The organism is Hymenobacter sp. H14-R3 (genome assembly GCF_030063445.1).
In the GTDB taxonomy this organism is placed as follows: domain Bacteria; phylum Bacteroidota; class Bacteroidia; order Cytophagales; family Hymenobacteraceae; genus Hymenobacter.
The window spans coordinates 1-57671 of record NZ_JASITD010000009.1 but is presented as its reverse complement, the minus strand read 5'-3'; the positions used below and the strand labels follow the sequence as shown (position 1 = coordinate 57671).

Below are 57671 nucleotides of genomic sequence, written 5' to 3'. Positions count from 1 at the left end.
CAGCACCCAGCCTATCAGGAGTAAGGGACTCAGCAGGCCAGCCACCTGAAACAGCGTGAGGGCCACCAGCCACAGATTGGCGGCCAGCCGGGTCCAGGAAAAATCGTGGTGCTGCTCATCGTGCCGGATTATCGCCCGGCCGCCGGCCACGGCCCGCCGCCAGATAAGGACATGCGCCACGCAAAAGCCAACGGGCATCAGGAAAGCCAAAAGGCCACCGGCTACCTGGCGCAACATGTTGTCAATCAGCAGGTAGCCTAGCCACCAGGCTCCCAGGCTGGCCCCCGTCCAGCAGAGGCTGCTGCGCAGCCACTCGCGGGTGGTACCGGGGCGGGCGAAAGGATTATTCATGGCCATTACCTAGCTCATCGAAGGCCAGGGTAGCCGCGCCTGTGCGGCTCTGCCAGTTGCGCCGCGCGTACTCGGCTCGAAACCCGCTCAGGCGCTCGCGCAGCTTGGCATGAGCCGCTTCGGGGGTAATGGCGTGGAAATAGCCATCCGGCCCTTCTTCCACCAGTTCCTTGGCGCGGTCGAGGAGGGCCTCCCGCGCGGCTACCACCGGCAGCACGCGGGGCGGCATGGTGAGCAAAAAGCCGATATCGAGGCGCGGAAAGCGCGCTTGCAGGTTGTACTCGGCAATCCAGATTTCCCAGTTGCCGGCCGCCAGTAGCAGCAGCACCGCGTAGGCCGCCCACGAGTTGAGCCGCACCAGGCTGAAAGCCGAGCGCTGCTGCCAGATTTTGAGCAGCACCGTGCCCAGCCCAAACAGCGTCAGAAATAGGAAGCCGTAGACGCCGATGCGCTTGTAAGCCAGGCCAGTGTATGCAATGTAGTAGTAGTTGCGCAGCCCCACCGACACGGCCAGCACCACGTTTTGCACCACCCACAGCGTGGCGCCCCAGCGCAGCGCCGGCAGCCCGCGCTGGTAAAAATTGAGGTTGCGCCGAAAAAACCACAGCATAATACCGACCGCCAGCAAGATGCTGAAAATCAGCACGTACGTGCCCTCGTGCACAAACTGCGTGAGGTCGAAGCCCGGCGCGGGCGCGAAGCCAAACCATAGCCAATTGATATCCACCGCGTTCACCACCAGCAGCAGGGCGTTGAGCAGGCCAAAGCTGACCACGGCCGCCAGCCACTCCTTGCGCAGGTCGAGCGGCCCCCGGGCGGAGTGCCCAAAGTGGGGCTGCCGCACCCCAAACGAGGCCACCCGGTCGCGCTGCCGCCGCACCAGCTCACCGAAGCGCGACTCCTGGTCCAGGAAAAAATGCACCGGCACCGCCACCAGCGCGCCCGCCGCCGCCACCCCGCACAGCAGCAAAAACAGCAGGTGTGGCACCGAAACCGCGGCCAGCAGCTCCCCCAACCAGTTACCCAGCACTGCCCAGAGCCGCGCGCTCAGCGCCCCGTATTGGGGGTTGGCCACCGCAAACAGGGTTTGGAAAACAACCAGCGCCAGCAAAGGCAGCCCCAGCAACCGGCCGTAGAACCAGCCCCGCCGCAGCTTGCCATCGAGGCCCTTTGGGGCCCGTAAGCTACTGACTACCAACGCCACCGCTGGCAGCATGCCCACCAGCCCCGTGCCCACCGCCGACCCCACCAGCCGCAGCGCCGGCTGGTTCACCAGCCCCACCAGCAGCAAGCCCGAAGCCAGCGCCGCCCACCCGGCCGCGGCCGAGCCGTACCAGGCCACCAGCCCGCCACTGACCAGGCAGCCCACCACCGCCACCCAAAAACCGGCCGTGCGCCGCACCGGCGCGTAGCCGGGCAACAAAGCCAAGTGCGCCCCCACCAGGAAAATCATGTACACCAGCACGTTAATCCCCGCTTGCTCGTGCCAGAACAGGTAATCGCCCAGCGCTGTAGCTACCACCAGCAAGCTGGCCAGGCGGGTCGAAATAGCGTGGGTAGGGGCCGGGGCCACCTGGCTTTTAGTAGGCCAAAAATACGTTGTGTTCATTTGTAAAGAACTTTGTATTGCAAAGTGATAGGAGCTAAAAAAAGCCACGCTGGCCTGTGGTATTTTGTAGATGAGGCGCTGCACGCGGCGCGCCGGGCCCCGGCCCTACCCGCGCAGCAGCTTCTCCAGCGCCGCCAGGTGCTCCTGAAAGGCTAATTTGCCCTCGGCGGTAGCGTTGTAGGTGGTATTGGGCTTTTTGCCGATAAACTGCTTGCTAACCAGCACGTAACCGGCTTTTTCGAGCGCCGCTACGTGTGAGGCCAGGTTGCCATCGGTGAGGTCGAGGCTTTCCTTTAAGTCGTTGAAGCTCACCGACTCATTGGCCAGCAGCACAGCCATTACCCCGAGGCGCACGCGGTGGTCGAAGGCTTTGTTGAGGGTGTGGATGGCGTACTTCACGGGGCCGTAAAGTTCGTGCTACTTGCGCGCTCGTAGCGGTTATACATCAGCAGGCCGTAGCCAATGTGCCCCAGCCCAAAACCCGCCCCGAAGAGCAGCAGGCCGTAGCTGGGTAGCAGCAGGCCCACCAGCCCCAGCGCCACCAGCGTGAGGCCCAGGTACTTAATCTCATCCAGGGTGTACTTGCTGCCGTTGAGCAGGGCCAGGCCGTAGAACACCAGCAGGCCGGGCACCACCAGTTCGGGGGCACCGCTCACAAATAATTTCAGGCAAAACAGCCCACCCGCCACCAGCGGCAGGGCCAGGGCCAGGGCCAGCCGCCGGGCCGGGGCCGTCCACATCGAGCGCAGGCCGTCGCGCCGGGTGCGGCGCAGCGTGAAGAACGCCGCCACCAGCAGCGCCGCCACTATCATGGCCACCGCCAGGCCCAATAAAAACGGCAGCGCCGCCAGCCGCTCGCCCGCCGAGGTTCCAAATAGCCGCAGGTAGCCCTGCTCGCCGTATTCCTGCTGCAAGTAGGCATGCCCGATGGCCGTGCCCGCCAGCGCCACCACGCCCGCCCCCACCCCACTCAGCCCACTGAGCGAAATGAAGCGCGAGCTACGCTCCATAATGGCGCGAATTTCGGTGAGCTGGGCCAGGGGGTCTTGGGCGGCGGGCTTCATGTGGCGGGGTGAAGTACTTTGTATTGCAAAGCTAATACGAAAGAGCCGTACGTTTGTGTCAACTACAGATACTTTTTTTATGAGTGCCTATCACCCTTCCTTTTCGTTCAGCCGAGCCGGCATGCTTTGGCTTTCTACCCTCGGCCTGGGTGGCCTATTCATTTTGTTAGATATGATACACTCAGTAAGTACAAGCAAACCGGCTGATTTATTGACTATTATCATCCTACTCGGAGGAAGTGCAGGATTTTTTTTCGTGGCCGCCATTCTCTCTTCCCCAGCTTTACTCCTCCTTCCCTTTTGCATTCATCTGGCACTCAGCTTACCCACTCACACTTGGCGGCGCGTTGGCTTGCTGCTGGTAGTAGTGGGTTTTGTTAGCCTATCCAGCTACTTGGGCATTTGGCTTGGCCTCATTGCCACGAGTAATACTGTATGGCTAGTAGGTCTTCCTTACTTGTTGGCTGGGCTTTTATCAGCGGGCCGGCTTTATCGAAGCTGGCTTGCGCCAGCAACTGCCTCTTAACCAATTATGTTACTTAACCCAAGTTGCGAGGTATGCTCCCCGGTCGGCCGGTTAGCGCCGGCGGACCGGCAACGCGGCTCTACAAGCTGAAACTTGCCAGCGCGGCGCGCTAGTCCGCAACTTGGGTTACTTGGCAAACGCTACCAAGTATCTACCCAACCCCTATTCAAATGCCTCCTTGTTAGCCTTACGTAGCTATTCCAGGCTCGGTCAGTAGTTATAGGGTATTTGCCGAGTATGGGTGAGGTGCACCGGAAACTGGTACGTCTTTTGGCTAACCATTCGTGCCGAACGCTTTCGGTGGCCATCAGCCGTTAACTAGCCTGCCACATTGGCCTGGCTTCTTCAGTTGTTTTCAGCTTCTTCTTTGTCATGAAAAATCGCTTCTTCCTCTGCCTGGCGCTTGGTAGCCTTTCGCTCACTGCCCACGCGCAGTTCAAGCTGCCCAGCAGCATCGGCGGCTTCAAGCTACCCACGCCCAAAGCAACGACTACCACCACCCCAAGCACCCCCGGCGTGGCCGGCCTCACCAACACCGAGGCGGCCAACGGCCTCAAGGAGGCGCTCATCCAGGGCATTTCGAAAGGCTCAGACCAGGCTTCGCAAACCGATGGCTTCAATCTGAACCGGCTCATCCGCATTCCCTTCCCGCCCGATGCCCAGCGCATGGCTACCACCCTGCGCAGCATCGGCTTAGGCAGCCAGGTCGATAAATTTGAGCTTTCGCTGAACCGCGGGGCCGAAGATGCCGCTAAGAGCGCCAAACCTATCTTCATTAACGCCATTAAGAGCTTGACATTCAGTGATGTGTGGAACATCCTCACCGGCCAGAAGGATGCCGCCACCCAGTACCTCAAGCGCACCACCACCTCGCAGCTCACCACGGCCTTCATGCCCATCATGCAGCAGAGCCTCGACAAGGTGGATGCTACTAAGTATTATACCTCGCTTTCAACTACTTACAACCGATTGCCGCTCGTAACGCCGGTGCAAACCGACCTCCAGCAGTACGCCACCGGCAAGGCCATCGACGGCTTATTCACGCTCATTGCGAAGGAAGAGGCCGATATTCGGGAAAACCCGGTGGCCCGCACTACCTCGCTGCTGAAAAAGGTGTTCGGTATCGGGGGCAAATAAGTGTGCGGTAAGCTTTAGCTTGCCGTTTGATAGTCCGAGAGCTTTTTATCAGCAGCAAGTGTGTGGTAAGCTTTAGCTTGCCGTTTAACCCATTGCCTTGCTACCGGTGGCAAGCTAAAGCTTACCCTACATTCTGTTGAAACTACGCCTGCATTTATTTGAATTTGAGGACTTGCCGTGGTTTCCGGCCACCATCCGAGCCGGGATGATGGACTACCTGCGCTTTATGATTTCGTGGCTGGGCACCTACCGGCCCGTGGCCCCGCTACTGGCCGAGGGCCTGCGCCGCACCGGCCAAACCCACCTGCTGGAGCTGGGCGCGGGCGCGGGCGGCGGCTCCGAAACCGTGCTGGCCGCCCTGCGTGCGCAGCAGGTGCCCCGCGCTACCATCCTGCTCACCGACCTCTACCCCCAGCCCACCGCCTGGGCCGACGTGGCCCGGCGTACCGGCGGGGCCATTCGGGGCCACGCGGCGGCCGTCGATGCGCTGGCCGTGCCGGACGACCTGCCGGGGTTTCGGGTCATTTTTTCGGCCTTTCATCACTTTGCGCCGCCCCAGGCCGAGGCGCTGCTGCGCAATGCCATGGCCGGCGGCCAGGGCGTGGGCGTGTTTGAGGGCGCGGCCAAGAGCTGGCTCGAAATTGGGCTGGCCCTCACGGTGCTGCCGGTGGCGCAGCTGCTGCTCACGCCTTTCTTCCGGCCGTTTCGACTTAGCCGATTGGTATTCACGTATTTAGTACCCATTATACCGCTGGCTACCATGTGGGATGGCACGGTATCCATCCTGCGCATGTATCCGCCGGCGGCGCTGCTGGCCCTGGCCCAGCGGGCCGACCCAGCCGGGCGCTACCACTGGCAGGCTGGGCAGCTGCGCCACTGGTGGGGCCCGCGCGTGACGTACCTGGTGGGTTGGCCCACCCCGCCCGCCGCCTAGCGGCGCTACCTTCGCCTCATGTTGCCGCCCGCCTACCGCCGAGCCTTTGCGCTGCTCCGCCTGCCTTTTTCGCTGTTTCTAATGCCCATCTTCTGGTTCGGCCTCAGCGCATTGCGCGAGCCGTTTAGCTGGGGGCGGGCGGCGGCGGCCTTCGCCATTCTGCACCTGCTGGTGTACCCGGCTTCCAACGGCTACAACTCCTATTATGATAAGGATGAGGGCAGTATCGGGGGCCTGAAAGCGCCGCCGGCTGTTACGCCCGAGCTGCTACACTTGGTTTGGCTGTTCGAAACGCTGGCGCTGCTGGCGTCGCTGCTACTGGGCTGGCCGTTTGCGGCCATGGTGGTAGTGTATATTCTCATCTCGCGGGCGTACAGCTACGAGGGCATTCGCCTCAAAAAATACCCACTGCTGAGCACGGCCGTAGTAGTAGTATTCCAGGGTGGGTTCACGTTTTTGATGGCGCAGGTGGGCGCGGGTGCTTCGCAGCCCCAGCTCGTTGAGCCGACTAATCTACTACTGGCGCTAGTGAGCACGCTATTTCTATGCGGCTCCTACCCACTCACCCAAATATATCAGCACCAAGAAGATGCGCAGCGCGGCGACCGCACCCTAAGCCTGCGGCTGGGCATCCGGGGCACGTTCGTGTTTGCGGCGGGCGGGCTGCTGGCGGGCGCGCTCACCATGGGCGCGGCCTACTGGCTGCGCGGAGAAATCCAAAACCTGCTCATTTTTTTGGTGGCTACCGGGCCGGTGGTGGCGCTGTTCACGCGCTGGGCCTGGCTGGCGTGGCACAACCCGGCGCTGGCCAACTTCGAGTGGACCATGCGTATGAACAAGGTGTCGTCGGTGTGCCTGAGTCTCGCGTTCGTGGTCATATTAGCGCTGCGTGGCTAGCGCCTGGACAGGCGGCTAAAAGCTATTTCAACCTCATACTCAATATCCTGCACGATAAGGAGCCGCTCTTCCTGAATGGCCGCCTGGTAGGCCAATGCGGTCGTGGTTTCGGCCGAAACCTCCCAGCGGGCCAGCGCGGTCAGGGTTTCGATACGCTGCAAGGAGAGGTCAATGCGGGCATTAATGGCTGCCCACAGGGCCGGGGCTTCGGTAGGCAGGGCCAGCAGCTCCAGGTCGAGCAGGCGCATGGTAAGGCTGGCCATGCGCTGCAATACTAATTGCTCGTCGGCCTTAAACGTGCGCGGCTTTTTATCGAGCACGCATAATGAGCCAATGGGCTGCCCATCAGTAGTTTGAATGGGATGGCTGGCGTAGAATGCGATATCCTGCTGCGCTTCCAGGCTTATCCATTCGCAGGGCTGAATGCGCAGGTCAGAGAATACAGTAGTAGTATCCGGCCGGTAAACTGCCACGGCACAAATGCAATCTTTGCGCGCCAGGCGGGTGGCCAACCCGGAGGAATCAACGTTGCCCGGGTAAATTACCTCCTCTGCATCCACCAACGACACTTGGGCCATAGGGGTAGCAAAAAGCATGGCCACCAGTTGGGCTATCTGTTCAAATACCTCGTTTCGAATACCTTGCAGTGCCTTGTAAGGTTGCAAGGCTTGCAGGCGCATGGCTTCTTGCGCAGCAGATATGGGAAGAGCAGCAGACATCAGGAAGAGCAGTTAAAACGAGAAACGGGCCAAATGCCACCCACTTGCGAAGGTAGCATTTGACCCGTCAAATCAGCCGTAAATGGCCTTACTTAACCATTCATAGCTAACAAGAATTCTTCGTTGTCCTTAGTGCCTTTCATGCGGTCCTTCAAGAATTCCATGGCTTCGGTGGCGCTCATGTCGGTCATGAATTTGCGTAGCACCCACACGCGGCTCAGCTCGTCGCGGCTCATCAGCAGGTCTTCGCGGCGAGTGCCGGAAGCCGGAATATCGATGGCCGGGAACACGCGCTTGTTGGCCAGCTTGCGGTCCAGTTGCAATTCCATGTTGCCGGTGCCTTTGAATTCTTCGAAGATAACCTCGTCCATCTTCGAGCCGGTTTCGATGAGCGCCGTAGCGATAATTGTCAGGGAACCAGGGCCTTCGATGTTACGGGCGGCGCCGAAGAAGCGCTTGGGCTTTTGCAGGGCACCGGCATCAATACCACCCGACAAGATGCGCGAGCTGCTGGGCTGCACCGTGTTGTAGGCCCGCGCCAGGCGAGTAATCGAGTCGAGCAGAATCACCACGTCGTGGCCGCACTCCACGAGGCGGCGGGCCTTGTCGAGGGCCAGCTCCGCGATTTTCACGTGGCGGTCAGCCATCTCGTCAAAGGTCGACGACAGCACTTCGGCCTTCACGGAGCGGGCCATATCGGTTACTTCTTCGGGGCGCTCATCAATCAGCAGGATGATGAGATATACCTCGGGGTGATTTTCCGAAATCGCGTTGGCAATTTCCTGCAAGAGCACCGTTTTACCCGTCTTGGGCTGGGCTACGATGAGGCCGCGCTGGCCCTTGCCGATGGGGGCAAACAGGTCGAGCACGCGGGTGCTCACCTGGCTGGGCTTGGTCGAAAGCTTCAGCTTTTCATCGGCAAACAGCGGCGTTAAGTGGCTGAATGGCACGCGGTCGCGTACTTCTTCCACGGTGCGGCCGTTGATGCTGTCCACGTTCACGAGGGCAAAATACTTCTCGCTTTCGCGGGGCGGGCGCATGGTGCAACTCACCGTGTCGCCGGCCTTGAGGCCAAACTGCCGCACCTGCTGCGGCGATACATAAATATCGTCGGGCGAACTGAGGTAGTTGTAATACGGCGAGCGCAGGAAGCCGTAGCCGCCATCGGCCATTAGCTCCATAGTGCCCGAGCCGGGCACCACCAGGTCGAGCTCGGGGGCGCGGGGCGGGCGCTGCGGCTGCGGCTGGCGCTGGCCTTCGTCGCGGCGCTCCTGGGCAGGGGCGTTGACCGCAGCGGACTGGCCGCCAGCTACTTGCTCGCCGGCGGGCTGGCCGTCGGTGCCGGTGCGCTGGCGCTCTTCGCGGCGCTGCTGGCGCTGGGCATCGCGCTGGGCGTAGCGCTCCTCGCGGCTAAGGCGGGGCTGGTCGGTAGCGCCGGAGCCGTTTACGGGGCGTGCTTCGCGGGGCGGCTGGTCGTTGCTGTAGCGGGTTTGGGCGCTGCCGTCGCGCGAGTCACGGTTTTCGGTGCGCGGCTGGTCGTTGCGGCGCTGGTTGTTTTCGCGGGGCTCGCGGCCGTCCCGGTTTTCGCGGTCGAAGCGCTGCTCGCGGGTTTCGCGGCGGTCGGCGTAAGAGCCAGCACTCGCGTCGGCCTCGGGCTGCGGCGTGTCGTCGGACGAAGCTACCGACTGGGGTTCCGCAGCGGGTTCACCGGTTTCGCTGGCGGCGGCCGCCTGGCCGGGCTCGCGGCGGGGCAGCGGCCGGCCGGCGCGGTCCACGCGCTCGCGCCGCTCGCGGCGGAAGGGCGCGCTTTCGCCGGCCGAGTGCGTTTCGGCGGTGGGGTTGGTGGAGGTGGGCGGCACGGTGGCTTCCTCATCGGCTACCGACACAGTGGCCAGGTTTTGCTCATCGGCCTCTACTTTTTCGTAGCGCGTGGGCTGCGGGTGCTCTTCGGCGGCCGGCTGGGGAGCGGCTACTTCGCCAATAACTTCCTGAGGGGCACTGACTTCGTGGACAATCGCTTCGGGAGCAGCTACCGCGGCCGGAGCCGTACCAGCCACATCACTGAACGGCTGCTCGGCGGTGCTGGCGGCGGGCCGGCGGCGGCCGGCTCCACCCCGCGCCCCGCGGGCGGGGGCGGCTTCGGGCGCAGCGGCAGCAGCCGGCGCAGGGGTAACCTCAGCAATCGGCGCGGGCGCGGCGGCAACGGCCGGGGCAGCCTCCGCAGCTGGCGCGGCTTCGACGGCGGGCGCTTGCGGCGCGGCAACCGCGGGGGCAGTCGGCTTTTTGCCGGGGAGCTGCTCGGCGGGCAGGGTGGCCTGGTGGTCCAGGATTTTATAGATAAGGTCCTGCTTGCTCAGGCGCTTGAAGTTGCCGACGCTTAGCTGCTCGGCAATTTCCTTGAGGTCGGACAACAGCCGGTCCTTCAGCTCGTTAAGGGTATACATAGAATAGGGAGGGAGGGGAAATCAGAACGGGGCCGGCCCGCTGCTCAGTAATAAAGGGCGGCCTGCAAGGCCATGCGCCGCCGACCCGGCCCCAGGGGCAAGGAACCAACAACACGAAGCGCCAAAGCGCCACATAACCAACAAAGCGGCAGGCAACAGACAGGAAATGAGTGAGGTGTGAGAAGGGTAGCCGGCAGCTCCACCAAAAGCAACCCGATTGAGCCAGCTACACAGCGAACAAGCCCGGTAGGCTGGCCCGGCCGGCCCCGTGGGCCGGCTTGCTGCTGCAATATTAAGTCATTACGAGCAAATCGCCAATGGGTTTGAAAGAATCGGGGGTTTGCCAGGAGGAATCTGGAATAGAACTAACGGCTTGTCAATTCTCCCTTCTTCCGGCCAAACTTCTCCTTCTTTTTTTTTAGAAAACTACCTTTGCCCCACTATGCTGCAAATTTCTGTATTAAAAGAGCAGACCGCCCGCGTGCTGGCCGGCCTTGCCAAGCGCAATTTTAAAACGGCCGAGGCCGACGTGCAGGCTATTCTGGTCCTCGACCAGCGCCGCCGCGCCCTCCAAACCCAGCACGACGCCGCCCAGGCCGAGGCCAACGAGCTGGCTCGCCAGATTGGCGGTCTCCTGAAAGCCGGCGACAAAGCCGGGGCCGAGGCCCTGAAAGTGCGCACCGGCGAGCTTAAAATTCAAGTAAAAGCCCACGCCGACGAGCTGGCCGAGGCCGAAAAGCAGCAAACCCAGCTGCTCTACAAACTCCCCAATGTGCCGCACGAAAGTGTGCCCGCCGGCCACTCGGCCGACGACAACGAGGTAGTGCGCGAGGGCGGCACCAAGCCCGAGCTACCCGCCGGCGCGCAGCCCCACTGGGAGCTGATTAAGAAATATGATATCGTTGATTTTGAGCTGGGTATCAAAATTACCGGCGCGGGCTTTCCGGTGTATAAGGGCCAGGGCGCACGCCTGCAGCGGGCGTTGATTAACTTTTTTCTCGACCAGGCCCGCGACGCGGGCTACACCGAGGTGCAGGTGCCCATCTTGGTGAACGAGGCTAGCGGCTACGGCACCGGCCAACTGCCTGACAAAGAGGGCCAGATGTACCACGATGCGCAGGACAATCTCTACCTGATTCCGACCTCGGAGGTGCCCATTACCAACCTCTACCGCGACGAGATTATCGCCGCCGACAAACTACCCGTGCGCAACACCGCCTACACGCCCTGCTTTCGGCGCGAGGCCGGCTCGTGGGGCGCCGATGTGCGCGGCCTCAACCGCCTGCACCAGTTCGACAAAGTGGAAATTGTGCAAATCACCCAGCCCGAAAACTCCTACGCGGCCCACGCGGCCATGGTGGCCCACGTCGAAAACCTGTTGCAGCTGCTGGGCCTCCCCTACCGCGTGCTGCGCCTGTGCGGCGGCGACATGGGCTTCACCTCGGCCCTCACCTACGACCTGGAGGTGTGGAGCGCCGCGCAGGGCCGCTGGCTCGAAGTGTCGTCGGTGTCCAACTTTGAGACGTTTCAGGCCAACCGCCTCAAGTGCCGCTACCGGGGCGAAGGCGGCAAAACCCAGCTGCTGCACACGCTCAACGGCTCGGCGCTTGCGTTGCCGCGCATTGTGGCCGCTTTGCTCGAAAATAACCAGACGCCCGAGGGCATCCGGCTGCCGGAGGTGCTGCACAGCTACTGTGGCTTTGGGGTTATCAAGTAGCCTTTTATTAAACTTTACCAGGAATCAGTATACTGGTAATTTCTTTTTTTCGATTCAGCAAATTCTTCTTTAAACACAATTTTTATTCATGTATAAACACTAAAAATCGCAATTTTTAGTGTTTATACATGAAATTTTGGTATCTTTTTTCTTTTTAAAGCTAAATAGCTAGGAGTTGTATTTGTCGGGTGTAGCTTGGAATCATCAACCACTGCACTTGCACTATTATGACAAACCTTACTCGCCTCCGCACTACTTTTCTGGCTTTTATCGCTGGGTTGTTCTGCTGCTTCGCAGCGCAGGCCCAGGATGGGATGAATACCGTCATTATCTCCACCGACGGGGGCATGAGCCTGGCCGCCAACACTGACTTGAGCGCCAGCCCGGCTATGTCGTCTAAGGTATTGAAAATGAACCTGCCACCGGCTCCGGAAACAAACGCCTATTTCTACGACGACTCGCGCAAGGACCTGCACCAGTCCCTGGATTGGATGTTGGAAACCAACGCCGAATCGCCCACCTACTGGAATCTCTACACCGAGGCCCGCATTCGCCTCAAACTGAAAGACTACGCCGGAGCCCGCAGCGCAGCTGAAAAAGCTTACGGCCTGTCGCTCAAGCATATGCCAGCCAGCCAGGAATACGTAATGCTTTGCGCGGCTGTGGTAGCCAAGGCCCACGAGCTAGCCAAGAAGTAGCCGTGAGCTGAAGTAGCCTCCACGCTACGAAAAAGTAAGGAAGCCCGCCCACCCGGCGGGCTTCCTTACTTTTGGGCCGGCAAACACGCGCCGCCCTTTTTCCGTTTGGTGATTATGAACAACGTTGCAATGCACTTCAGCGCCGCCCTGGCGCTCACTACTACCCTGCTGGCGGCCCCCACCGCGCAGGCCCAGATTGCCACCCCGCAGCCCAGCCCCAAAAGCACCGTGATGCAGCGCGTGGGCCTCACCGACGTCACCATCACCTATTCGCGGCCCAGCGTGAAAGGCCGCACCATTTTTGGTGGCGACAAGGCCGTGCTGCCCGCCGGCAAGCGCTGGCGCACGGGTGCCAACGCCACCACGAGCATCAAGTTTTCGGACGATGTGACCGTAGAGGGCAAGAAGGTACCGGCCGGCGAGTACGGCATCTACACCATTCCGGGTGCTACCGAATGGACGGTGGTACTCAACAAGAACCTCAAGCAAGGCGCTGATGTTGACGGCTTTAAGGACGACCAAGACGTGGCCCGCTTCACCATTAAGCCCTATAAGCTGGCCAGTAAGGTGGAGACGTTCACCATCACGTTCTCGGACCTGACGCCCGCTACCGCCAACGTGGCATTTGACTGGGACATGACGGGCGCGAAGTTCAAAATCATGAGCGACGTGGACGGCAAGGTAATGGCCCAGATTGACGAAAAGGTCATCAAAAGCGCCACGCCCGCGGCCAACGACCTGGCCGCCGCGGCCGTGTATTATTACGACAACGGCAAGGATATGAAGCAGGCCCTGACCTGGATTCAGAAGGCCAACGCCACCGACCCCAAGTTCTGGAACGTAAATACGGAGGCCAAAATCCGCCTCAAAATGAAGGACTACAAAGGCGCGATGGCGGCCGCCGAGCAGTCGAAAAAGCTGGCAATGGCCGCCACGCCGCCTAATGCCGACTACGCCAAGATGAACGATGAATTGGTGATGGAAGCCAAGAAAATGGGTAAGTAATGTGCGGTAAGCTTTAGCTTGCCGAATAGTTTTTTGCTCACCAAAAAGCCCCGCTGCCTGATTGGCAGCGGGGCTTTTTGGTGCATGTAGGGTAAGCTTTAGCTTGCCGGCGTGCGCGCCGCCCGCGCCGGCAAGCTAAAGCTTACCCTACCTCATAACACCTTCACTACCAGCTGCGAAGCGTGGGCGGGGTTGTGGTACAGCTTGTGCGTAGCGGCCTGAAAATCAGTCTCATTGGCCTCATAAATGTTCGGCACATACTTCTGCGGGTTTCTATCCACCAGTGGAAACCAGGTGCTTTGCACCTGCACCATGAGGCGGTGGCCCTTGCGAAAGGTGTGCATCACGTCCTGCACGGTGAAGGGTACGGCCGTTACCTCATTGGCTACGAAGGGCTTGGGCGTGGTGAAGCTCTCGCGGAATCGGCCGCGCATCACCTCGGAGCGCACCATTTGCTGGTAGCCGCCGAGGTGCACGCCGGGCGCGGTGCGCGGGTTGTCGGGTGTGTCGTTGGGGTACACGTCGATGATTTTTACCACCCAGTCGGCGTCGGTGCCGGTGGTGGCCACTTGCAGCTTGGCCTCGATGGGGCCGGCCAGGGTCATATCCTCCTCCAGGGGCGGGGTTTGGTAGGTGAGCACGTCGGGGCGGCGGCTGGCAAAGCACTGGTCATCAGTCATGTACTCGCGGGTCATGCCCACGTTGGTAGCCTCGGTGAAGGGCACTGGGTGGGCGGGGTCGCTGAGAAACTGGTCGAACTCGAAGTTGACGCCGGCCATGCGGCGCTCGTTGTCGCCGCTGGTGGGCGGGGTAAACGTGAGGCCGCCGGCCTGCCGGAAGTACAGCGTTTTGGCCTGGGCCTGCTTAGGTGGCCAGGCGTCGAAGGTGCGCCAGCGGTTGGTGCCGCCCTCAAACACGGTGGCCTCGGGCAGGTCGGAGCCGGGCTTGGCGGCTTTCAGGTACGACTTGAAAAAGGGGGCCTCCACGTTTTCCTGGTACCACAGCGAGGGCGAGGGGCCGTAGGCCACGTTGCCCACCATTTCGCCGGTGCCGCGCGCCCAGCCACCGTGCACCCAGGGGCCCATCACGAGGCGGTTGGGCAGGCCGGGGTTTTTCTGCTCGATGGTTTTATAGGTGTTGAGGGCACCAAACAGGTCCTCGGCGTCGTTGAAGCCGCCCACGGTGAGCACGGCCGCCTTGATATCGTGCAGGTGCGGCCGCAGGTTGCGGGCCTGCCAAAAGGCATCGTAATCAGGGTGTTGCATAAGCTGATTCCAAAACGCCACCTTGCCATTGTAGTACTGGTCGTTGGCATTTTTGAGTGGACCCAGCTTCAGAAAAAAGTCGTAGCCATCGGGGGTGCCGTGCTTGACGCCAGGGTTGCCCACGGCCGTGGGCTGGGGCCGCGCCTGCCCAAAGCTGTACAAAAAGTTGAAGGCGTGGGGCAAAAAGAACGCCCCGTTGTGGTGAAAATCATCCCAGAACCAGTCGGCAATCGGGGCCTGGGGCGAGGCGGCTTTCAGGGCCGGGTGGCGGCTCAGCAAGCCCGCCGAGGTGTAGAAACCGGGGTACGAGATGCCCCACTGGCCCACGCGGCCGTTGCTTTTGGGGCCATGCCTGAGCAGGTACTCGATGGTATCGTAGGTGTCGGTGCCCTCGTCGGTGTCGTTTTTGGTGGCGTGCTTCTCCAGCGCGGGGCGCATGTCGAGAAACTCGCCTTCGGACATATACCGGCCCCTAACATCCTGATAAGCAAAAATATACCCCTCGCGCATCATCAGGCTATTAGGGCCAAGGCTGGCCTTGTACTTGGTGGCCGGGTACGGCCCAATGGCGTAGGGCGTGCGGTTGAGCAGGATGGGGTAGCGCACCTGGCCGGCATCCTTGGGCGCGTACACGATGGTGTAGAGCTTCACGCCGTCGCGCATGGGCACCTGGTAGGTCGTTTTGGTATAGTGCTGCTGAATGTAGAGCGTGTCGGCGGCCAGCTGGGCTTTATTTTCCGCATCGGTAACCGACTGCGTGGCGGGTGGCAGGGCAAGCTGGGCGCGGGCGGCGGGCGCCACCAGCAGGCCTAAGGTGAGCAGGAAAGCAGCGGGCAGAAGTTTTTTCATAGCAGCAAAGTAGCGCGAACTTTCCAGTTCGTGCGCGAGCGCAGCGAGCATCCGGAACCGCTCGGCGCGAACGGCGATGCTCGCTGCGCTCGCGCACGAACTGGAAAGTTCGCGCTACGCTACCCCAATGCCTTGTTGAGGGCAATAATGGCGTTTTTATAGTCTTCGCGCGCCAGGATAAACTGGATGTTCACCTTGCGTAGCGCGAAGCCCGCGCTGCGGATATTGATGCCCGCTTCGGCCAGCGCACCGGCGGCGCGGGCCAGCAGGCCGGGCTGGTCGATGTTGGAACCGATGAGGCAAACCATCGACGAATTTTCGACGGTTATTTTCTCATACTTGGCTTCCAACTCCTTGATAAGCTGCGGCTTCAAGTCCTTTTTCCAGATGAGCAGCGAGATGCTGTTGGCGCTGGTAGCCTTGAAGATGTAGCTGATATTGAGGTCGAAAAACGCCTGCATGAGGTGCAGGTCGAAGCCAGCGGTGCCCACCATAAGGGGGTCGTAGATGTCAATCATCACCACTTTATCGGTGCCCGTGATGACCTCCACGTGCTTGTGGTCGGCCACAAAATCGCGGGTGATGAGCGTGCCGGGGTGCTCGGGGTCGAAGGTGTTTTTAATGCGTAAGTCTATCGCGTTGATTTCCAAAGGCTTGGAAGCCTTCGGGTGAATCGCCTCCATGCCTACGTCGGCGAGCTGGTCGGCCACGTCGTAGTTGGTGAAGCACACGGGGTGGCACTGGTCCACGCCCACCAGGTTAGGGTCGGCCGAGCAGAGGTGGTATTCCTTGTGAATGATGGCCTCCTGGGGCCGCACCGCCACGGCTATCTTGCTGAAGGTCACCTCCGAATAGCCCCGGTCGAACTCGCGCATAATGCCCTCCGTGCCCTTGGTGTAGCCGGTGGCAATGCAGATGGTGCGGGCAAAGTCGATGCCCGCAAAAGCCTGCCTGATGCGCTCGTCAATGGTGAGGGGCTGGGCATCGCTGAAGCCGCTGAGGTCAACCAAAGTGGCATTTAACCCCTTGTTTTGCAGTATGTTAACAGAGTTGAAGGCCGAGTGCGCCTCCCCGATGCTGGCCAGGATTTCGCGGGCCGCCTGCAAGATATTGTAGCTGTTGACGTAGCCCGAGGCCAGCACGTTGGTGAGGCTGGCGAGGTAGGTTTGGGCCTGGCCCAGGCGCTCATCCACGAAGGCGTTGGCCGCGGCCAGGTCGAGGCCCAGCGGGGCGTAGGTTTTGTTGAGCTCCTTGAGCTTGCCGGCCACGTCATGCAGGGCGGCCCCAAACTCCTGGTTTTCGCTGATGCGGTGGTACACGCCAGGCGCGCCGGTTTTCTTGTTTTCCAGCAGCCAGTTGGTAACGCCGGCGTAGGCCGACACCACAAAAATGCGGTTGTAGAGAGCGGCGCCCGCGCGGTGGTGGAAGATGATGTTCTGGAGAACATCGGCGAAGGCGGTCATGGAGGTGCCGCCGATTTTTTCTACTGTGAGCATGATAGCCCCACCCCCCGGCCCCCTCCCCTACGGGGGAGGGGGAGCCACGGCAGCGTGGATGAAATAAGGGTGAATAACAAACAAGCCGATTGAGTGATACTCAACCGGCTTGCAAAGTAAAAGCGAAACCCACGAAACGCACTATTTGGCGTGAAGTCGTGGCTCCCCCTCTCCCGCAGGGGAGGGGGTTGGGGGGTGGGGCTGTGACTCCACCAAATTGGCCAAAATGCGGAACGCCCCCGGCACACCGGCCGGCAACTCACGAAACAGCGACAAGCCGGTGTAGATGTAGCGGCCCTTGCCGTACGGAGCCACCAGAATGGCGCTTTGCTTATCGGCCTCGCCGGGGTCGTGGCTGGCGATAACCGCTTGGTAATGAGTATCCCAGGCCGAGGGGTAGTACAGGCCCTGCTCCTGCACCCAGCCGGTAGCAAAGTCGGCGGGCGTGAGCTTGTTGGGGGTATTGAGCACCGGGGCGCTGGGGGTGAGAAAGGTAACGGGCGTGTTCTCCACCGTTACGCGGTCGTTGGAGAGCGTGAGGGGGTACGGGCCAATCTGGGGCAGGATGGTGCCGCGGTTCACCACGTATTGCACCAGCATGGTGCCGCCGTTTTCAACGTATTTCAGCAGCTCGGGCTGGTGGGTTTTGAGTTGCTCCAAGGTGTTGTAGGCGCGCACGCCGAGCACCACGGCATCGTAGCGGGCGAGGTGCGCGGCGGTGAGGTCGGTGGCGGGGTTGAGCAGGGTCACGGCGTAGCCGAGCTGGCGCAGGGCCTCGGGCACCTCATCGCCGGCGCCCATGAGGTAGCCAATAGTTTTGGTGTGGCCGCGCGCCACGTTGAGCTTTACCAGCGGGGCCGTGGCCTCGGGAAAGAGCGTTTGGGTCGGAATGTGCGGGTAGATTATCTGCTGAATGCCCCGGCTGTATTTATCGGTGCCCACGGTAGCCACAGCGCGCAGCTCACTTTTGCCCTCGGCCGCGCTGGCCAGCGGGCGCAACATAAAGTTGACAGTCTGCTCGTCGTCCTTGTTTTGGAGGTTAAAGGCCACCGTGGCCGGCTCGGCCTGCCAGCCGCTGGGTACCTGCAAGGCCAGCGACCCGGCTACCCCGGCCTGGCCGGCGCGCAGCGTCACGGGCACTTGCTTGGGCTGCTGGTCGGCAAAGACGTAGGCGCGGGCGGGCGGGATGTTGACCATTACTGGCGGCACTATCACCAAGGGCTGATAGAGCTCGCCCAGCACGGGGTCGGTGTGCTTGTATTGAACGGGGACGGTGATGGATTTAAAGCGATTCTCTCCAACTGCGTAGCGGAAAGTAGCAGTAGCAACCGGGCCATTTTCGGGTTGGCCACGCACAAAATGCGTAATGCTAAGATAGTCTGACTCAGGTTCCGTAAACTTATACATCCCTACTGAACCTGGTTCGCGCAGCCAGTAAGGTTGCGAGATAAGGACGTTGTTGAATCCCTTGAGTGGAATTATGCCAGTTGCGTGTTTACCGGTGCTCAGCTCGGCGGCTTGCTTGGGGTCAAGGCCTTCACCATCAAGCGTGATGGTGGTCGCATCCCCAATGAAGTGCATTCTGGCCAGCCTGACTTGCTCTAGCTTTATAGGCAGGCCTGACCGATTAAGAATGTCGTAGGTAACGGTTGCCTCGCCACCACTGGTCAGCGTAGGTTCGCTGACGGTTGCTTCGGCATAAATACCCACACAGGCTTGCGTCAGCACGGATTCTTCCTCCAACTTCTCACGAATCCAGAAGTAGTCTTTGTTCCCTATCATCAGCGACGCAAGGCCCTGAAAGACCTTTTCCAACCCCGCCACGCTGGCGCTTGGGTTGCTCGCATCATATTTCCGAATCACCTCCTCCACCATTTTGCCAACAGCCGCGCCGCCCGGCACGCGGTCCCAGGTCTGGTCGATGCCTTCGAATAAATCCGCTTTGGCGGGGGTGCCTTTCACAAACTGGAAGTACTCGATGGCCTCGCCGCGCTGGGCGGCCGCGCCGAAACCCTGGCTACGGTGGCTGGAGCGCGAGCGGGCCGCGATTTCGCCGTAGCTCTGGCCCAGCAGCGGGTTGTAGCCGCCGGCGTCGAGCTTGAGGTAGCCGTCCATGTTTTCGCCGGGCTTCACGAAGTAGCTGCCGGTGTTCCAGTACAGGCGCTTGGGCTGCCAGGCTTGCACGTATTTGAGCTGCTCGGGGAAGCGCTTGGGGTCGCCGGCGGCGTCGAAGGCCTCGGCGGCCAGGATGGCGCTGGCCTGGTGGTGGCCGTGGCCGGCGCGGGCATCGGGTGGGAAGCGGGTGATGAGCACATCGGGTCGGCGCTGGCGGATAACCCACACCATATCGCTGAGCACCTGCTCCTTATCCCAGATGGTGAAGGTTTCGGCCGAGGTCTTGCTGAAGCCGAAGTCGTTGGCGCGGGTGAAATACTGGTGCGCGCCGTCGATGCGGCGGGCCGCCAGCAGCTCCTGCGTGCGGATTACGCCGAGCTGCTCGCGCAGTTCGGGGCCAATGAGGTCCTGGCCGCCGTCGCCGCGGGTGCAGCTGAGGTAGCTGGTTTCGAGCTGGCGGCCGTTGGCGAAGTAGGCCAGCAGGCGGGTGTTTTCGTCGTCGGGGTGAGCGGCGATGTACATCACCGAGCCCAGCACGTTGAGCTTTTTCAACCCCAGCAGAATTTCGGAGGAGGTGTAGGTTTTGGGCGCTTGGGCGTGGGCAGTGAGCAGCGCGCAATGCGCAAGAAGCAGCGCCAAAGCCAGGCGGAGAGCGGGGCGTAAGGAAAGGGGCATAGAAGGCAAACCGGTTTGGGCCGTGAAGTTACCGGGAGCCGGCAATTGGCCCAGGTCCGCCGGCAATTGGCCCAGGTCCGCCGGCAAAGCCGGCCGACCGGTTGTCGCGTGAACGAGGCAGGAACGACACCTGCACGACACCCGCACAACTGGCCACGCGGCGCATACTTCAACCAGTCAGCCGGCTTCGCCGGCGGACCGGAGCACCTAGCCCAGGTCAGCTTTTTTAATTTAATTAATTGGCAATCAATTACTTATTACCATAATATTCCTATCGCTTACCCGACGGGGGCGAGCGGCGCCGCTTAAGGATGGGCTGGCTTCGGGCGCTGCCAGGCCGCGCGCGGGCGGCAGCGGGGGTATTTTGGTGGGCTCGGGGGTAGAGCCGAGCGGGCAGTTGGCCGGCACCTGAGTGCTAGCGGGAGCATAAGCGGCGCAGTAGCCAGCCGCCCAGCAGTTGCCGCAGCCCCCGGTGGGGCGGGGGGGCACAACTACCTCAGGAGAAGATACTATACTAGCGTAGGACATATAAGCAGAAAAGAGAGGGCAGAGCCGGCCGCAGGACATTAGTCGGTGCCTTACCTACTCCCAGGTCCTTAATTTGGATTTTTACTATTCTCCCCCTTAGGCCAACACTGACTTTTTGTGGCTGAACCAGATGATTTTCTTGGCCTATATGAAAAAAATACACTAGCCCGGCTTAATTAACTTGCTCAAGCCTGTTAAACGAATCATTATTTTATTGTACTATCACCAGAAATCACGTAATCATGTAAAGCAAAAAACCGTGGTACTACCCAAGGGCAGCACCACGGTTTTCAAGAGAAGGCTGGGCCTTCGGGGCGCTGGCCTAGCGGCGGCCAGCGTGCCGGGAGCCCGAGCCAGGGGTGAGCGGGCAGGCGGGCGGAGGCTGGACAAAGCTATTGGGCGCAAAGCCGGCGCAGTACCCGGCCGCCCAGCAGCCAACGCAGCCTCCAGCCAGAAATGGCGTTTCCAGCTGGCCTTCCGCTCGCGGAGCGGTGGTTGTCGTGTAGTTCATAGCAGTCAGAAATAAGAGAGTGAGTGTATTATCGACCCGCTGGGCCCGGCGTATGGAGAATCTCCACCCGGCCAGGCCGCCCAGACCGACAGCTTTTAAATATCGCCGCCCGCCCCATTCTTTACCCCAGGCGCTAAGTAGATGGCCCGTCTGGCTTACCGAACGGGCCGCCTGGCCGGCCGAGCAAAAACCTCAATTTGACGCCGGGCGCGGCCCCGGCCGGTTGCCAGCGGCCGTATCTTTGGGTAGTATGCTACCCTCTCCCCTACCGGCTGCGCCCCCGCGGGCGGCCCCGGTTTCGACCCTCTCCTTCTTGGCCGATGTGGCCCGCGAGCTGCTGGCCACCCACGATGCCGAGGCCCTGGCCGACCTTGTGGTGATTGTGCCCACGCGCCGCGCCGTGGTGTACCTCAAAAACGAGCTGGCCCTGGCCACGCCCGAGGGCCAGGCGCTGTGGTCGCCGCGCATTGCGGCCATGGAAGACTACCTCGTGGAGCGCGCCGGCGTGCAGGTGGAGGAGCCCATTGCCCTGCAACTGCTGCTATTTGACATCTTTAAGGAGATTGACCCCGACTTGCAGTTTGACCACTTTGTGGGCTGGGGCGGGCTGCTGCTGCAAGACTTTTCGGCCCTCGACCAGCACCTGGCCGATACCAAGGCCATTTTTACTTACCTGGCCGAGGCCAAGGCCCTGGAGCGCTGGCAGCTCGACCCCGAGCTGAAAACCACGGGCCTCGACCGCTACTTTGGCTTCTGGGGGCAGCTGCACCGGGTGTATCTGCGCTTCAAAAAACTGCTTAAGCAGCAGCACCTTGCCTACCCGGGCCTGGCCTACCGCCGCGCCGTGCAGCGCCTGCGCGCCGAGCTGGCCGACGTGCAAAAGCCCCTGCCCGCTCCCCACGTATTTGTGGGGTTGGGCGGCCTCAGCCTGGCCGAGGAAACGTTTATCACGCTGCTGCGCAAGGTGGGCCGGGCCGATATTTATTTCGACGGCGACCCGTTTTACCTCGAAGCCGACACGCCCAACCGCGCCGGGCAGGCGCTGCGCGGCTACTGGAAAAAGTGGGACCTGCCCCGCGATACCTTCACCTACCAGGAGCACCTGCGCGAGCGGCCCCACCACCTGCGCATGCTGGGCGTGGCCAATGCCAGCATGCAGGGCAAGCTGGCCGGCCAGCTCCTGGCCGAGGCCCGGCAACTGAACCCCACCGCCACCGTGGCCGTGGTGCTGCCCGACGAAACCCTGCTGCTGCCCGTGCTCCACGGCCTGCCGCCCGCCGAGCTGGTGCCCGATTTTAACGTGACTATGGGCCTTAGCTTCCAGAGCACGGCGCTGTTCAACCTCGTCGATTTGCTGTTTGAGGTGCACCTCACTGGCATTCGGGAGGGCGAACCAGGGCCCGATTATGGCGTGCCCAAGTACCACCACCTGGCCGTGAGCAAGCTGCTGGCGCACCCGTTTTTGCGCCGCTACCAGCAGTGGCAGGATGCCCAGCCCGACCAGCCGCAGTACCACAAGCTGCTCGACAATATTTGCAGCGAGATTGTGAAGCGCCACCTGGTGCTGCTGCCCGCCACCGACCTGCTGCGCCTGGGCCACGGCCACCCGCTCATGGAGGCGCTGTTTAAAACCTGGGACAACTGCGACCAGATTATAACCGCCTGCTACACAATCATTGAGCTGCTCAAGCAGGTGTACGACCACGCCCACGAGGGCATGGAAACCGAGTATCTGTACCTGTTTTATACGCTGGTGCGGCAGCTCGACTCGGCCTTCAGCAGCCGGGCGCAGCGGCTGAGCGTGCGCTCGTTTCGGCGGTTTTTGTATGACCAGATGCGGCGCACGCGCCTGCCCTTTGCCGGCGAGCCGCTGGCCCAGGTGCAGCTGATGGGCCTGCTCGAAACCCGGGCCCTGGATTTCGACCACGTTATCATCCTGAGCTGCAACGAGAACACGCTGCCGCCGCCCAAGCGCCAGAATTCGCTGTTTCCGTACGATGTGCTGGCCGAGTTCCGGCTGCCCACCTACGCCGACGCGGAGGCCAACGCGGCCTACAACTTCTGGCGGCTGTTGCAGCGCGCCGGGCGCGTCGATTTGGTGCACGTGCTGCCCGGGGCCGAGGGCGTGCGCACCGGCGAGCGCAGCCGGTTTCTGCGCCAGCTGGAGTTTGACCTGGCCCCCCAAAACCCGCGGCTGGTGCTGGAAGACCAGACGGTGGAAGTGCTTATTAAGGAGGAATCAAGCATTGCGAATGAAGAATTGGGAATAAAGAAGGAGGCATCAACCACTGATACTTCTTCCTACTTTATTCCCAATTCACACTTAACCAATGACTTAGTCTTGGTCAAGGATGAGGCCATGCTCACCGGCCTGCGGGGCGTGCTAGAGCGTGGCCTCTCCCCTTCGGCCCTCAATGAATACCTGGGCTGCTCGCTCAAATTCTACTTCTCGCGCCTAGCCAAGTTTCAGGAGAACGACGAGGTGGAGGAGGCGCTCGGGGCCGATGGCTTTGGCACCGTGGTGCACGATGCGCTGGAGCAGCTGCTTAAGCCGTTTGAGGAAGAAGACCGCGAGCTCACGGCCGCCGACCTGCCCGCCATCATCCAAAAAGTGCCCGCCGAGGTGCACCGCCAGCTGCGCCAGGAGGGCGAGGAGCGCCAGGCTCGCCCCGACGATGGCCTCAACCACGTGCTGGGCCAGGTGGCTACCCGGCTCATTCGCAAATACTTAGAAAGCCTGCCCGGCCAGCCGGGCCTGCTGCCGCTGCGCATTGCCTCGCAAGAAAAGCCGATGGCCGCCACCGTGTTTGTGGACTTGCCGGGCCGCGCCACCCGGCTGCCCGTGCGCGTGCTGGGCCGCGCCGACCGCATCGACGCGCTGCCCGACGGCCGCCGCCGGGTGGTAGACTACAAAACCGGCCTCGTGGAGCGCCGCGAGCTCAACCTGCGCGGCACCCAGAAGCCCCTCAACGCCCCCGACACCGTGGCGCGCCTGCTCACCGAGTCGAGCAGCGGGGCCGACAAGGTGCGGCAGCTCTGGCTCTACCGCTTCATGCTGGAAAGCGACGAAACCCACCCCGCGCCGCCCAATTCGGAGGCCGCGATTATGTCGCTGCGCAAAATTGACGAGGGCCTGCTCAGCGCCCCGCTCGACTTCATCACCGAAGGCACCGGCGAGCCCAACTTCCTCAAAGCCAGCGCCGAGCTCATCGGCCGCCTGGCCCTGCGCATGCTGGACCCCGCCGAGCCCATCCGCAAAACCGACGACCTGGCCAAGTGCGAGTATTGCCCCTACCGGGGCATTTGCGCACGCTGATTTTTCAAGCATCAGGTAGCAGGTAGCAGTTGGCCTGACGCAAAAAGGCTCGTCATTGCGCGCGCAACGCAGTGGAGCGCGGCAATCTTTCCTTCACGTTATAGTTACTAATCCAGTGAAGCGAACGACCAGGAAAGATTGCCGCGCTCCACTGCGTTGCACTCGCAATGACGAGCCTTTTTGCCCAAGTCTCACAAGTAGCATCTGGCTGAATTAGGGCGTAACCTCGTAGGTACTGGGTAGTTGGCCCAGGTGCTTACCGGCGGCGGGGCAGCAATTGCCGGTCAACCGCAAATGCCGCCCGGCTTGATAATTGATGCGTGCTACCGGATATTTGAAAAGCTATGCAGAAAAGCCTCGTTCACCGTCTGCTCAACCCCTTGTTACTGTGGCGCTTGCGCCACGTGAGTGAGCGCGTGTACGTGGTATGGCTGGCGGGGCTGGTGGGCGTGCTGGCCGGCCTGGCGGCGGTGGCACTCAAAACGGCGGTGCACTGGCAGCAGGCCCAGCTGGCCGCGGCCGTGACGGAGCCCAACCGGGTGTTTGCGCTTTCTATTTACCCCGTTATTGGCATCACGCTTACCGTGCTGGTTACCAAGTACTTGCTGGGGGGCGAGCTGGGCCGGGGCATTGGCCCCATTATTTACAACACGGCCCGCGAAAACGCCATTGTGCCGCGCTCCAAGCTGTATTCGCAGCTCATCACGGCGTTTCTAACGGTATCGTTTGGCGGGTCGGCGGGCACCGAGGCCCCTATTTCGGTAACGGGCGCGGCCATTGGCTCCAACGCGGCGCGGGTGCTGCGGGCGGGCCGGCGGCGGCGGCGGCTGCTCACGGGCTGCGGGGCGGCGGCGGGCATTGCGGCCATCTTCAACGCGCCCATTGCGGGGGTGCTGTTTGCGGTGGAAAGCATTTTGCTGGAGCTGCCGGCGCAGTATTTTATTCCGCTGCTCATTTCGTCGGCTACGGCCACGGTAGTGTCGAAGGCCCTGTACGCGGGCCAGCCGTTTGCGCTCATCACCAACTCGTGGGTGGTCGATACGGTGCCGTTTTACCTGGTACTGGGGTTGCTCATGGCCCTGCTCTCGGTGTACATGATTCGGATGTACCACTGGTTTGACCACTTTTGGGCGCGCTGGCCGGGGCTGCGCTGGCAGAAGGTGCTGGCCGGCGGCACGGCGCTGGGCACGCTCATTTTCCTGTTTCCGCCGCTCTACGGCGAGGGCTACACCACGGTGGTGGAAAAGCTACTGGCCGGCGACGCGCAAAGCCTCACCGACGGCAGCCTGTTCTCCGTGTATGGCGATAACAACGTGTGGCTGCTGCTGATTCTGGTGTTTTTTACCATGCTCATGAAAGTGGTGGCCACCAGCGTCACGGTGGGCGCGGGCGGCAACGGCGGCATGTTTGGCTCGTCGCTGGTGGCGGGCGCGCTGGGCGGCTTCCTGTTTGCGCGCCTCGTGAACATGACCGGGCTGGTGGCCATTCCGGAGGTGCATTTTGTGGTGCTGGGCATGGCCGGGGTGCTGGCGGGCGTGGTGCACGCGCCGCTCACGGCCATTTTTCTCATTGCCGAAATCACGGGCGGCTACGCGCTATTCGTGCCGCTAATGTTCGTTACGAGCTTTTCCTACCTCATTACCAAGCACTTCGAGCCCTACTCGGTGTACACGCGCAAGCTCACGCTGAAGGGCGTGGACGTGTACGCCAACCGCGACCGCGACCTGCTCTCGCGCCTCGACCTGCACCGCCTGCTCGATACCGACTTCCTGACTCTGCGGCCCAATGCCACGCTCGGCGAGCTGGTCGATGTGTTTCGCCACGCCCACCGCAACGTGTTTCCGGTGGTGGGCAAAACCGGGCTCCTGCGCGGCATCATCAGCCTCGACATGGTGCGCGACACGCTCTTCGACGACGCGCACTACACCACCATCAAACTCAGTGAGTTGATGCAGAAGCCCGCGGCCGTTATCAGCCCCACCGACAGCGTAGAGCACTGCCTCGACCTGCTGGAGCGCACCGATAGCACCTCGCTGCCCGTGTGCGATGAAGAGGGCAACTACCTGGGCTTCATTGTAAAAGCCGCCATATTAGCCCGTTATCGCCGCGAGCTGATTGAGGAAGGCCAAGCGTAGGGTAATGGGCAATGGGCAGAACCTAATCGTCGGTCATTGCGCGCGCAATGACCGACGATTGGAATCAAAACTCAATCGCCGCCGTCTGGCGCTGGTGGCTGACTATCAGCCCTATCATCATCAGCACGCTGGTGAGCAGGATAACCACGAAGAGGATATTCTCGCTCACGTCACCGAGGATGTGGTGGGTCGGAATGCTGTAGAAAAGCAGCACCGTAATCAGCCCTTTGGGGGCGATAAACAGCTCGGGCATAAGGTCGGTTTTGGCCACGAAGCGCAGGTAGAGGTAGCGCAGCGCCGTGAGCACGGCCACTATCAGCACGCCCTGCTCCAGCAGCTGCCAACTCATGAGGTTGGCCAGGGTGATGGAGTAGCCGAAGAGCAGAAAAAAGAACGTGCGGATGAGAAATGCCGACTCGGCCGTGATGTTCTTGAGTTGGTGCAGGTCGGGGGCCAGGTCTTCGGCCGTGAAACCGCGCCAGCCGGTGCGCAGCCGCAGCCAGCCCAGGAGCAGGTCGGCGTTGTTCACGGCCAGGCCAAAGGCCAGCACCAGCAGCAGCGACGAGAGATGCAGCTGCTTGGCCAGGCTGTACATTAATACCAGGAAGGCGAAGAGCAGGAAGAACTTGACGTGCTCGCGCAGGCGGCCCAGTAAGAAGCTCAGCACCACGGTACTTACAATGGCTACCAACAGAATTAATATCACGCCCCGGCCGAAGGTGAGCAAGCCCTGGCCCTGGTAAAAGTCCTCCTGGTCCACAAAATTGAACAACATGATGCCCAGGATGTCCGAAAACGTGCTTTCGTAGACAATAAACTCCTGCTTGTCGCCGGTGAGGCCGGCCACGCTCGGGATGGCGATGGCGCTGCTGATAACCACCAGCGGCACGGCATTGAGCAGGCTGGTTTGCCAGCTGGCACCCAGCCACAGGTGCAGCAGCCCGCCAATGGCGGCCGCCTGGGCCAGTAGCATAAGGGCCGCCGCAAAGAACGAGCGCCGGATAAGCGGCACCTTATCGCGGCTCAGGCGCAGGTCGAGCGCACCCTCCAACACAATCATTATCAAGCCAATAATACCAAATATCTCCAGCAGCGTTTTGGGCACCCGGAAGTCTACGCCCTGGTACCCGGCCCACTGCCGCAGGCCAATGCCGGTGAGCAGCAGCAGCAGCACCGAGGGCACCCGCGTGGCCCGCGAGGCCAGGTTGAACAGGTAGGATAAAATAACGGCCAGGCTCAGGCCAATCAGGATACTATAGGAACTCATGGCCCCAACGTACGGCCGGCCCCGGCAAGCCGTTGCCCTGGCAGAACGAAGTAGCGGCCCAGACCGCCGCCGACCGCCCCAAACCAAGTACGCGTATTTTTGCGCCATGTCCTCCCCTATTCCCGCGCATTTGGCCAGCGCCCCGGCCCCGCTGGTGGCCGTGGTGGGCGGCGGCCCGGCCGGCCTGCTGGCCGCCCAGCGCCTGGCCGAGGCCGGCTACCGGGTGCGCGTGTTTGAGCAAAAAGCCACGGTGGGCCGCAAGTTTCTGGTGGCCGGCCACGGCGGCTTCAACCTCACCAATGGCGAAGACGCGGCCGCCTTTGCCGGGCGCTACGGCGCGGCCGGCGCGCTTTTTCAGGGGGTATTGGCCCACTTCTCGCCCGCCGACCTGCGCCAGTGGGCCGCCGGCCTGGGCATTGCCACCTTCGTGGGCAGCAGCGGGCGCGTGTTTCCGGAGGCGCAGCACACGCCCGCCGACCTGCTGCGCGCCTGGCTGCGCCGCCTGGCCGAGCTGGGCGTTGAGCTGCATACCCGCCACCGCTGGCTGGGCTTTGCGGGCGAAACCGGCCTGCACTTTTCAGACGAAAAAACCGGCCAGGAATTTACCCTGGCGCCCGCCGCCACCGTGCTGGCCCTGGGCGGCGCCAGCTGGCCCCAAACCGGCTCCGATGGCCACTGGACGCCGCTATTGGCCGCCATCGGTGTGCCCAGCCAGCCCTGGCTGCCCGCCAACTGCGGGGCCGAGGTGGCGTGGTCGGCCTTTTTTAAGGACAAAGTGGGCCGCGCGCCCCTCAAAAACATTGCCCTCAGCTGCGGTGACCACACGGTGCGCGGCGAAGTCATGCTCACCGACTACGGCCTGGAGGGCACACCCGTGTATGCCCTCACGCCGCAGGTGCGGGCCGCGCTGGCAGCGGGCGGCCCCGCTACCTTCAGCCTGAACCTAAAGCCCGACCTGGCCCCGGCCGAAGTGGCGCAGCGGCTGGCGCGGCGGCGGCCGGGCACCTCGCTGCCGGCATTTCTGGCCAGCGCATTTCACCTGAAGCCCCCCGTGCCCACGCTGCTACGCGAACTGGCCGGGCCAGCGGCCGACCTCACCGGCAGCCTTACGGCGCTGCCCATCCCGGTAAAGGGCCTGCGGCCCCTGGCCGAGGCCATTTCCTCGGCGGGCGGCGTGCCATTTAGTGAAGTGGATGAGCACCTGATGCTGCGCCGCCGCCCCGGCACCTTCGTGGCCGGCGAAATGCTGGACTGGGAAGCCCCCACCGGCGGCTACCTGCTGCAAGGCTGCTTCAGCACCGGCGCCTGGGCGGCGGGGGGCGTGGCGCGGCTGCTGGCGGGCTAGCCCGGCGGCTACGGAAACTCCGCTACCCGTTCCTGCACGTAGTCATACAGGGTTTCGAGCAGCAGCGGGCGGCTTTGGTCGAAGCCTTGCTCGGCAGCCCGAAACGCCGGGTCTTTGGCAATTCGGGCCTTCATCCGCAAAGCTTGCGGCAGGTTTTTAGCTTTAGAAGAGGCTCGAAAGTGCTCTTGAAGATGGCGGGCCGTGCGGAGGTAACCGGCTACCACGGGCAGTTGCAGCTGCTGCTCTATCACGGTGGCTATTTCCGCCAGCCAAAAGTCCAGGGCATAGTCAAACCCCTCGTAGTCTTCGTATTCAAACCACTCATTTAGTGCCACCACGCAGTAGTGCGGCGGGCTTAGGGTAGCGGTGAGGCGGCCCAACGGCAGCCAGTGCCCACCCATATAGCCTGGCTCGTACCTGATGGGCGTGGCGTGGGCAACCTCCCTGCATAAATGGGGCAGGGCTTCGGCCTTGCGGGTGGCGTAGCGTTGCAGCACCAGCTCGGTGGCTGTGTGTTGCTCCCGCGCTACTTCGTTCAGCACGCGGTCTAAGTCGTAGTGCAGCCGCAGGAGCTTTTCGAGCGCGGCGGCGGCGGATATGCCCGTTTTATCTTGAATTTGCTGGCAGTAAGCTGTTTGCACTTGCTGCACCGCCTGGTCAAGGTTGCCCGCTACGGCAGTCAGCACTTGCAGGGCTTCTAGCAACCCAACGGGAATACGCTGCCGCAACAGTCGGGCCGCGGCTAAGTACTGCTTACTCATGCGGGAACACTCTTACCCTGAAATAACTGCTTGCGCGGGCCAACTAGCGCGAAACAACTCGGCTTTAAATGTAAGTGCTTTATAAGCAGTTAATTATCTAACTATAAAAGCTTGGCTTACGTCCGCTCTACCTTTTTCCCCTCGGCTTCCTTCAGAATCTGGCGGGCTTCGCGCAGCAGCTGGCGGCCAGGGTCCAGCTCGTCGCGGGCGATGAGGGCGAACAGTAGCAGAAACGACACGATGGGCAGCAGCCAGCCCAGCGCAAACCACAGCCAGAACGAGCGCCCGCGCGAAGCGGCGCAGTAGCCCGTCATAATGGGAATAAAAGACAGTGCCACCACCATCACCAAGAGCATGTCGACGAAGAGCATAAGCAGGGCAGCTGAGAGGAGAGGGTCGCGGTGGCACGCGCACGCGCGCGTTGGCCACCCGAAGGTACGAACAAGAATACGTAAAATGTGGTGCCTTTGCCGTGAAAACGTTACTATTAGCTCCGTTTCTACGTATGGGCAAAAAGCCAGTGCCGTCTGCGTATGCGTGGGTGGCCCTTCCGGCCCTGGCGGCCATCGCCCCATCGCCCCCCGACTGCCACCTATGTGGGAACACCAAAGCTTGTTTCGCGTTTCGGCTCAGTTATTTGCCGAAGGTATTTTTAATTTGCTCGACCGCAATTTGCGGCCTGAGGTTTTTTTGTTGGGCCTGGCATCGGGCCGGGAGGAAGACGACCCGCAGAGCGTGGTAGTGGAGCCCACCAGCCTGCGCTACACCCCGGCCGAGTTTGGCAGCATCAAAACGCTGGCCGCCGCCTTTGAGGCCAGCGACCTGAGCCCGCGCGACAACGTGTACCACCTGCACCCGCAGGACCACGACCGCATGGAGAAGCAGCACTGGTACGAGCTGGTGTGCAAGGCCACCGACCAGGTGCTGCAAGAGATAGTGGCCAAGCGCGGCGAAAAGCGCCGCTGCTTTTGCAGCACGCCCCTCAGCCTCAATGGCTACCTGGTGGTGGTGGTGATGCAGCTCTCGGCCGACACCTACGACTCGTACTACACGCTGCCTGGCAAGCCCGGGCCCAACCGGCCCTCGTCGCTGCCCCACGCGGCGGTGCTGGAGTTTTTGCACGAGTGCACCCGCGCCCTGCGCGAGGCCGACACCGCCGACAACGAGCAGCCGGTGCTGGACCGCGACTACAACGAGGTGTTGCGCGGCGCGGGCCGCCGCCTGATGCTGCGCATTTCGCCCGGCAATGCCCACGGCCTGTATGATGCCTGCCTGGGCGTGGCGGCCCTGCGCCACGAGGGCGACGAGGGCCGCGGCACCATGCTGCTGGGCCGCCGCCAGCACGCGGCCATTACGCCGGTGCTGACCCTGGAAACCCCCGTGCCCCTGCGCGACCACCGCTCCATTCGCAAGCTGCTGGAGCTCACGGAGGGCGCCACGGGCCTGGTATCAGACGCGTCGCACGTGTTTGGCCTGGGCCACTCCGTGGAGGCCCACTCGCCGCAGTACGAGCCCCTGGCCACGGTGCACTTTACCAACCACTACGGCTGGGAATTGCGCCACGCCGGCCACACCCTCATGCGGGTGGTGAGCAACACGCCGCGCCTGCCCCAGGGCAAGGTGCAGGCCGACAACTTCGCCCGGGTTATCCGGCAGGTGTTTCCCGAAACCACGCCCGAGGGCGGCGAGTACCTCTGGGAATTAGCTCTGGAGGCCTCCAACCAAAGCCACGGCACCATGCTGTGCATCACGGCGGGGGCCAAGCCCGAGGCCGAGCGCATGCGCCGCCAGTGCTTCCGGGTGGTGCCCCGGCCCATGACGGCCCCGGTGCTGCGCCAGGCCAGCAGCATCGATGGGGCGGTGCTCATTGAGCCCAGCGGGGTGTGCCACGCCATTGGGGTTATTCTCGATGGGCAGGCCACCGAAAAGGGCGACAGCAGCCGCGGGGCGCGCTACAACTCGGCCGTGCGTTACGTCAGCTCGTCGCCCTACCCCTGCCTGGCCATTGTGGTGAGCGAAGACGGCTGGATTGACTTGCTGCCCTCGGTGGTGGTGAAATAAGTAGTTGATAATGGGTAACGCAGGCAGGATGCGCCGACGGTTTTGGTCGTCGGCGCATCCTGCCTGCGCGCAAAAACGGCCAACCGGGCTTTTCTTTACGGGCAAAGAACAGATTGCTTAGTACCTACTGCCCATTATCCATTACTTACTACCCATTACCCCCTGCCCATGATACTAATTGCCGACGGCGGCTCGACCAAAACCAGCTGGTGCCAGCTCTCCGACGCGGGCCAACGCGTGTATTTCAACACGGAAGGCTACAACCCGGATTTTGTTGATACGCAGACCATTATCGCTTCACTCGATAAGAACCTGCCCGACACGCTGCCCCGCGCCGAGGTGCGCGAAATTTACTTCTACGGCGCGGGCGTGTCCAGCCCCGCCAAGGCCGAAACCGTGGCCGCCGCCATGCGGGAGGTGTTTACCGGGGCCAATAAGGTGGAGGTGACCGAAGACCTGCTGGCCGCCGCGCGCGCGTTGCTGGGCCACGCGCCTGGTTTCGCGGCCATTCTGGGCACGGGTACCAATTCGTGCATCTACGACGGCCAGAAAATCACGTATAATGTCGATTCGCTGGGCTACTTTTTGGGTGATGAAGGCAGCGGCTCCTTTCTGGGCAAGCGCCTGCTGCGCGACTACATGCGCGACCTGCTGCCCGATGGCTTGCAGGAAGCCCTGAAGGAAGAGTACCACCTGGGCCACCGCAACGACATCATCGACCGGCTCTACAACCAGCCGCTGCCCAACCGCTTTCTGGCCAGCTTCGCCAAGTTTGCCTACGACCACAACAACGTGAGCTACTGCCGCCAGATTGTGGTGGAGGCCTTTGAGGCGTTCTTCCAGAATATTGTTGTTCATTATCCTGATTATCAGAATTATACCTTCAACTGCATTGGCTCGGTGGGGTATAATTTCCGCGATGCGCTCACGCAGGTGGCCAACGCCCACGGCATGCAGGTAGGCAAGATTATTCGCTCGCCTATCGATGATTTGGTGAGCTTCCACGAGGGCTAAGCCCATTCGCTCCCGCCTGTTTTGAATGGAGAACAGAACGTCATGCTGAGCTTGCCGAAGCATCTCACTCGCATCGTTAGGGTTAGTGACCCAGCGGCGCGAGCGAGATGCTTCGGCAAGCTCAGCATGACGTTCTTTTTTACGCGTTATCGCTACTGATTGCCTTATGCTCCGCCGCTGCTTTACCTTATTAAGCACCTTACTCACTCTTTCGGCCAGCGCCCAAACCACCGAAAAACCGCCCCAGGGCGACGTGTTTGTGGATAAGCAGGGCGTGCTGCGCTGGCAAAAAACCAAGCGCGAGGTGGCGCTGTTCGGCGTGAACTACACCGCGCCGTTTGCCTACTCGTACCGGGCACTGGGCCTGGTGGGGGCCAGCCGCGAGAAGGCCATCGACCAGGACGTGTACCACCTGAGCCGCCTGGGGCTCGATGCGTTTCGGCTGCACGTGTGGGACATCGAGATTACCGATACGCTCGGCAACTTGCAGCAAAACGACCACCTGCGGCTGCTCGACTACCTGATTACCAAGCTCAAAGCGCGGGGCATCAAGATTATTCTCACGCCCATTGCCTACTGGGGCAACGCCTACCCCGAGCCTACCAACACCGGCCCGGGCTTTTCGAGCATCTACGACAAGGGCCAGGCCTACACCAACCCGCGGGCCATACGGGCGCAGGAAAACTACCTGGGGCAGTTTCTCAACCACCGCAATCCCTACACCGGCCTGCTCAATCGGCAGGACCCCGATATTATTGCCTACGAGGTGTGCAACGAGCCCAACTACCACCTGCCGCTGGCCCCAGTCACGCGCTTTGCCAACCGCCTGGTGGCCGCCATGCGCGCCACGGGCTACGGCAAGCCCATTTTCTACAACATTGCCGAAAGCCCGGTGGTGAAGGATGCCATTCTGGATGCTAACGTGCAGGGCCTCAGCTTTCAGTGGTACCCCGAGAGCCTGGTGAGTGGCCACGAGCTGCGCGGCAATTTTCTGCCCTACGTGGACCAGTACCCGCTGCCCTACGTCGGCGACAAGCGCTTTGCTACCCGCGCCAAAATGGTGTACGAGTTTGAGTCGGCCGACGTGTTGCAGCCCATCATGTACCCCAGCATGGCGCGCAGCTTCCGGGCGGCGGGCTTCCAGTGGGCCACCCAGTTTGCCTACGACCCGATGGGCATCGCCTTTGCCAATACCGAGTACCAGACGCATTACCTAAACCTGGCCTACACGCCGGCCAAGGCCCTTAGTATGCTGGTAGCCAGCAAGGTGTTTCACGGCATGGCGCGCGGGCAGGCCGTGCCGCGCTACCCCGCCGACTCGGTGGTGGGCCCGGCCTTGGTGAGCTACCGCCGGCAGCTGAGCCAGTGGAACACGCCGGCCGAATTTTATTATACCAGCAACACAAGCGATAATCCGGTGCGGCCCGCGGCGCTGCGGCACGTGGCGGGCGTGGGCTCATCCAAAGTGGTGCAGTACGGGGGCAGCGGTGCGTACTTCCTCGACCAGCTCGCCCCCGGCGTGTGGCGGCTGGAAGTAATGCCCGACGCCGTACCCGTGAGCGACCCGTTTGCCCCCGCCTCGCTGCGCAAGGCCGTCACCCGCATCGAGTGGAATGCCCAGCCGCTGGCCATCGCGCTGGCCGACTTAGGCGCTGATTTCCAACTCAAAGGCCTCAACGAAGGCAACGCTGTGCAGAACCAGGCCCGCGCCGGCCGCCTCGTCGTGCGGCCCGGGGCCTACCTGCTCACCCGGCCCCGCCGCGACGCCCGCGCCTACACCGCCCAAACCCTGGACGGCCCGCGCCGCCTGGGCGAGTTTGTGGCCCCGCCCGCCACGGTGGGCCCGCCCCAGGTGCGCCACCAGCCGGTGGCCCAGGCCACGGCCGGGCAGCCGCTCCCCATTACGGCCACGGTGGCCGGCGCGGGCCCGCAGGACAGCGTGCTGCTGGTGGCCCAGCACTACTACGGCCCCACCCGCACGCTGCCCATGCAGCCGCTGGGCGCCAATACCTTCACGGCCAGCGTCCCGGCGGCCCTCACCTACCCCGGCCTGCTGCGCTACTGGGTGGTGCTGAAACGGGCCGGCCAGCCGGCGCTCACCTTCCCCGGTGGCCAGCCGGGCGCGCCCCGCGACTGGGATTTTTACGCCGGGGCCGCGCCCTGGCAGGTGCCGCTGGTGGGCGCCACCGCGCCGCTGCCCCTCTTCGAGGCCCGCCCCGACCACGAGGCTGTGGAGGCCAAAGGCCTTGCAGACGGCGCTTACACCGACTACGCCACCACCGGCGGCGCGCTGGCCCTGCGCCTGGTAGTGGCCCCACCCAAGGCGGGCCAGCCCGCCCCGGCGGCCGGCCCCGCCGCCGCGCTGCGCGCCTACCTGGGCGCCAAGACGGCCGGTCGCGCGGCCGACCTGGGTAATTTCAAAGAGCTGGTTATCAAGGTTTCCAGCAACCAGCCGGCGGCTACCCAGCTGCGCGTGGTGCTGGTAACCCGCGATGCCGTGGCCTACGAAGCCGCCGTGCCGCTGGTGGCGGGCACCACCGAGGCGCGGGTACCCCTGAGCGCCCTGCGGCCCGCGCCGCTGCTGCTCACGCCCCGCCCCTACCCCGGGTTTTTACCGCTCACTTATGTTCCGGCCAATAGCCCGGCCTTTAAACTGGCTAATGTGGAGGTGCTGCAAGTAATTGTGGCTCAGTTGCTTGTCCTCAGCGAGCCGCTGCGGGTGGACCTGGAATCGGTGGCCTTGCAGTAGGCACGCGCCATGGCGCGTTTGGGCGTTCGGTGCGTTCGGGTCGTATCTCAAATTTACTTAGCCAACCCATAGCAGCGAGAACGTACCATGGCGCGCGCCTGCGTTTTCCTCACATTCCTTCCCTTTCTATCTATGCCAAATTTTACGCGCCTGGCGGCCTTAGTGCTGCTCGTGCTTACCGGCTGGCACCCGGCCGCCGCCCAAGCTACCCCGGCTTTCGCCAAGGGGGCCGACGTTAGCTGGGTGACCGAGATGGAGGCCACCAACTACAACTTCATCAACAAGGCCGGCGCGCAGCAAGACCTGTTTGCGCTGCTCAAGAATGATTATGCGCTGAATACCATTCGGTTGCGGGTGTGGGTGAACCCGCCCGGCGGGTATAACAACGCGGCCGATGTGCTGGCCAAGGCCAAGCGCGCCCAGGCCCAGGGCCAGCGCTTGCTTATCGACTTTCACTACAGCGACACCTTTGCCGACCCCGGCCAACAAACCAAGCCCGTAGCCTGGCAGAGCTACACGGTGGCCCAACTCCGGCAGGCCGTGTACGACCACACCGCCAATGTTCTCAACTTATTGAAAATCAATAATATAACTCCCGATTGGGTGCAGGTGGGCAACGAAACCAACGACGGCATGCTCTGGCCCGAAGGCCGGCTAACCGTGAACGGCTTCGCCAACTTCGCGTCGTTCATTGACCAGGGCTACGCGGCCGTGAAGGCGGTGAGCCCCACCAGCAAGGTTATTGTGCACTTCGCCAATGGCCAGGACAACGGGGCCTTCCGCTACTACTTCGATGGCTTGCTGGCCAACAGCGCCCGCTGGGACGTAATGGGCCTCTCGCTTTACCCCGACGGGGCTACCTGGCCCACCTTCACCACCTGGACCCGGGTGCAGGTGCCCGGCGTAGTCATCACCAACGGCCAGTGCGAAATCGGCCTGCGCTCCGATGCCGCCGCCGGCAACTATTGCAGCCTCGACGGCGCGGTGGTGGTCCTCACCAGCGCCCTGGCCACCACCACCACCGCGCCGGCCAATGCGGCCGCCATGCAGCTGTTTCCGAACCCCGCTACGGCCGGCCCCCTGGCCCTGAGCTACTCGCTGGCGCAGCCCGCGGCCGTGCGCGTAACCCTGCATAGCCCCACCGGCCAGCGCCTGCGCACCCTGGCCGAGGTGCCATTGGCCCCGGCCGGCACCCACACGCTGACGCTCGGCACGCTGGGCAGCCTGCCCGCCGGCGTGTACCTGGTGCAGCTCACCGCAGGCGGGGTCACGAGCAGCCAACGCCTGGTCGTTCCGTAAGCGCGGCCGGCTTTTTCGGCACAAAAAAGGGTCCCCGCTGCCAGTGCAGCGGGGACCCTTTTTCTTTTAACAACAAGCTGATTTACAGCACGGATACTTTGCTGGTCGATACTTTATCGCCCACCTGCACGCGCACCAAGTAGGTGCCGGCGGCCAGCGACGCGGCATTCACCGAAGCAGTCTGGGTACCGACCTGCTTGAGGCCGTTTTCGAGGGTGCGCACCGTGCGGCCCAGCAGGTCGGTGAGCACAATGTTGACGTCGCTGGCGCGCTCGGTTACCTGGTAGGTAACGGTCGAGGCATTTTGCACGGGGTTGGGGTACACGCCCAGGGCCAGCGCGGCGGCATCAGCGGCTTTGGTAGCCAGCACGCCGGCACCCACCTGGTAGCTCAGCACCTGCTTACCCGAAATGGTAGTGAAATCCTGGTCAGCGGCCAGGTCCATAGCTTGCCCGGTAATCGCGGGGAAGGTATCCGAAGTAAAGAGGCCGCCGTCGTTCACGTATGCAAAAAACATGTCGATGCGCGGGGCAGTGGCCGTGAGGCCCAAAGCCACCAGGTCAAACTCAAACTCCACGGCCGAGTTGGCGGTGTTGGCTGCCAGGCTAGCCGAGGGCAGGTACGCCACGCGGGTACCCTGCAATGGGCCCGTGGCGGCCGAAGCGGTAAGCGCCGCGCCAGTTTTGGCAGCACCACCCTGGTAGGCATCGGGCACGCTGGTAGCGCCCGTGGGCGGGTTGCCGGTGGTGTAGTCGGCGTAGCTGAAGTAGGCGCTGCTGGTAATATCCTTGTCAAACGTCAGACGGATGCCGTAGTCCACTTCAAAGTCCATCGTGGGCTTTTGCTTGAGGGGGCTGGTGCCAGCGTCGCCGCCGGCCAGCTTGGTACCAGCGGCCACGCCCGTTATGCCGGGCACGTTCAGGTAGCCTATAATGGCTGGGTACGAGGTGCTTTGCTCATACGAGCCCACTACGGCCACGTAGAGCTTGGTTGCCGAGGCACCCACATACAGCGTTTTCAGGCCGTGGTCGGCTACTGAGTGGGTACCCCCATAGGAGCTGACCAGCTGATACTTACCCTGGGTAGTGGTGGTGGCTATTTCCGTTGCGTCGACTTTGCCATCGAGCGTGATTTGCGCCTGGGCGCTGAGCGAGGCGGCTGCCAACGTACCGGCAGCCGCAAGAGTAAATAGTTTTTTCATGGTAACGAAAAAAAGGTGGGAAAGTGGAAAAAGACGCCGGCCGGCACCAGCCGACCAGCAAAACAAACATACTGATAAATTTATGATAATCAGATGATTATCATAAAAAATTACTGTCTTTATTGTCTTAGGTACTCTTGGTATCCGCGGTCCCCAAAGCGCGGGTTGGCTTCGGGGGCCGCGGATGCCGGGAGCTGGCTATTGTACCAGCAGGCGGGCCGTTTGGGCCTGGTCGCCGGCTTGCAGGCGCACCAGGTATACGCCGGGCGCGAGGCCTTGCAGCGACAGCGCTTGCGACTGCCCCCCGGCGGCCTGACGGGCCGGGGCCAGCTGGCGCACGGTTTGGCCCAGCAGGTTTTGCACGGCCAGGGTGGCTGTGGTGGCCGCGGGCAGCTCATACACGATGGTGGTGAGGTCGCTGGCCGGGTTGGGGGCCACGCTCAGCTTGAAAGCGGCCGTTTGCTGGGGGCGGGTGGCGAGGGTGGTGCCGGCGGGCACGGTGAGTTTCTTGCTCGTGTACACGGCGTATTGGCCGGGCTGCAAGGCCATGCTCATGCTGGTAGTGGCTACTGCCAGCTGCTCGCCGGTGAGGTAGTTATACCAGGTGCCGGCCTGCGGAAAGGTGATGGTAGCCGTTTTGGCCACCACGTCGAAGTTGCCCAGCGTCACCACGCTCAAGTCGCTACCAGTCAGGCTGATGGTTTTCACGGCCCCGGTCAGGTTCTGCACGTAGGCGGTGGGCGCGGCAAATACCGGCTGCTGCTTGAGGGCCGCCAGGGCGCGGTAGGTGTCGTAGAGGTGGCGGCGGTTGGCGTCCTGATAGTAGTTCCAGAGAATCGGCTTGTTGCCGGTGCGCCCGTTCTGGTTGATGCTGATGTCGTAGCCGACTTCTTCAAACTGCCAAATCAGGCGCGGGCCGGGCTGGGTAAAGAACAGGGCCGCGGCCATTTCCTCGCGCTTGAGGGCGGTGGGCAGGTCTTTGGCCGAGTAGCCAGTGGCGGGGTCGGAGTTGCCAGAGGTGAGGTCTCTAAACACGGGTCGTTCCTCATCGTGGCTATCCATGTAGGTCACCAGGTTGGGCTTGCTCCAACCCCGTGCAGGGGCGTAGCCTCCACTCAGGTCCCAGCCCGAGTTCAAGCCCATGCTGGCCTGCTGGTAATTGTAGCTCATATTGCCCCACAGCATCAAGCCCATATTTTGCAGTACCACTTCCTCCGAGTTGTCGGCAAAGTGCTCCAGAATGGGGTACATGGTGGGGTCGGTAGCCACCATGGTGTTGTAGTAATCCTGCCAGATATTGATGCGCGACTGGTCGTACTGGCCCCACAGGCCCACGTTGGCGCCCGAGTTTGTCTGGGTAAAGCCCTTGCTCAGGTCAAAGCGATAGCCATCGATGTGGTACTCCTGGAGCCAGAACTTCATCACGTTTTTGGCGAAGTACTTGGTGTATAAGCTCTCGTGGTTCAGGTCGTTATATACGTTGTACGGGTGCGTGGCCGTCACGTTAAACCACGGGTTGTCGGCCGTGGGGCCGCTGTTCACGTTGCCGTAGAGCTGCACCATTGGGCTGTTGCCGGTCGAATGATTGAGCACCATGTCCACAATAATGGCGATGCCGCGCTTGTGGCACTCGTCGATGAAGGCTTTCAGGTTAGCCTTGGTGCCGTAATATTTGTCGGGCGCGAAGTAAAAATCGGGGCTGTAGCCCCAGTTCTCGTTGCCGTCAAACTCGTTGATGGGCATCAGCTCAATGGCGTTCACGCCCAGACGCTGGATGTAGCTGAGCGTGTCGCGCAGGGTTTGGTAGTCGTGGGCCAGCACGAAGTCACGCACCAGCAACTCGTAGATTACCAGGTTAGTACGTGCTGGGCGCTGAAAGCTCGTGTTCTGCCACACGTAGGGCGTCTGGCCGGTTTGCAGCACCGACACCAGGCCCGTAGTACTACCCGTGGGGTAGGCCTTCAGGTTGGGGTAGGTGGCAGCCGGAATAAACTTATCATTGTCCGAATCAAGGATTTTCTCGCAGTAGGGGTCGGCAATGCGCAGCTGCCCATCTACCAAAAACTGGTAGGCATACTCCTGGCCCGGCGTGAGGCCGTCGATTTGCACCCACCAGCGGCCGGTGGCGGGGTCGGTATCCACGGTGGCCGTCTTTTTCAGCAGGCCGGCGGCGTTCGTCTGCCAGTTGTTGAATTCGCCGAGCACGTACACGAAGCTCTTCTTCGGGGCCGTCAGGCTCAGGATAACCGACGTGCCGTTGGCCAGGTACGTGATACCGTCGGGCTTGGCCCCGGCCGGCAGCTCGGCCGTAGTTACGGCGGGCGGCACAATAACCGTGGTAGTGGCCGTGGCGGTGGTAGTACCATCGTTGCCGTTGAGTACCAGCGTGTTCACGCCCAGCTGGCTCACGGTTACGTTGGCCGCGAGGGTGGTGGCGTTGGTTTGCTGCGCCACCTGGGTGCCGTTGAGCGTGAGCGTGAGCGTGGCCGGGGCCGTAGCCGTGGCGGCCACCGCTACCGACGCGCCCACGGCTACCAGCGTGCCGCTGGCGGGGCTGGTGAAGGCCACTTGCAGGCCCGCGCCCACAAAAATGTCGCTGTTGCCGGTGCCCTTACCCTCGGGCGTGCCGGTGGCACCGCGAAACACCATGCCCAGCTTTTGCAGCACCTCGCCCGAGGCCGCAAAGCCGGGGTAAAAGGTGCGCGGCGTGAAGCTGATACTATACTTGTGGTTGCCCAGCGACGTCATTTTTTCGGCCGCAATGGGGTTGTTGAACGCGTTGACGTTCTGGTTGACCAGGTAGCGCCAGTTGCTGGGCGAAGTACTCAGGTTGGTGATAACGCCGGTGTAGATGTACACATCACCGGTGTAGGTGGCCAGGCCCGCGCTGCCCAGCGTGGCATCAAACGTGAGCGTAATCGGCGTATTATCAGTGAAATAAGCTGGGCTGACGGTAACCGGTGACTGGGCCCAGACCGCCGGGGCCAGGCCCATCAGCAGGAGCACCGCCAAGAGTAAACGCCCCAAGAGTTGAGGTTTTTTCATAAAATGGGTGGGGAAAGATTCGGAAGCCAAGTGAGTGAGTACTACCTCAGTCGTTCGGCATTCAGCTAAGATACAACACGTAGCGAGCCATTTTGCGCAGTTTCACGCGCATTTCACGGGCCTGCGCTGCAAACGTTTGCGCTCCAAAAACCCCCTTTTTAGCCGCGTTTTTTACCTCGCTTGCCCACCAAGCCTACCTTTACCAGCTAATTCGCGTATTCCTTACGCAGGCTAGCGGCAACCGGCGGGCCGCCGCCCCGGCCCCACTCGCCGGGCCGCTGGCCTGCCCTGGTCCGCAGCCCCCGCACCCGCCAGCCAATTGCTGGCCGGGCACCGACCCAAAATTGCATTTTTATGAACGTAGGAGATAGAGTACGGCTGCTCATGGGCACCGAAGAAGGCATCATTACCCGCGTGCTCGACAGCGAGCTGGTAGAAGTGGCCATCGACAACGACTTTACCATTCCGGTGCTGCTGCGCGAGCTCGTGCCCGTAGCCGCCGAGGAGGGCCAGGCCTTCCGCCGGCCCGCCCCCGAAATAACCCGCCCCACCACCGGCAGCAAAAAGAACAAGCCCACTGGCGGCCAGCCTAAGGCCCTGCGCCTGGGCAGCGGGGTTGCCATGCCACCCGCCGCCGCCCCGGCCAGGGCGCAGCCCGCCGGTCCCAGCGCCGGCATGCCCGCCGCCCGCCCAGCCAGCGCCACCCCGCCCCCACCCGCCGCCAAAGGCCTGTTTCTGGCCCTGGTGCACCAGGCCCCCGAGCTGCTGGCCCTGCACCTGCTCAATAATACCGAGGCCGAGGTGGTGTTTACCTACGGCGAGGAGCGCCAGGGCAAGTACCGCGCCCTGACCGCCGACAAGCTCAAGGCCAAGGCCGCCAGCGCCGCGCTGGCCCACCTGCACCTCAAGGATTTTGAGCAGTGGCCCGCCGTGGTGTTTCAGCTGCTGAGCTTTAAGCTGAACGCCGACACGGCCTACGACCTGCTCACCAAGCGCCAGTCGTTCAAGGCCAGCACGTTTTACACCAGCCGCCGGCCCGCGCCGGTTATTGGCAAAGAGGCGTACTTGTTTCAGCTTGATGAGCGCCCCGCGCCCGCCCTCAACCCCGAGAAGCTGGCCCAGGCCGAGGCATCGCTCGAAGCCGCATTTGAAGCCGCCGCCAACCCCGCGCCCAAGCTCGATACCAAGCAGGCCAGCGTGCTGCAACAGGCCCTGGCCGGCGACAAGCCCCTGGCCGTGCCCGCGGCTATTGCGCCCGCCCCGCCCAAGCCCGCCGCCGCCCTGGTGGCCCCGCCCCACGAGTTTGACCTGCACCTCGAAGCCCTGCGCCCCGAGGGGGCCGAGGGCCTCAGCAACACGGCCATGCTGCGCCTCCAGCTCGATGCCTTTGAGGATGCGCTGAGCCGCGCCCTGGCCACCAACATGCACGAAATCATCTTCATCCACGGGGCGGGCAATGGCGTGCTGCGCAAGGAAATTCACCGCCAGCTGAGCCGCAACAAGGACATCAAGTTCTTCGAAGAGGCGCAGAAAGAGAAGTTTGGCTACGGTGCTACGCTGGTGCGGCTGAAGTAGGCCCGGCCAAAAAGCTTGCTTTCTGCCGGCACGCCTCGCCGGCCAGCCCCCCTGACCCTTCCCACCCATGAACGCACGATTTTCGATACTGGCCACTGGCTTGTTGACCGCGGCCTCGGCTACGGTCGGTTGGGCACAGCACCACCCGGGGGTGTATACCAGCAGCCAGGAATACGTGCACAACCAGCCGGCACACCCGGGCACCGTGGGCGCGCTGGCTGCTTCACTGGCTTACCTGGAAGTGGTAAATGCGCACACGCACGCGGTGCATCGCGTGCCCCTAACCAGCGTGTGGGGCTACGCCGATGCCAAAGGCCAGGGGTTTCGCCTGGTTGAGCGCAAGGCGTATGCTGTTCATCACCAGCAAGATAACCTCGTAACGTATAGCCGCCAGCGGGCCATTCAGCACAGCCGCTCGAAGCACATCGTAACCGAGCACTTTTACAGCCAGACCCTGGATGGTAAGCTGCTCCCGCTTACCAAGCGCGCACTCAAGCAGCAGCAGGCCGCCAGGTAAGGTGCCGTAAACCACCTGCAAAACCCAACCAGCCTGCCGCGCCTCAACAGGGTGCGGCAGGCTGACTTTTGACCGGTGCGCCGGCCGGGCGCGGCGCTCACCGCCAAGCCAGTTGGCGGCGGGCCGGCCTCACCTTCTTTCTCCATCCCATGTACGACCTCATCGGCGACATTCACGGCCACGCCGATGAACTGCGCGCCTTGTTGCACCACCTCGGCTACCGCCCCGACGCTAGTGGCGTGCCGCGCCACCCGGCCGGGCGGCAGGTAATCTTCCTGGGCGACTACATCGACCGGGGCCCAAAAATCCGCGAGACGTTGCAGCTCGTGCGCAGCATGGTGGCGAGTAGCGCGGCGCTGGCCATCCTGGGCAACCACGAGTATAACGCGCTGGCTTTCTGGCAAAAAGACCCGGCCGGGGGCTACCTGCGGCCGCACCGGCCCTGGCACATCATGCAGCACCTGCGCACCATTGAGGAGTTTTGCACGCCCGAGCTGCACCGCGAATGGCAGGGCCACCTGGCCTGGTTTCGCACGCTGCCGCTGGCCCTGGAGCTACCCGGCCTGCGGGCCGTGCACGCCTGCTGGGAGCCCCGGCACCTCGCCTACCTGCGCCAGGAGCTGCCCGGCCTGCGCCTCACGCCCGCGTTTATGCTGCGGGCCAGCCGGCGTGGCAGCCCCGAGTACGAGGCTACCGAAGTAACGCTGAAAGGCCGCGAAGTAGCTTTACCCGAAGGCATTAGCTTTCACGACAAGGACGGCCACCAGCGCTACCTCATGCGCGTGCGCTGGTGGCAAAACCCCGCCGCCGCCGCCGCCTACCGCGACTATTACCTCGAAGACCTGCCCGAGTTGCAAAACCAGCCCGTGAACGCCACCAGCCTCGACCCCTGGCATTACCAGGACGAAAAGCCCGTGTTTTTTGGCCACTACTGGCTGCGCGGCGAGCCCCGGATTCTCCAGCCCTACGCCGTGTGCCTCGATTACAGCGTGGCCAAGGGCGGCCAGCTCATCGGCTACCGCTGGGACGGCGAGCAGGTGCTCAGCGCCGCTAAGCTGGTGTGGGCACCCAGAGCTAACTAATTACTAGTAAACGCGTTAACTCTACCTCTTGCCCCGCCACCGCCTTGCGCTGGGGGCAACGGCCCCCGGCGTGCGCCGCACGCTGGGAGCCACCACGGTGACCTGTTGCTGGTCAGAGTTGAGCTTGGGGCCGGGGTGCGCTGCACCACCACGTGCGCAGCCGGCTTTCGTACGTAGAGAGCGTTGGTTTGAGGCCACGGTGGGCGGCGAAACGCGGCGGATACTGCGGCCCGGCGACTCGCTCTGCGCCCCACCCCCAACGTGCCGCACGGCGTGGTAGCCCGGCAGGCTAGCGTGCTGCTCAACTCGTTCAGCCCCGTGCGCGAGGACTTTTTGTAAGGATTTTTGGGAGGCGATGCTCCGCTAGCCCAGCAGCCGCTGCACATCGGCCAGCCACAGGGCCAGCAGCTCCAGCTCTTGTTGGCTCACAATACCCGCGGCGGCCAGCGCGGCGTAGGCGCGACGCAGGTTTTGGGCCACGGGCACGGCCGGGTCAATGGCGCGCGTCACGGCCGCCACCACGCGGTGCGGATGCAGGTAGCCCGGAATTTCGTCCTCAAAATCCTTCACATAATCATGCGGATTGCGCACTTGCCGCACGGTGGCTTCGGTGAAGCCCAGCCGGTAGCCGTGCGCCCACATAATGGGCTGCGCCACCAGGCCCCGCAAAATATCGGTGAACCGAAACGTGACGTAGGCCGGCAAGTACAGCAGGGCAAACAGCTCGCGCCGAATGGCCGTATTCTGCGAATTGAACGGGCAGAGCGTGCCTTCGGGCAGCACAATGGGCGGGCGCTTATCGAAGAAAACCTCGGTGTTATCGGTCAGGCGATAGATGGCGTCCACGTCGGGGTCGCCGTCGGCCAGCGCCTGCCACACACCTATTTTGCTGGGCTGGCGGCGCAGGTCGGCGGCCCGCAGGTTGTGCGCGGCCTCCCGGATAAGGTCGAGCGGGTAGCCCCGCGGCCAAATGTGGTGCGTGGTAAAGCTCTTGTAGATGTTGACGAACCCCCGGCCGGCCGGCGCAGTGGCAAACTCGCCCGCCAGCGCCGGAAACGCCCAGCCGGCGTAGGGAATATTATCGTCGTCGGTATCGATAATCACCCCGGCCCCTTGCTGCATGGCGAGCAGGTAGCCCACCATTTTGCGGCCGTAGTGGTTATAGGGCAGCTTGGTGGTGAGCCGAAACCCCTGGGCCTCCTGGTCGCGCACCGATAAATACGTGACGTTGGGAAAATGCCAGTCGGGCGGCGTTTTTTGGTCGCCCACCACTAGCAGCTGGTACGCCGGCAGGGCCGCAAACTTGGCTACCGCTTCGGTGGGCGCAAAAATGGAGGTGATAACAATCGTTGGTTTGGAGCTCATGCACAAACAGGCAGGAAAGCGCGGGCCAGCCGAGGGCCGCACGTACCAGGTTGATTTAGTGGCCACTAAGTTAAATACTGCCACGCAAGCTGGTCGTTGCGGTAGTTGCCCTGGCTAGCCTCCGGCAACCGCCAGCCGGCTCGGTACCAGTGCGGCAGGTACTGGAAGGTACTGCCGGCCCACTTTGGCCGCTCGCCAACGCGCCCTGTCAACGCGCCTGAGCCACGCGGGACCGGCTCGTTTTACGGGGCCCGCGCCTGGGCACCAGGCCCGCCTGCTGCGTCAGCCAGCTGCTCAGCAGCCGCAGCTCGGCGGGCGCGAAGGTTTCGGGATTCTCAAACAGCGACTTTTCCTGCCCCGGCGCGTTGGTTTGGAAAAAGTGGTTCACCAGCGGTATTTCCTGCGTGGTTACGTGCGGGTTGCCGGCCAGCTTGAGCTGGGCGCGCAGGGCCGGCAGCTGGGTGGCGGCGGGCGTTTCGGCGTCCAGGGTGCCGGTGAGGGCCAGCACGGGCATCCGCATCTTGCGCAGGTAGGGCGTGGGGTCCTGGGCCAGAATATCGTGCGTGGTGGGCTCCAGGTACGACGATGCGTACATAGTGGCCTCCTCGGCGCTCACGCCCAGCGCGGGCGCTTCCTGCTGCATCTGGGCTAGGGCGGCGGCGCTATCGGGCAGGGTGGCAGCAATGGTAATCAGGCGGTTGTGCAGGGTCACGTATTTCTCCACGCCGGGCCGGTCGGCGGGGCTAGCCGCCGCCAGCCGACCCTGAAAATTGGCCTGCATGCGCGCCTGGTAAATGCCGGCCAGCGGCTGGCCAATGCCGCCCAGCAGCACCACCCCGGCCAGGGTGGGGTCTTGGGCAGCCACCCGCGCGGCCTCCAGCGCGCCCTGGCTGTGGCCGACAACGTACACCTTGCCCACGCGCAGGCGCGGGTCGGTGCGCAGGGCGCGCACGGCCGCGGCAGCATCGCGGGCAAAATCGGCAGTGCCCGCCGTGGCGTAGCGGCCGGTAGAGGCCCCCACCCCGCGCTCGTCGTAGCGCAGCACAATAAAGCCCTGCCGGGCAAGCGCATCGGCCGGCACCAGCAGCGACTGGTGGCCAAACTCTTCGCCGTCGCGGTTGTGCGGCCCCGAACCCGAAATAAACACCACCGCCGGCCCCCGCAAGCCCGGCGGGGCCGAAACGGTGCCCGCCAGCGTAACGCCCGCCGCGCCCCCGGCAAATGCGATGGGCAACTCGCGGTAGGGCAGCGGCCGCCTGGGTGCCTGGGCGCGGGCGGGCAGCAGCTGCGCCAGCCGGGCCGGCGCCACCGGGCTCAGGCGCAGTGGCAGCCGCTGGCCGGCGGTGAGCAGGTAGCCGGCCAGGCCCAGGGTATCGGCCGTGAGGCGCGCCCGGTAGCTACCCGGCAAGCCACTCATTACCAGGTTTATACTATCGCCTTCGGGGGTAAGCCGGTCTACCTGCACCCCGTGCAGCCCGAGGCTGGGCAGCGCCACTGTGGCCTTGCCCGCCCCCGGCTGGTGCAGCGCATCGAAGTTGACCAGCACCAGCGCCGGGGTACCGTAGCTGGTAACTGTGCCCGCCCACGTGCCGCGGAGTTGCGGCGGGGCCTGCTGCGCCTGGGCCCCGCCGGCCAGCGCCAGGCCCAGCAACGTACCCACCCACCGCCGGCCACTGGTATATATCGCGTTCAATTGCTTCATGCGGCCAAAATAAGTGATTATTATGACATAGTGCATATTATCTTATCTTACTGCCTATCTTACTCACCCCGGCCGCCCGCGCCCGCGGCGCGCGCCCTACCTTTGCCCCGCAGTGAGCCACCCCACCGCCGCGCCCAACGCAAATGCGGGCGGGGAGGAAAGTCCGGGCCACGCAGGGCGCCCTGCTACCTAACGGGTAGGACTGGCCAATCGGGCCAGGACAGCCAGTGCCACAGAAAATAACCGCCAAACGGTAAGGGAGTAAATGAGTAATTGGGTAAAGTATTCAAACGAGTACCTTACTCAATTACTCATTTACTCATTTACCGAACTGGTAAGGGTGAAAAGGTGCGGTAAGAGCGCACCAGCGGCTGGGTAACCACGCCGGCTGGGTAAACCTCAGGGGTTGCAAGACCAAATAAGCGAACACGTCGGCCGCCTTCGAGCGGGCGGCACCGGGCGGCCCGCTCGGGTTCGCGGGTAGGTCGCTGGAGCCCGTCGGCGACGACGGGCCTAGATAAATGGTGGGGCCGCCCCGAAGGACACTTCGGGGCGGACAGAACCCGGCTTATCGGCTCACTGCGTAATTTAGGCGGCTGCTTTCGCAAGGAGGCAGCCGCCTTTTTTGTGCGGTAAGCTTTAGCTTGCCGTTGGTCAGAACCGTATTCCTATCTCTTGTCTTGCTCACGGCAAGCTAAAGCTTACCGCACTTTCCTATGCCCCGCATTCTCATCATCGACGACGAAAAGGCTATTCGCCACACCCTCAAGGAGATACTAGAGTTTGAGGACTACACCGTGGACCAGGCCGAGGATGGCCCGGCGGGGCTCGACCTGCTCATTCAGCAGAAGTACGACGTGGTGCTCTGCGACATCAAGATGCCCAAAATGGACGGCCTCGAAGTGCTGGAGCGCGCCCGCACCCTGGCCCCCGACGCGGCCTTCATCATGGTGTCGGCCCATGGCAACATCGAAACCGCCGTGGAGGCCACCAAAAAGGGCGCGTTCGACTTCCTCTCGAAGCCACCCGACCTCAACCGCCTGCTCGTAACCGTACGCAATGCCCTGGACCGCAGCAAGTTGGTGACCGAAACCAAGACGCTCAAGAAGAAGCTCGCTACGGCCGGCAAAACCGGCTCCGACATGGTGGGCGGCTCGACCACGCTGGGCGCCGTGCGCAAGGCCATCGAAAAAGTAGCCCCCACCGATGCCCGCGTGCTCATCACCGGCCCCAACGGCGCGGGCAAGGAAATGGTGGCCCGGCAGCTGCACCAGCTCAGCCCCCGCGCCAACGGCCCCATGGTGGAGGTGAACTGCGCCGCCATTCCGAGCGAACTAATTGAAAGCGAGTTGTTTGGCCACGAAAAGGGCTCTTTCACTTCGGCCGTGAAGCAGCGCATCGGTAAGTTTGAGCAGGCCGACGGCGGCACGCTTTTTCTGGATGAAATCGGCGACATGAGCCTCTCGGCCCAGGCCAAGGTGCTGCGCGCTTTGCAGGAAAGCAAAATCACCCGCGTGGGCGGCGAAAAGGAGATTTCGGTGAACGTGCGCGTGGTGGCCGCTACCAACAAAAACCTGCTGCAGGAAATCGCCGATAAGAATTTTCGGGAGGATTTATACCACCGCCTCAGCGTCATTCTCATCCAGGTGCCCTCCCTCAACGAGCGCCGCGAGGACATCCCGGAGCTGGTGCAGAAGTTCTTGCAGGACATCGCCGCCGACTACGGCAACAAGCCCAAGAAAATCTCGGCCGACGCCCTCAAGTACCTGCAAGGGCTCGACTGGCGCGGCAACATCCGCGAACTGCGCAACGTGGTGGAGCGGTTGGTTATTATGAGCGACGCTACTATTGAAGAAGCTGATGCTAAGGCTTTTGCGGGGAAATAAGCGAGTGTGCGGTAAGCTTTAGCTTGCCGAATTAACGGTGCTGACAAGCGAGTGTGCGGTAAGCTTTAGCTTGCTGGGTTTATAGCACCTGGCTGCTACCACGGCAAGCTAAAGCTTACCGCACACTCACTTATACCAACTGGCTGCACCCGCGAATGTCCGAGTTATCCAACCGGCCCAGCACCTCAAACGCGCCGCCGGGGTGCCGCCGCGCCAGGTCCTTGGTCTCGATAAAAGCGCAGCTGTCCACGTTGGCCAGGTCGATAACGTTGATGGCCCCCTCGGCGCGGGTGGCCGATACGGAGAATGGGTCGGCGGCGTCGCGCAGCAGCACGCGCATTTGGGGCGGGCAGTAGAACAAGCCCTCGCCCGGCGAGTAGGCTTGGCTCAGCAGTTCGGTCATGCCGTACTCGGAGTGAATGGGCGCGGGGCCGAAGGCGGCCTGCAATTCCTGGTGCAGCTCCTCCCGAATCATCTCGCGGCGGCGGCCCTTCATGCCGCCCGTTTCGAGCACCGTGAGGCCGTGCAGCTCGGGCGCACCGGGGTACTCGGCGGCCAGGTCGAGCAGCGCGTAGGTGACGCCGAAAAGCATGACGCAGCGGCCGGGCTGGCGCTTGGCTTCGGCCAGGGCCTGAATGAGCCCGGCGTGGTCGCGCAAGAAGAAAGCCGGCTGCGCCTGCCCCGAGCGCTGGGCAAAATCGGCCACCATGGCCACCAGCGACGACTCGCCCTGCTCCAGGTACGAGGGCAGCAGGGCCAGGAATATCCAGTTGGTGAGGGGCCCGTAGGCGGCCTCGAAGATGCTGGCCGCGTTGGCGCGGTACAGCGCCGGGTCGCGCACGAGGTGCTGGCTGCGCTGCTGCAACGTGGTGCCGCTGCTACGGAAGGTTTCCTGCGGCTGCCAGTCGGCGGGCTCGGTGCGCACCTGCTGGGTTTTGAAGAATTCGATGGGCAGAAACGGGATGTCCTCCAGCTTATCCACCGCGCGCAGGTCGCGGCCCAGGCCGGCCAGGTAGGCGCGGTAGGGCGGGCAGTGCGCGGCCTGGTGCCGAAACAGGTGCAGCGCAACGGCCTCAAACACCGAGGGCGCCAGGGTGGTGAGGGCCTGATAGTCAGGGCCGAGGAAGGCGGTGCGGAAACTCATAACAAGCGGCGGGGGTTGGGCAAAAAGCGGGCTGGGGCAGCGGGCCGCTTACATTTACGGCTCACAACAAACCAAGCGCCCGTGCGTTGGCCGGGCAGGCTGGTTTGCGGAGTGAGCCAGGCATCTTTTTTTGCGTTTGCGTATGAATTTGTTTCGACTATCAGCGGTAATTGGCGGGTTGGGCCTGTTGGCGGGCGGCCTGAGCGGGTGCCTGAAAGCACCGGAATATCCTACTACGCCCTCCATCAGCTTCAATCGCATAGAAGCGCGGCGCACCAACTTCGCCAACCCGCAGCAGCAACCGATTGATTCGGTACTCATTACCATCAATTTTCAGGATGGCGACGGCGACCTGGGCCTTACGGAAGCGGAGAGTAAAGTAGCGCCCTACGCCTTCCCGGCGCTATTCAACAACAACTACTTCGTCGAGCCCTTCATCAAGGACCGGACGGGCCGTTACGTGTCTACGGTGTCGCTGGGCCTCACCACGACGGGGGCCTACAACGGCCGCTTCGACCACCCCTCCCCCCTCACCGATGGCAAAGCCGCGCCCCTCAAAGGCACGCTTACCCGCACCATCGGCTTCGGCTACGGCGACGTGTTTACCGCGGGCCAGGTGGTGCGCTTCGACGTAAGCATCGCCGACCGCGCCTTGAATCTTAGCAACGTTATTCGCACCGATAGCATCGTAATTGCCAAGCGGTAAGGTAGTTACAGATTAAAGGGGGATTATTTAGAACGTCATGCTGAACGCAGTGAAGCATCTCGCTCACGCCGTTGGATTAGTAATCCGAATGGCGTGAGTGAGATGCTTCACTGCGTTCAGCATGACGTTCTAATAATTTGTTAGTCAGTTACTTAATAAATAGCCGGAAACTTGGCCGGGTCGGTTTCGCGCAGCAGCTCGTACACTGTGTCGAACACGTCCTCCACGTTGGGCTTGGAGAAGTAGTCGCCGTCGGAGCCGTAGGGCGGGCGGTGCGGGTGGGCGGCCAGGCAGCGCGGGGCCGAGTCGAGCAGCTTGTAGGCTTGCTGGCCGTCGAGTACCTGCTGCATCATGTAGGCGGTGGCCCCGCCGGGCACGTCCTCATCGGCGAAGAGCACGCGGCCGGTTTTGCGCAGGCTATCGGCAATCAGCTGGTCGGTATCGAAGGGCAGAAGCGTCTGCACGTCAATTACTTCGGCCAAAATACCAACTTCCGCCAGCTGCTTGGCGGCGTCCATCACGATGCGGCACATCGAGCCGTAGGTAACGATGGTAATGTCGGTGCCGGCGCGCAGCACCTCAGGCTGGCCCAGGGGCAGCGTGAATTCGCCCACGTTGGACGGCAGCTTTTCCTTGAGGCGGTAGCCGTTGAGGCACTCGATTACGATGGCCGGCTCGTCGCTGCGCAGCAGCGTGTTGTAGAAGCCCGCCGCCTGCGTCATATCGCGCGGCACGCACAGGTGCATACCCCGGATGGCCCCCAGTATCATTTGGATGGGCGAGCCCGAGTGCCAGATGCCCTCCAGGCGGTGACCGCGGGTGCGCACAATGAGCGGCGACTTCTGCCCGCCCTTGGTGCGGTATTGCAAGCAGGCCACATCGTCGCTCAATATCTGGATGGCATAGAGCAGGTAATCAAGGTATTGAATCTCAGTAATCGGCCGCAGGCCGCGCAGCGCCGCCCCAATACCTTGCCCGATAATGGTACACTCGCGGATGCCGGTATCAGTCACGCGCAGCGCGCCAAACTTCTCCTGCAAGCCCGCAAAGGCCTGGTTTACATCGCCAATATGCCCCACGTCCTCGCCGATGGCAAAGATGCGCGGGTCGCGCTCGAAGTTGGCCGTGAAGCAGGCTTGCAGCACCTCGCGGCCGTCCACCAGCGGCGCATCGGCGGCGAATGCTACCGGCACTTCCTCGATATTGCCCACGGCCTCCTCGCTCTGGCTGAAGAGGTAGGAGTTGTAGCGGTCGGCGTTTTCGGCCTCGCACTGCTCCAGCAGGCTTTGGGCGGCGCGGCGGCCGGCGCTCTGGCGGTTGCCGCGCACCTGGCGCAGCGCCTTGCGCAGAGTGCGCACAATATCGGCCCGAATGGGGGTTACGTTGGTTTTCAGGCCGTTAACCAACTCAGCCAGCTGGTTTTCGGTACCGGTTTCGGCCACCATTTTGTTGAGTATTACCAGGGCATCTTCGCGCTCCTGCTGAATGGGGTCGAAAAACGCCGACCACGCCGTGGTGCGCGCCTGCTTGACAACGGCGGCGGCCGTTTTCTCAATCTGGGCCAGCTCGTCTTCGCTGGCCACGCCCTCGGTGAGCAGGTATTCGCGCAGCTTGGTGAGGCAGTCGTGCTCCTCCTCCCAGCTGAGGCGGGTTTTGGGCTTGTAGCGCTCGTGCGAGCCGCTGGTGCTGTGGCCCTGCGGCTGCGTGAGCTCCGTCACGTGGATGAGCACGGGCACGTGCTGGGCGCGGCACACGGCGGCGGCGCGCTGGTAGGTATCGACCAGGGCCGGGTAGTCCCAGCCGCGCACCACGAATATCTCGAAGCCGTCCTGGCCCTCGCCATCGCGCTGGAAGCCCGCCAGAATGGCCGAAATACTCTGCTTAGTGGTCTGGTATTCAGCCGGCACCGAGATACCGTAGTGGTCGTCCCACACCGACATCAGCAGCGGAATCTGCAACACGCCCGCGGCGTTGATGGCCTCAAAAAACACGCCTTCCGAGGTGCTGGCGTTGCCGATGGTGCCGAAAGCCACCTCGTTGCCATTCACCGAGAAATCGGTAAACTGGTGCAGCTCAGGGTTTTGGCGATAGAGCTTGCTGGCGTAGGCCAGGCCCACGAGGCGGGGCATCTGGCCGCCGGTGGGCGAGATGTCGGCCGACGAGTTTTTGGTCGACGTCTGGGGCTTGAACTGACCATCATCGTCGAGCAGGCGGGTGCCGAAGTGGCCGTTCATGGCGCGGCCGGCGGTGCTGGGCTCGGCCTCGGGGTCGGCGTGGGCGTAGAGCTGGGCAAAGTATTGCTGCCAGGTAAGCTCGCCCACGGCCACCATAAAGGTTTGGTCGCGGTAGTAGCCGGCGCGGAAATCACCGGCCTTAAAGGCCCGGGCCATCGCGAGTTGCGGCAATTCTTTGCCATCGCCAAAAATGCCAAACTTGGCTTTGCCCATGAACACCTCGCGGCGGCCGGCCAGCGAGGCGTGACGGCTTTCCCAGGCCAGGCGGTAGTCGTCGAGCAGCTCGGCTTTGGTGAGGGAGGGGTGCACCGAAGCGTCGGCGGGAGCCAGCAGCGTATCAGACATAAGAGCGGGATAAGTAGTGGAGGGGGTGGGAATGGGGGAGTGCGATGCCGCAAATTTACGAAAGCGGGCGGGGGCAAGCTGTATATTTGCTCGTCCGGGCGGCGGCCGGGGGTTAACTTATTGTTAGTCTACACTTTTACCCAGGGTTGCCCCTGGCTTTTTCGCTATGCGCTTCCTCTCTACCCTCGCTTTGAGCCTCACCCTGGGCCTGCTATCACTGGCTGCCCACGCGCAGGGCGTGCTCACCTTCGAAAGCACCGACCACGACTTCGGCAAGGTGCCCGAGGGCAATATGGCCACCTACGAATTTAAATTTAAAAACACGGGTAATCAGCCCATTGTCATTGCCAACGCCCAGGCCAGCTGCGGCTGCACCACCCCCGAGTGGACCAAAGCCCCGGTAATGCCCGGCAAGTCGGGCGTCATCAAGGCGGTGTATAACAGCGCGGGCCGCCCCGGCGTTTTTGCCAAAACGGTAACCGTGATGAGCAATGCCACCGAAGGCAGCAAAGTACTCAGCCTCAGAGGCTTGGTGCTGACTAAGGAGGAGCTTCGGGCCACCCTCACGCCGGGCCAGCTGGCCGCCTCGCCCCGCCTGGTGCTGGAAAAACCGGGCTACGACTTTGGCCGCATTGAGGCCGGCACCCAGCCAGTGGCGCGCATCGGCGTGCGCAACGCGGGCGCCAAAGACCTGGTGCTGAGCACTATCTCCTCCAACTGCTACTGCGTGGGCTACCGCACGGCCCCGGCCCCCATCAAGCCCGGCCAAAGTGCCGTGGTAGAGCTGGTATATGCGCAACGCACCGTGGGCACGGCCGCCGAGGTGGTCACGCTGGCCTCCAACGACCTGCACGGCGACACCAAGCTCACGCTGAAGGCCAACGTGGTGAAAGACCTGGTGCCCACCAGTATGGTGAAGGAAAGCGGCTCGTCGGTGCCGTTTAAATAATCTGATTATCAACTAAGCTCCCGGTTCTGGTCGGCAAATTCTTAAATTATAGAATATATTTTTTAAATCTATTTTTTCCTTGCCTTACTTAAGACAAAAATTTATGAACCAGAACTTTGCCTTTTACCTGGCAGCGGCTGTCTTGCTCGTGGGCTGTCGGCACCGTAACACCGACCCGGCTCCAACGCCCGCCTCTGGGCTGCTGGGTACCCGCTGGGCGCTGGTGCAGGTGGAGGCGATACCCGTAGCGGTTTCGAGCTATTCTTATGACTATAATTCGTATATCCAGTTCGGAGCGGTCGGTAATCAACTGCTAGGCTTGGCGACGTGCGATGCCATTCAGGGGCAATTCGCACTGGGCACCGGCGCGCAGCAACTCACCATTAGTCGGCTTACTACGACGAAAGGCAGCTGCACAAGCCCTAACGTGGCCGACCGCTACCTGGCTGCGCTCCCACAGACCAGCCGCTACGCAATTAGCCACGATACACTCCGACTCTACGCTCCCCAAGTGGCAAAACCCCGGTTAATTTTCGTAGTAACTCCTTAGAAGTCAAAAATTTATTTATTACGTCTTTGCAGACCCAGTGGCAAGTCCGAAATCACCTTAAAAAAGTTCTGCCAGCGTGGCAGGACTTTTTTTTGGCTTGTTTCTTGACCAATGTAGGTACATTATTCTTGCACTTAACGTACCCTTTTTCTTATGGAACCTACCGCTTTGACCTCCTCCGCCACAATACCCTACGCTGTGCCCGCCGGCACGAGCATCGGCCACATTCACTTGCAGGTTGCCGACATACCGCGGGCGCTGGCGTTCTACCACGGCCTGCTGGGCTTTGAGGTGATGCTGGATATGGGCTCGGCCGTGTTTCTGTCGGCCGATGGCTACCACCACCACATTGGGCTCAATACCTGGCACAGCCAGGGTGGCCGGCCGGCGCAGCGCGAGGGCGTGGCGGGCCTCTACCACGCCGCCATTTTGTACCGCGACCGGGCCGGGCTGGCTGCCGTGGTGAAGCGCTTGCTGGCGGCCGGCTACCCGCTGAGCGGGGCCTCCGACCACGGCGTGAGCGAAGCTATTTACCTCAACGACCCCGACGGCAACGGCCTGGAACTGTACTGGGACCGCCCCCGCGCCGAGTGGCCCACCACGCCCGATGGCCAGCTTACCATGTATACGCGGGCGCTCGATATGCGGGGGCTGCTCGCCCAGTAAAGCACATTAGCTAATAAGCAGTAAGTGAATTGGTTGTCACATAATATGTGTGATAACCAATTCACTTACTGCTTATTCGAGCTTACTACAACTCCTTAATAATGCGCTACTTGCCACTTTAGCGTGGCATTCCCGGCCAGCCGCACTAGGTAGGTACCTGCCGCCAGCGCGTGCAGGTCGAGGGTAGCAACCCGGCCACCTTGGGCCGGTTGCGTCGCCACTATTTTACCCAGCAAGTCAGTTACCACGAGCTGGTATTCGCCACTGGATAGCGTGCTCAGGTCTAGCGAAGTATAGTCGGCCGTGGGGTTGGGATAGGCCGGCTGATGCATGGCCTGGGCCGCTAGGCGCACTACGCGCAGGGGGCTATACGTGTCTTTACCATCGGTATCTACCTGGCGTAGGCGGTAGTAGAGTAAGCTGGCCGCACGGGCTACCACATCGGTGTAGCTGTAGCCTTGGGCTTTGGTTGTAGTCCCGTGACCGTCTACCTTACTTAGCGCCTCAAAATCCCGACCGTTGAAGCTCCGCTGCACCTCGAAGTACTCATTGTTCAGCTCAGTAGCGGTGGCCCAGGTGAGCAGCACGTCCACGCCGCTAGCCTGGGCATCGAAGCGCGTTAGCGTTACGGGCAAGGGCAGCAGGTTAGGAGGTATAGTATTAGGAATCAAATTGATACCAGCTTCCGAAGTACCGTACTCCGCTTTGTAAGCCAGCGAGTTGATGGGGTCTGTCGTCAGCAGCGCCGGCGAAATACTGGCTGTTAGCACCGTAATATCGGCGGCGAAAGAACCGGTTTTATCCGTCGTTAGCGTGCCGATGTAGGTACTCGGCTCTCCGTGCGGAAAGCTTTGGCCATCGCCGGCCGTAATCTCCCCGTTCTGGTTGGTATCGGTCGTGTTGTCACCCCGGTAAAACTCTACTTCCGTGTTAGCGAAGCGCGATTGGTTGGCAAATTTCCCCACGAAGCCCTCCACGTGCAGCGTCGTGTAGAGGCCGCTGGTCTTCACGTTTTTACTCGTAATGATGGGGTAGTTCATGCCCCCATTGGCCTTGTTAGCATTCACGGTACCGTCGTTGGGCGTCACGCCGTCGCCTTGGCCGTAGGCACTATTGCCACCCACGTAGTACGTGATGGGAGTGTAGTCGATAGCAATCAGGCCCTGGCCACCCGTGGTACCATCGCCGTTGCCATAAATGGAGTTTTGAGTGACGCGCACGTTACGCTGCCCATAGTTGATAACCACCGCCGACGACTGGTTGGTGGCAATAATATTGTTGCTGATTACGTCAGTGTTCGTACTCAGTACCAGTTTAGTAGCCGGGTTACTACGCTGCAGGTAGTGCATACCCGAGCCTTCGAGGCGCGTAGCAGGCCCACCCTTGCCATTATTGGTAATAGTATTACCCGTGATACTATTATTGCTAAGGTGCCCGATTTCCAGCTGAATACCGCTGCTGTTGGCATTCGCAATCAGGTTGTTGCTAATGGTAACCGGCCCGGTGGCACCGGCCGACTGGTCGCCCAGGGTAATATTATCGCCCCCGGCCGTGATGCGGCCATTCTGCTGAAACTCATTACCAGTGATGGTGTAGCCGCTACCCGCCTCCGCGCTGCCCGAGTAGTTGATACCCGAGCTGCCGCAATTCATAATCAGGCTGTTCCGCACCGTACCCGAGAGGTTGCTCAAGACTACGCCCACGCCGTTGGTGGGGTTGGCAGCGGGGGTGGTTATGCCGAAGGCCGTGATGCCGATACCGCACTGCTCTAGCAGCAGATTGACACCCGAGTTGGCGCGCAACATGGAGTTATTACCGCCCCCGCCGTGCAGTACTAGCCCACGCACCACACAATTATCGGCGGCAATAGTCAGCACGTCGGCGTTGGCTATCGAAAGCTCTACTTCGGGCCCGCTCAGTTGGTTGAGCGCCGTGGCGGCCGTGCCTACGGTGCCGCCCGTACCTAGCACCGCTGTGTTCGAATCAAAAAGTATAGTCTGCGTAGTGCCATCGATGGCAGTGGCCGCGTGCGTAATAGCTGGCAGTGTGGTACTGAGCACGATGAGCGCCCGGCTAATAGTAGTATTCGCGCACTCTACCCTACTAAACTTTAGGGCATAAAAAACGGGGCAGTCCGACCTTTGGGGTTCCTACACACCATTGTCCGTTCTGCCCCGTGAAGCAAGGCCTCATTGCCAAAATTACGACGCTTTTGCG

At 62.3% G+C, this 57671-nt stretch carries 40 protein-coding genes and 1 other RNA gene (1 of these 41 running past the window's edge); 22 read left to right on the top strand and 19 right to left on the bottom strand.

What is annotated here, in order from left to right; all coding sequences use genetic code 11:
- From QMK33_RS10205 to QMK33_RS10190, 4 genes are all read right to left on the bottom strand, one after another.
- Positions 1-351, bottom strand: partial view of a hypothetical protein gene (locus QMK33_RS10205; protein ID WP_283564484.1) — the 5' portion only. The gene continues 54 nt to the left of window position 1, outside the view; the window shows 351 of its 405 coding nt (coding positions 1-351); the start codon lies at positions 349-351; its stop codon lies beyond the left edge, outside the window.
- Entirely contained in the window at positions 344-1960 is a 1617-nt protein-coding gene (locus QMK33_RS10200) for a DUF4153 domain-containing protein (protein WP_283564483.1), read from the bottom strand. Before QMK33_RS10200 ends, QMK33_RS10205 begins: the two co-directional genes overlap by 8 nt.
- 105 nt (positions 1961-2065) lie before the next feature.
- Complete coding sequence (locus QMK33_RS10195; RefSeq protein WP_283564482.1) at positions 2066-2359, bottom strand: winged helix-turn-helix domain-containing protein; 294 nt, start codon at positions 2357-2359, stop codon at positions 2066-2068.
- Complete coding sequence (locus QMK33_RS10190; protein WP_283564481.1) at positions 2356-3024, bottom strand: hypothetical protein; 669 nt, start codon at positions 3022-3024, stop codon at positions 2356-2358. Before QMK33_RS10190 ends, QMK33_RS10195 begins: the two co-directional genes overlap by 4 nt.
- Positions 3025-3922: 898 nt before the next feature.
- On the opposite strand from QMK33_RS10190, the gene QMK33_RS10185 reads away from it, so the two are divergent.
- The 3 genes from QMK33_RS10185 (at position 3923) to QMK33_RS10175 (ending at position 6518) form a co-directional block, all read left to right on the top strand.
- A complete protein-coding gene (locus QMK33_RS10185) occupies positions 3923-4687 on the top strand; it encodes a DUF4197 domain-containing protein (protein ID WP_283564480.1) in 765 nt (254 codons plus the stop codon).
- A gap of 136 nt (positions 4688-4823) precedes the next feature.
- Entirely contained in the window at positions 4824-5621 is a 798-nt protein-coding gene (locus tag QMK33_RS10180) for a class I SAM-dependent methyltransferase (RefSeq protein ID WP_283564479.1), read from the top strand.
- An 18-nt stretch (positions 5622-5639) separates the two neighbouring features.
- Positions 5640-6518: a UbiA family prenyltransferase gene (locus tag QMK33_RS10175; RefSeq protein WP_283564478.1), complete on the top strand. Its 879-nt coding sequence runs from the start codon at positions 5640-5642 to the stop codon at positions 6516-6518.
- Here the strand turns inward: QMK33_RS10175 and QMK33_RS10170 are convergent.
- Together QMK33_RS10170 and rho are read right to left on the bottom strand one after the other, a co-directional pair.
- Positions 6515-7237 (bottom strand): GAF domain-containing protein, encoded by a 723-nt coding sequence (locus tag QMK33_RS10170; RefSeq protein WP_283564477.1) that lies wholly within the window; start codon positions 7235-7237, stop codon positions 6515-6517. The genes QMK33_RS10175 and QMK33_RS10170 overlap by 4 nt on opposite strands.
- Before the next feature lie 92 nt (positions 7238-7329).
- On the bottom strand, positions 7330-9681 hold the full coding sequence (rho, locus tag QMK33_RS10165) for a transcription termination factor Rho (RefSeq protein WP_283564476.1): 2352 nt from the start codon (positions 9679-9681) through the stop codon (positions 7330-7332).
- 442 nt (positions 9682-10123) lie between these two features.
- Between rho and serS the strand changes: the two genes are divergently transcribed.
- The 3 genes from serS (at position 10124) to QMK33_RS10150 (ending at position 13101) form a co-directional block, all read left to right on the top strand.
- Positions 10124-11398 (top strand): serine--tRNA ligase, encoded by a 1275-nt coding sequence (serS, locus tag QMK33_RS10160; RefSeq protein ID WP_283564475.1) that lies wholly within the window; start codon positions 10124-10126, stop codon positions 11396-11398.
- 227 nt (positions 11399-11625) lie between these two features.
- Positions 11626-12096, top strand: coding sequence for a hypothetical protein (locus tag QMK33_RS10155; protein WP_283564474.1), 471 nt, complete (start codon positions 11626-11628; stop codon positions 12094-12096).
- Positions 12097-12210: 114 nt separating this feature from the next.
- Positions 12211-13101, top strand: coding sequence for a DUF2911 domain-containing protein (locus tag QMK33_RS10150; protein WP_283564473.1), 891 nt, complete (start codon positions 12211-12213; stop codon positions 13099-13101).
- A gap of 152 nt (positions 13102-13253) precedes the next feature.
- On the opposite strand, the gene QMK33_RS10145 is transcribed toward QMK33_RS10150, so the two are convergent.
- The 3 genes from QMK33_RS10145 to QMK33_RS10135 form a co-directional block, all read right to left on the bottom strand.
- Complete coding sequence (locus QMK33_RS10145; protein ID WP_283564472.1) at positions 13254-15215, bottom strand: CocE/NonD family hydrolase; 1962 nt, start codon at positions 15213-15215, stop codon at positions 13254-13256.
- A 119-nt stretch (positions 15216-15334) separates the two neighbouring features.
- Positions 15335-16711: an aspartate kinase gene (locus tag QMK33_RS10140; protein ID WP_283564471.1), complete on the bottom strand. Its 1377-nt coding sequence runs from the start codon at positions 16709-16711 to the stop codon at positions 15335-15337.
- A gap of 141 nt (positions 16712-16852) precedes the next feature.
- Positions 16853-19501: a PIG-L family deacetylase gene (locus QMK33_RS10135; protein WP_283564470.1), complete on the bottom strand. Its 2649-nt coding sequence runs from the start codon at positions 19499-19501 to the stop codon at positions 16853-16855.
- A 1289-nt stretch (positions 19502-20790) separates the two neighbouring features.
- On the opposite strand from QMK33_RS10135, the gene QMK33_RS10130 reads away from it, so the two are divergent.
- The gene (locus QMK33_RS10130; protein WP_283564469.1) at positions 20791-23856 is read left to right on the top strand and encodes a PD-(D/E)XK nuclease family protein; all 3066 of its coding nucleotides are present in this window, start codon (positions 20791-20793) and stop codon (positions 23854-23856) included.
- Positions 23857-24200: 344 nt separating this feature from the next.
- Positions 24201-25991: a chloride channel protein gene (locus QMK33_RS10125; protein ID WP_283564468.1), complete on the top strand. Its 1791-nt coding sequence runs from the start codon at positions 24201-24203 to the stop codon at positions 25989-25991.
- Between the two features lie 64 nt (positions 25992-26055).
- Here QMK33_RS10125 and QMK33_RS10120 read toward each other — a convergent pair whose 3' ends face one another.
- The gene (locus tag QMK33_RS10120; RefSeq protein WP_283564467.1) at positions 26056-27258 is read right to left on the bottom strand and encodes a cation:proton antiporter; all 1203 of its coding nucleotides are present in this window, start codon (positions 27256-27258) and stop codon (positions 26056-26058) included.
- Between the two features lie 106 nt (positions 27259-27364).
- On the opposite strand from QMK33_RS10120, the gene QMK33_RS10115 reads away from it, so the two are divergent.
- Entirely contained in the window at positions 27365-28603 is a 1239-nt protein-coding gene (locus QMK33_RS10115) for a BaiN/RdsA family NAD(P)/FAD-dependent oxidoreductase (RefSeq protein ID WP_283564466.1), read from the top strand.
- Positions 28604-28611: 8 nt separating this feature from the next.
- Here the strand turns inward: QMK33_RS10115 and QMK33_RS10110 are convergent, their stop codons facing one another.
- A complete protein-coding gene (locus QMK33_RS10110) occupies positions 28612-29364 on the bottom strand; it encodes a hypothetical protein (RefSeq protein WP_283564465.1) in 753 nt (250 codons plus the stop codon).
- Positions 29365-29480: 116 nt separating this feature from the next.
- On the bottom strand, positions 29481-29735 hold the full coding sequence (locus tag QMK33_RS10105) for a hypothetical protein (protein ID WP_283564464.1): 255 nt from the start codon (positions 29733-29735) through the stop codon (positions 29481-29483).
- Positions 29736-29958: 223 nt separating this feature from the next.
- Here QMK33_RS10105 and QMK33_RS10100 point away from each other — a divergent pair, with 223 nt between their 5' ends.
- The 4 genes from QMK33_RS10100 (at position 29959) to QMK33_RS10085 (ending at position 36487) form a co-directional block, all read left to right on the top strand.
- Positions 29959-31425: a diadenylate cyclase gene (locus QMK33_RS10100; RefSeq protein ID WP_283564463.1), complete on the top strand. Its 1467-nt coding sequence runs from the start codon at positions 29959-29961 to the stop codon at positions 31423-31425.
- A gap of 168 nt (positions 31426-31593) precedes the next feature.
- Entirely contained in the window at positions 31594-32439 is an 846-nt protein-coding gene (locus tag QMK33_RS10095) for an N-acetylglucosamine kinase (protein ID WP_283564462.1), read from the top strand.
- Between the two features lie 166 nt (positions 32440-32605).
- Positions 32606-35188, top strand: coding sequence for a membrane or secreted protein (locus QMK33_RS10090; RefSeq protein WP_283564461.1), 2583 nt, complete (start codon positions 32606-32608; stop codon positions 35186-35188).
- Between the two features lie 132 nt (positions 35189-35320).
- Positions 35321-36487, top strand: coding sequence for a glycosyl hydrolase 53 family protein (locus QMK33_RS10085; RefSeq protein WP_283564460.1), 1167 nt, complete (start codon positions 35321-35323; stop codon positions 36485-36487).
- A gap of 82 nt (positions 36488-36569) precedes the next feature.
- On the opposite strand, the gene QMK33_RS10080 is transcribed toward QMK33_RS10085, so the two are convergent.
- Positions 36570-37688 carry a T9SS type A sorting domain-containing protein gene (locus QMK33_RS10080; protein ID WP_283564459.1) on the bottom strand — a complete coding sequence of 373 codons (1119 nt, stop codon included), beginning with the start codon at positions 37686-37688 and terminating at the stop codon, positions 36570-36572.
- Between the two features lie 198 nt (positions 37689-37886).
- Positions 37887-40733 carry an alpha-amylase family glycosyl hydrolase gene (locus QMK33_RS10075; RefSeq protein WP_283564458.1) on the bottom strand — a complete coding sequence of 949 codons (2847 nt, stop codon included), beginning with the start codon at positions 40731-40733 and terminating at the stop codon, positions 37887-37889.
- 354 nt (positions 40734-41087) lie between these two features.
- Here QMK33_RS10075 and QMK33_RS10070 point away from each other — a divergent pair, with 354 nt between their 5' ends.
- The 3 genes from QMK33_RS10070 (at position 41088) to QMK33_RS10060 (ending at position 43907) form a co-directional block, all read left to right on the top strand.
- A complete protein-coding gene (locus QMK33_RS10070) occupies positions 41088-42308 on the top strand; it encodes a Smr/MutS family protein (protein ID WP_283564457.1) in 1221 nt (406 codons plus the stop codon).
- A gap of 67 nt (positions 42309-42375) precedes the next feature.
- On the top strand, positions 42376-42825 hold the full coding sequence (locus QMK33_RS10065) for a hypothetical protein (protein ID WP_283564456.1): 450 nt from the start codon (positions 42376-42378) through the stop codon (positions 42823-42825).
- Between the two features lie 149 nt (positions 42826-42974).
- Positions 42975-43907, top strand: a complete 933-nt coding sequence (locus QMK33_RS10060) for a metallophosphoesterase (protein ID WP_283564455.1) — start codon at positions 42975-42977, stop codon at positions 43905-43907.
- Positions 43908-44270: 363 nt separating this feature from the next.
- On the opposite strand, the gene QMK33_RS10055 is transcribed toward QMK33_RS10060, so the two are convergent.
- Both QMK33_RS10055 and QMK33_RS10050 read right to left on the bottom strand, forming a co-directional pair.
- Positions 44271-45272 (bottom strand): STELLO glycosyltransferase family protein, encoded by a 1002-nt coding sequence (locus tag QMK33_RS10055; RefSeq protein WP_283564454.1) that lies wholly within the window; start codon positions 45270-45272, stop codon positions 44271-44273.
- Positions 45273-45480: 208 nt separating this feature from the next.
- Positions 45481-46974, bottom strand: coding sequence for an alpha/beta hydrolase family protein (locus tag QMK33_RS10050; protein WP_283564453.1), 1494 nt, complete (start codon positions 46972-46974; stop codon positions 45481-45483).
- A 109-nt stretch (positions 46975-47083) separates the two neighbouring features.
- Here QMK33_RS10050 and rnpB point away from each other — a divergent pair.
- Both rnpB and QMK33_RS10040 read left to right on the top strand, forming a co-directional pair.
- Positions 47084-47561, top strand: an RNA gene (gene rnpB / locus QMK33_RS10045) — RNase P RNA component class A.
- Positions 47562-47690: 129 nt separating this feature from the next.
- Positions 47691-48860, top strand: coding sequence for a sigma-54-dependent transcriptional regulator (locus QMK33_RS10040; protein WP_283564452.1), 1170 nt, complete (start codon positions 47691-47693; stop codon positions 48858-48860).
- A gap of 130 nt (positions 48861-48990) precedes the next feature.
- Here QMK33_RS10040 and QMK33_RS10035 read toward each other — a convergent pair whose 3' ends face one another.
- Positions 48991-50004, bottom strand: coding sequence for an acyl-CoA synthetase family protein (locus QMK33_RS10035; protein ID WP_283564451.1), 1014 nt, complete (start codon positions 50002-50004; stop codon positions 48991-48993).
- Between the two features lie 142 nt (positions 50005-50146).
- Between QMK33_RS10035 and QMK33_RS10030 the strand changes: the two genes are divergently transcribed.
- Positions 50147-50710 (top strand): hypothetical protein, encoded by a 564-nt coding sequence (locus tag QMK33_RS10030; RefSeq protein ID WP_283564450.1) that lies wholly within the window; start codon positions 50147-50149, stop codon positions 50708-50710.
- A gap of 152 nt (positions 50711-50862) precedes the next feature.
- Here the strand turns inward: QMK33_RS10030 and QMK33_RS10025 are convergent, their stop codons facing one another.
- Positions 50863-53289 (bottom strand): alpha-ketoacid dehydrogenase subunit alpha/beta, encoded by a 2427-nt coding sequence (locus tag QMK33_RS10025; protein ID WP_283564449.1) that lies wholly within the window; start codon positions 53287-53289, stop codon positions 50863-50865.
- Between the two features lie 166 nt (positions 53290-53455).
- Here QMK33_RS10025 and QMK33_RS10020 point away from each other — a divergent pair, with 166 nt between their 5' ends.
- From QMK33_RS10020 to QMK33_RS10010, 3 genes are all read left to right on the top strand, one after another.
- A complete protein-coding gene (locus QMK33_RS10020) occupies positions 53456-54238 on the top strand; it encodes a DUF1573 domain-containing protein (RefSeq protein WP_283564448.1) in 783 nt (260 codons plus the stop codon).
- Between the two features lie 103 nt (positions 54239-54341).
- Complete coding sequence (locus QMK33_RS10015) at positions 54342-54788, top strand: META domain-containing protein (RefSeq protein ID WP_283564447.1); 447 nt, start codon at positions 54342-54344, stop codon at positions 54786-54788.
- Positions 54789-54941: 153 nt separating this feature from the next.
- Entirely contained in the window at positions 54942-55454 is a 513-nt protein-coding gene (locus QMK33_RS10010; RefSeq protein WP_283564446.1) for a VOC family protein, read from the top strand.
- 95 nt (positions 55455-55549) lie between these two features.
- Here the strand turns inward: QMK33_RS10010 and QMK33_RS10005 are convergent, their stop codons facing one another.
- Positions 55550-57514 (bottom strand): right-handed parallel beta-helix repeat-containing protein, encoded by a 1965-nt coding sequence (locus QMK33_RS10005; RefSeq protein WP_283564445.1) that lies wholly within the window; start codon positions 57512-57514, stop codon positions 55550-55552.
- Positions 57515-57671 lie beyond the last annotated feature (157 nt).

Coding starts and splice junctions, on each gene's coding strand:
- QMK33_RS10040 (WP_283564452.1), top strand. CDS start 47,691: ATGCCCCGCATTCTCATCATCGACGACGAAAAGGCTATTCGCCACACC.
- QMK33_RS10090 (WP_283564461.1), top strand. CDS start 32,606: ATGCTCCGCCGCTGCTTTACCTTATTAAGCACCTTACTCACTCTTTCG.
- QMK33_RS10095 (WP_283564462.1), top strand. CDS start 31,594: ATGATACTAATTGCCGACGGCGGCTCGACCAAAACCAGCTGGTGCCAG.
- QMK33_RS10070 (WP_283564457.1), top strand. CDS start 41,088: ATGAACGTAGGAGATAGAGTACGGCTGCTCATGGGCACCGAAGAAGGC.
- QMK33_RS10025 (WP_283564449.1), bottom strand. CDS start 53,289: ATGTCTGATACGCTGCTGGCTCCCGCCGACGCTTCGGTGCACCCCTCC.
- QMK33_RS10100 (WP_283564463.1), top strand. CDS start 29,959: ATGTGGGAACACCAAAGCTTGTTTCGCGTTTCGGCTCAGTTATTTGCC.
- QMK33_RS10185 (WP_283564480.1), top strand. CDS start 3,923: ATGAAAAATCGCTTCTTCCTCTGCCTGGCGCTTGGTAGCCTTTCGCTC.
- QMK33_RS10130 (WP_283564469.1), top strand. CDS start 20,791: ATGCTACCCTCTCCCCTACCGGCTGCGCCCCCGCGGGCGGCCCCGGTT.
- QMK33_RS10065 (WP_283564456.1), top strand. CDS start 42,376: ATGAACGCACGATTTTCGATACTGGCCACTGGCTTGTTGACCGCGGCC.
- QMK33_RS10075 (WP_283564458.1), bottom strand. CDS start 40,733: ATGAAAAAACCTCAACTCTTGGGGCGTTTACTCTTGGCGGTGCTCCTG.
- QMK33_RS10050 (WP_283564453.1), bottom strand. CDS start 46,974: ATGAAGCAATTGAACGCGATATATACCAGTGGCCGGCGGTGGGTGGGT.
- serS (WP_283564475.1), top strand. CDS start 10,124: ATGCTGCAAATTTCTGTATTAAAAGAGCAGACCGCCCGCGTGCTGGCC.
- QMK33_RS10105 (WP_283564464.1), bottom strand. CDS start 29,735: ATGCTCTTCGTCGACATGCTCTTGGTGATGGTGGTGGCACTGTCTTTT.
- QMK33_RS10010 (WP_283564446.1), top strand. CDS start 54,942: ATGGAACCTACCGCTTTGACCTCCTCCGCCACAATACCCTACGCTGTG.
- QMK33_RS10155 (WP_283564474.1), top strand. CDS start 11,626: ATGACAAACCTTACTCGCCTCCGCACTACTTTTCTGGCTTTTATCGCT.
- QMK33_RS10175 (WP_283564478.1), top strand. CDS start 5,640: ATGTTGCCGCCCGCCTACCGCCGAGCCTTTGCGCTGCTCCGCCTGCCT.
- QMK33_RS10020 (WP_283564448.1), top strand. CDS start 53,456: ATGCGCTTCCTCTCTACCCTCGCTTTGAGCCTCACCCTGGGCCTGCTA.
- QMK33_RS10200 (WP_283564483.1), bottom strand. CDS start 1,960: ATGAACACAACGTATTTTTGGCCTACTAAAAGCCAGGTGGCCCCGGCC.
- rho (WP_283564476.1), bottom strand. CDS start 9,681: ATGTATACCCTTAACGAGCTGAAGGACCGGCTGTTGTCCGACCTCAAG.
- QMK33_RS10110 (WP_283564465.1), bottom strand. CDS start 29,364: ATGAGTAAGCAGTACTTAGCCGCGGCCCGACTGTTGCGGCAGCGTATT.
- QMK33_RS10015 (WP_283564447.1), top strand. CDS start 54,342: ATGAACCAGAACTTTGCCTTTTACCTGGCAGCGGCTGTCTTGCTCGTG.
- QMK33_RS10170 (WP_283564477.1), bottom strand. CDS start 7,237: ATGTCTGCTGCTCTTCCCATATCTGCTGCGCAAGAAGCCATGCGCCTG.
- QMK33_RS10055 (WP_283564454.1), bottom strand. CDS start 45,272: ATGAGCTCCAAACCAACGATTGTTATCACCTCCATTTTTGCGCCCACC.
- QMK33_RS10120 (WP_283564467.1), bottom strand. CDS start 27,258: ATGAGTTCCTATAGTATCCTGATTGGCCTGAGCCTGGCCGTTATTTTA.
- QMK33_RS10035 (WP_283564451.1), bottom strand. CDS start 50,004: ATGAGTTTCCGCACCGCCTTCCTCGGCCCTGACTATCAGGCCCTCACC.
- QMK33_RS10080 (WP_283564459.1), bottom strand. CDS start 37,688: ATGAAAAAACTATTTACTCTTGCGGCTGCCGGTACGTTGGCAGCCGCC.
- QMK33_RS10125 (WP_283564468.1), top strand. CDS start 24,201: ATGCAGAAAAGCCTCGTTCACCGTCTGCTCAACCCCTTGTTACTGTGG.
- QMK33_RS10085 (WP_283564460.1), top strand. CDS start 35,321: ATGCCAAATTTTACGCGCCTGGCGGCCTTAGTGCTGCTCGTGCTTACC.
- QMK33_RS10115 (WP_283564466.1), top strand. CDS start 27,365: ATGTCCTCCCCTATTCCCGCGCATTTGGCCAGCGCCCCGGCCCCGCTG.
- QMK33_RS10190 (WP_283564481.1), bottom strand. CDS start 3,024: ATGAAGCCCGCCGCCCAAGACCCCCTGGCCCAGCTCACCGAAATTCGC.
- QMK33_RS10150 (WP_283564473.1), top strand. CDS start 12,211: ATGAACAACGTTGCAATGCACTTCAGCGCCGCCCTGGCGCTCACTACT.
- QMK33_RS10145 (WP_283564472.1), bottom strand. CDS start 15,215: ATGAAAAAACTTCTGCCCGCTGCTTTCCTGCTCACCTTAGGCCTGCTG.
- QMK33_RS10060 (WP_283564455.1), top strand. CDS start 42,975: ATGTACGACCTCATCGGCGACATTCACGGCCACGCCGATGAACTGCGC.
- QMK33_RS10135 (WP_283564470.1), bottom strand. CDS start 19,501: ATGCCCCTTTCCTTACGCCCCGCTCTCCGCCTGGCTTTGGCGCTGCTT.
- QMK33_RS10030 (WP_283564450.1), top strand. CDS start 50,147: ATGAATTTGTTTCGACTATCAGCGGTAATTGGCGGGTTGGGCCTGTTG.
- QMK33_RS10140 (WP_283564471.1), bottom strand. CDS start 16,711: ATGCTCACAGTAGAAAAAATCGGCGGCACCTCCATGACCGCCTTCGCC.